This is a genomic window from Streptomyces sp. NPDC006339 (genome assembly GCF_040612775.1).
In the GTDB taxonomy this organism is placed as follows: domain Bacteria; phylum Actinomycetota; class Actinomycetes; order Streptomycetales; family Streptomycetaceae; genus Streptomyces.
This window is the reverse complement of sequence record NZ_JBEXQW010000016.1, coordinates 1-55,327: the sequence shown is the minus strand read 5'-3', so window position 1 is coordinate 55,327 and position 55,327 is coordinate 1. Positions and strand designations below refer to the sequence as shown.

Here is a 55,327-nt window from a genome sequence, read left to right as displayed (position 1 = left end):
GCGCAGAAGCGGGCTCTCGTGGATCTGCCGGCCCCGCCCGAGGATCAGGCGTCACGGGCCGCCCGGCGGGCGCGCCACAGCAGGAAGAGGGCCGAGGCGACGGCGGCGGCGCGCAGGGTCCACGGCCAGGTGGCGGCGATGGCCGCGCCCATGCCGGCCTCGCCGGCCGCGACGGGGTCGCCCCAGCGGCCCTCGACCCGGCCCCACAGCCAGACGATCCCGGCGGTGACGGCGAGGCCCGGGACGATCAGGACGGCGCCGCGGCGCTCGCGGGAGGCGTACGCGAGGAGCCAGCCCGCGACGAGCGGGAAGAGGGCGCCGAACGCGGCACCGGCGAGCAGGAGCAGGGCCGAGACCAGGAGCAGCGGGCTGCCGAGCCGCAGCCCGCGCATCCGCGCGAACCGCCCGGCCCGTTCCCCGGCCTCCTCGCCGTCCGCGTCCGCGTCCGCCCCGTGGTCGCCCTCGCCGTGCTCGCTCTCCTCCCCGTCCTCCTCCTCGACCGGCGGAGGCTTCAGCAGCTCCGGGATCTCGACGCCCCCGACGAACCCGGGCACGTCGACGGCGTCCAGGGTGTCCGGCGCGCGCCACCAGTCCGCCTCGGCCGCCCGCGGCCCGGGCACGGAAGCACCGGCATCCCCCGCAGCATCAGCACCGGGCGCGGCGGCCTCGTCATCCGCCGCCGCCGGCGCCGACGACGACGCCCCCGGCGCCGGCGCCACCCGCCCCACCACCTCGTCCGGCGTACCGAGCTCGCCGAGAATGCCCGACACGCCCGCGCCGCCCGCGCCGCGCTCGGCGCGGCGGCGTGCGATCTCGTCCCGCAGGCCGGAGACCAGTTCACGGCGCTCGGCCGCCGGCACCTGGCGTTGCTGGGCCAGGTCGCCGACCCGGCTCAGATAGTCGAAGACCAACCGGTCGTTCTCGATCCCCTCGATCCCCACGGCATGACGTTAGCGCCTGCGCAGGGGCTAACGTGGTGCGGATGGGGATCGGTGAGCTCGACCGGGAGGCGCACGTGCCCGAGGGAACGGACGACGGCGCGGACGGCGGCGCGGCCAAGAGCGTCGGCGCGCCGCCGCGCACCCTGAACGCACCGCCGCGCACCCTCGCGGAGGCGCTGCGCGCGGGTGGCGACGAGGGACTCGCCGCGCTGCTGCGGGCCCGCCCGGACCTGCTCACGCCGGTGCCGAACGATCTGACGCAGCTCGCGACCCGGGCCGGCACCCGTGGTTCCGTCGTGCGGGCCCTGGAGCGGCTCGACGCGTTCGCGCTCCAGACGGCCGAGGCCCTGGCGGTGGCCCCGGATCCGGCCTCGTACGGGGTGCTCCTCTCCTTGTTCACGGGGGACGACGGGCACCCGGACGCACCGGAGATCGCCGCGGCGCTGCCGCGTGCGGTCGCGGTGCTGCGCGAGCAGGCGCTCGTGTGGGGCGACGACGAGCGGCTGCGGCTCGTTCGGACCGCGCGGGAGCTGCTGGCGCCGTCGCCGCAGCATCCCTCCCCCACCGGTCTGGGGCCGACGGTCGCGGAGGCGACGGCCGGGATGTCGCCGGGCCGGCTGCAGGAGATCGTGGCGGCGGCCGGGCTGCCGCCGACGCATGACCCGGTGTCGGCGGTGGCGGCCCTGACGGCCCTGTTCACGGACCGTACGAGGATGGCGGCGCTGCTGGACACGGCGCCGCCGGAGGCGCTCGCGGTGCTCGACCGGCTGGTGTGGGGCCCGCCGTACGGGGAGGTGACGGCGGATCCGACGCCGCCGGTGCGCTGGCTGCGCGACCGCGGGCTGCTGCTGCCCGCGTCGACGCGGACGGTGGTGCTGCCCCGGGAGGCGGCGCTGCATCTGCGCGGCGGGCGGGCGCACCGGACGCCGGAGCCGACGGCTCCGGTGGTGGTGGCGGCCCGCGACTACCGTCCACAGGTGGTGGACAACGCGGCGGCCGGGCAGGCGTACACGGCGCTGTCGACGGTCGAGGAGCTTCTCAAGTCCTGGAACCAGGGCGGCCCGCCGGTGCTGCGGGCGGGCGGTCTGGCCGTACGGGACCTCAAGCGCACGGCGACGGTCCTCGACGTGCCGGAGCAGGTGGCGGCGTTCTGGCTGGAGCTGGCGTACGGGGCGGGGCTGCTGGCCTCGGACGGGGAGGCGGACGAGCGGTACGCGCCGACGCCCGCGTACGACGACTGGCTGGACCTGCCGGCGGCGGAGCGCTGGGTGCGGCTGGCGGGGGCCTGGCTGGCCGCGACCCGGGTCCCGGGCGTGGTCGGCACCCAGGACACCAAGGGCCGTACGCTCGCCGCGCTCGGACCGGGTCTCGACCGGGGCCCGGCGGCGGAGGTGCGCCGCCGGGTGCTCGGTCTCCTCGCGACGCTGCCGCCGGGCGCGGCGGCCGACCGGGAGTCGGTGCTGGCCCGGCTGCGCTGGGACCGGCCGCTGCGGGGCGGCGGTGACCAGGCCGCGGATCTGCGGGCCCGGATCGCGACCTGGACCCTGGAGGAGGCCGAACTCCTCGGCGTCACCGGCCGCGGCGCGCTCGCCTCGCCCGCCCGGGCGCTGCTCAACCTGCCGCTGGCCGAGCCCGCCGACGACGACGCCCTCGACAGCCACGCGCACGACTGCGAGCCGGCCGTCGCCGCGTCCCGGGCCGCGACCCTGCTGGCCCCGCTGCTGCCGGAGGCGGTCGATCACGTCCTGTTGCAGGCGGATCTGACCGCGGTCGCGCCGGGGCCGTTGCGCCGCCCGCTGGCCGAGGCGCTGTCCGTGCTGGCGGATGTGGAGTCGAAGGGCGGCGCGACGGTGTACCGCTTCACGCCCACGTCGGTGCGCCGCGCCCTGGACGCCGGGCGCAGCGCTTCCGACCTGCACGACTTCCTGACCTCGCACTCGCGTACGCCGGTGCCGCAGCCCTTGTCGTATCTGATCGACGACGTGGCGCGGAAGCACGGCCATCTGCGGATCGGCGCGGCGTCCGGTTACGTCCGCTGCGACGACGACGCCCTGCTGGGCGAGATCCTGGCCGACCGCCGGTCGGCCTCCCTGGGTCTGCGCCGCCTGGCGCCGACGGTGCTGGCGGCGCAGGCGGACCCGTCGTCGCTGCTGGAGGGGCTGCGGGCGATGGGCTTCGCCCCGGCCGCGGAGTCCGCGGAGGGCGATGTGCTGGTCACCCGCGCCGACGCCTACCGCACCCCGCCCCGTACCGCCCCGGCCCCGGTCCAGGACGGCCCGCCCGCCCCGGACGGCACGCTCCTGACGGCCGCGGTCCGGGCGATCCGCGCCGGCGACCGGGCGGCGACGGTGCCCCGCAAGGAACCCTCGACGTCGGCCCCCCTCACACCCGGCGCCCTGCCCCGCACCTCGGCCGCCGAGACCCTCGCCACGGTGCAGGCGGCCGCGATGACCGGCTCGGCCGTCTGGATCGGCTACGTGAACGCCGAGGGCGCCGCGAGCCAGCGCGTGATCGCCCCGGTCCGCGTCGAGGGCGGCTTCGTGACGGGCTACGACCACACGGCCGACGAGGTCCGCACGTACCCGCTGCACCGGATCACGGGCGTGGCGGAACTGGCGGACGACGAGGGCTGAGCAGCCGGCATCCGGCATCCGCGGGGAGACGGCTCCCGCCGGTGGTCGCGGGCGCGGGCAGGTGCCGACTCTCTCGATCACTTCTCAACCGACTGCTTTTCAACCTCGGCCAGGGGCCTGGGAGTTAAGCTCCCCGAGTGAAGCAGTTGACCGCAGAAGACCCGGCTCGCATAGGGCCCTACCGCCTGATCGCCCGGCTGGGCGAGGGTGGCATGGGCCTGGTCTACCTGGGCCGTGACGCCGACGGCCGCACGGTCGCCGTGAAGGTCGTCCAGGCCGGGCACGCTCAGGACCCCGAGTTCCGTGCGCGGTTCGCCCGCGAGGTGGCCGCCGCGCGGCGGGTGGGCGGGAGCTGGACGGCGGCCGTGCTGGGCGCCGACACCGACGCCGCGACGCCCTGGGTGGCGACCCAGTACGTCCCCGGCCCCGATCTGACCACGGTGGTCGGCAGGGAGTTCGGGCCGCTGCCCGAACACTCGGTGCGCGTCCTCGCCCATCGGCTCGCGCTGGCTCTGCAGGCCGTTCACGGAGCGGGGTTGATCCACCGCGACCTCAAGCCGTCGAACGTGCTGGTGACGTTCGACGGCCCGCGTGTCATCGACTTCGGCATCGCGCGGGCCTTCGACAACGTCGGCGAGAACAGCCTGCTGACCCGCACCGGCATGCTGATCGGCTCGCCGGGATTCATGTCCCCGGAGCAGGTCCGGGGCCTCGAACTCACGCCGGCCAGCGACGTGTTCTGCCTGGGCGCGGTCATCGTCTACGCCGCCACCGGCCGCCTCCTCTTCGGCGCCACGGACACGGGCCTGAACGCCCACCTCTTCCGCGTCGCCGAGGAGGAGGCGGACCTCACCGGCGTCCCGGAGTCGCTCGTCGATCTCGTACGCGCCTGCCTGCACAAGGACCCGGCCCGACGGCCCACTCCGGCCGAGGTGGCCGACCGCACGGCCGCGGACGGGGCGGAGGAATGGCTGCCCGGCCCCATCCTGGCCCGGCTCGGACGTCATGCCGCCCAGTTGCTGGACTACAGCCCCGCCCCGCCGGCGGAGTCCCCCGCCGCACGGCCGGACCCTCGCGTCGAGCCGGTCCGGACGCCCGGTGAGCCGTCCCCGCATCCCGCCTACACTCCGACGTCCCCCGCGTACTCCGGGGCGGCCGCCCCCTCTGCCGGCCCTCCCCCGGTGGGACCGGGCACCTGGGGCGCGCCCACGGCCCCCGCCCATCCCCATCCTCGTCCCCCTGCCCCTCCGCAGAGCACGGCGGCCTCGCACCCCAGGCGCTGGTGGGGTCTGGTGGTGCTCGCGCTCGCGCAGCTTGTCGTCCTGACCGACGCGACGGCCTCGACGACCACGGCGACGGGGAACGACCGGCGGGATTCGGGGCTCGCCCTGGGCGAAGCGAGCCTGTACGCCCTCCCCCACGTGTCGGCCTTCGTCACGCTGCTGCTGTTCGGCGGCCGCCTCGCGGACCGTGTGGGCCGCAAACGGATGCTGATCATCGCCCTGGTGGGCTTCGCGGTCACCGTCATCGTCCCGGCCCCACCCGCCCACATCCTGACGGGCGCCTTCGCCGGGCTCGTCACGTCGACCACGGCGACCCTGGTGTCCACCTCCTTCGCCGACCGGCGGGAACGCGGCAAGGCGTTCCGGATCTACGTGGCGGTCGCGGGGAGCGGTCCGGCGCTCGGCCTGGTCCTGGGCGCCCGGCTCCTCGAGATCACCCCCTGGCCCGTGTGGCAGTTCGCCGGCGGCGTCTGGGCCCTGATCGCCGTGATCGGAGTGGCGACCCTGGTGCAGGACCGCCCGGACCGCCTCGGTACCCGCTTCGATCCGCCCGCCGTGCTGCTCGGCTCCTTCGGGACGGTCACCCTCGCCCTCACCACCGGCCCGCCCGGTTTCGCCGCTCTGCCCCTGGCCGTGCACGCGGTCGGCATCACCCTGATCGCCGCCTTCCTGTGGCGGCAGACCAGGTCGGCGGACACGCTCGCCTGGCCGTCCGGCCCCCACGCGCACGTCCCCGCCGTCTGGTATCTCGGGGTGGCCCTGGCCGGCCTCGTCCTCGCCGTTCTGCTCGGCGGTGCGATCTCTTGACCTCTCGCGGTCGGTGCGGATCGCGCGCGGCGCTCATGTGATCCGTGGGGCGGTCCCCTCGGACATCGGCCGGGCTTCAGGCAGACTGGATGTTTGGCCACGTGGAAGGGATGCGCAGCACGTGAACGGTCCACTCATTGTCCAGAGCGACAAGACCCTGCTCCTGGAGGTCGACCACGAGCAGGCCGAGGCGTGCCGGCGCGCCATCGCGCCCTTCGCGGAGCTGGAGCGGGCGCCGGAGCACATCCACACGTACCGGGTGACGCCGCTCGGGCTGTGGAACGCGCGGGCGGCGGGGCACGACGCCGAGCAGGTCGTCGACGCGCTCGTCGAGTTCTCGCGGTATCCGGTGCCGCACGCGCTGCTCGTGGACGTCGCCGAGACGATGGCGCGGTACGGGCGGCTGACGCTGTCCAAGCATCCGGTGCACGGTCTCGTGCTCACCACCACGGACCGCCCGGTCCTGGAGGAGGTGCTGCGCTCGAAGAAGGTGCAGCCGCTGGTCGGGCAGCGGATCGACCCGGACACCGTGGCCGTGCACCCTTCGGAGCGCGGCCAGATCAAGCAGACGCTGCTGAAGCTGGGGTGGCCGGCCGAGGACCTGGCCGGTTACGTGGACGGCGAGGCGCACCCGATCGACCTGGCCGAGGACGGCTGGGCGCTGCGGCCGTACCAGCAGCAGGCCGTCGAGGGCTTCTGGCACGGCGGTTCGGGCGTCGTCGTGCTGCCCTGCGGCGCGGGCAAGACGCTGGTCGGGGCCGGGGCGATGGCCAAGGCGCGGGCGACCACGCTGATCCTGGTGACGAACACGGTCTCGGCCCGCCAGTGGAAGCACGAGCTGGTGAAGCGGACGTCGCTGACCGAGGACGAGATCGGCGAGTACAGCGGCACGAAGAAGGAGATCCGGCCGGTCACCATCGCCACCTACCAGGTGCTGACGACCCGCCGGAAGGGTGTCTATCCGCATCTGGAGCTGTTCGACTCCCGTGACTGGGGTCTGATCGTCTACGACGAGGTGCATCTGCTGCCGGCGCCGGTCTTCAAGTTCACCGCCGACCTCCAGGCGCGGCGGCGGCTCGGCCTGACCGCCACCCTGGTCCGCGAGGACGGCCGTGAGTCCGACGTCTTCTCCCTCATCGGCCCCAAGCGCTTCGACGCGCCGTGGAAGGAGATCGAGGCGCAGGGCTACATCGCGCCCGCGGACTGCGTGGAGGTGCGGGTCGATCTGACCGACGCGGAGCGGCTCGCGTACGCGACGGCGGAGGCGGAGGAGAAGTACCGCTTCTGCGCGACGACGGCGACGAAGCGCCGGGTCACCGAGGCCCTGGTGAAGCGGTTCGCCGGGCAGCAGATCCTCGTCATCGGCCAGTACATCGACCAGCTCGACGAGCTGGGCGAGCACCTGGACGCGCCGGTGATCAAGGGCGAGACGTCGAACGCGCAGCGCGAGAAGCTGTTCGACGCGTTCCGCAACGGTGAGATCAGCGTCCTGGTGGTGTCGAAGGTCGCGAACTTCTCGATCGACCTGCCCGAGGCCACGGTCGCGATCCAGGTGTCCGGCACCTTCGGCTCCCGCCAGGAGGAGGCCCAGCGCCTGGGCCGGGTGCTGCGTCCGAAGGCGGACGGGCACCAGGCGCACTTCTACTCCGTGGTCGCCCGCGACACCATCGACCAGGACTTCGCGGCCCACCGGCAGCGCTTCCTGGCCGAGCAGGGCTACGCGTACCGGATCATGGACGCGAGCGAGCTGCTGACCGCCGGGGAGTGACGCCGCCCTCGGTGCGTACGACAAGGGGCCCCGTCCGTACGCGGACGGGGCCCCGAGTCGTCCGGCGAAGGCTTCAGCCCGCCGGGTATCAGCCCGCCGGGTTTCAGCTCGCCGGGTTGAGGACGATCTTCGCCTGGTCGTTCTTCCGGTTCGGGTCGAACGGCAGCGGCGTGTCGCCGTACGGCGGCTTCAGCACCACCGCGCCCTTGGCGCCCGTGACGACCGTGTCGATCCGCAGCGCGAACGGGAGGGTCACCGTCTGCTGCTCGGCCACCCATATGGGCATCCGGCACAGGTAGCGCGGCGCGCCGGTGCGCACCTCGCTCTCCCACCAGCCGCCGTCCGCGGTGCGCGGCTCGCAGGCGTCGGGCACGGCGGTGGCGGTGGCGCCGCGCGGGACGGTGACGTCGACGTCGGCGACGGGGTCGCCGGAGGTGAGGTTGGCGACCCAGGCCGGGCCGCGGTTGCGGAAGGTCACCGGCACGGTGACGGTCCGGCCGGCCTCGGCCGTGAGCTTGGCGCCGCGGACGGCGAAGTCGGCGGTGTTGACGGCGGTGACGTCGAGGAGCGCGCCGTTGCCCTCCGGCTGGAGGTCCTCGGCGCCGCCGCCGGGCCGGACGCCGATGTCGACGCGCTCGGCCAGCGCGTACGGGGCGACCTTAGCCGTCGGCGGCGTCGGCAGGGTGAAGGTGCCGCCCGGCGGGACGACGTCGTCGAAGGCGCAGTCGAAGCGGGTGAGGGGCTTGACGGTGCCGCCCTCGCCGAGGGGGGTGGCGGTGCACTGCGGCGGGAGACCGGTGAGGTCGAGTCCGCGGGTGACGTAGAGGCTGAGCTCGACGCCCTGGGCCGGGCGGTTGCCGTGGTTGGCGACGGAGAGGCCGACGGGCACGGTGCTGCCCGGGGTGACGCCGGTGACGGGCGCGGGCCGGTCGAGGACGAGGTCGGGGCCGGAGGCGACCCGGAAGTCGGTGCCGTTCTCGGCGGCGGTGAGCCGGCCGCCCTCGGCCGTCGTGGTGGCCTCGGCCTGGTACGCGATCCGGCCGGTGGCGCCGTCGGCCGCACCGGCCACCGCACGGACCTGGAGCTTCACGGGGGTGGAGCTGTTGACGGGGACCTCGGGGAGGGAGCAGACGGCCGTGGTGCCGGCCGGGGCGCAGTTCTCCGGCCAGGTGACCTCGGCGATGCCGGCGAGGCCGGATATGTCGACGGTGAGCCGGCCGTCCGTGACGCGGTGGCCCGGGTTGTCGTGGTAGAGCCCGAGGGCGAGGGTGACCGCCGGGGCCTGCTGGGTGCCGTCGACGACGTTGGGCAGCACGAGCTCGTACGGGTTCGCGGCGATCCAGAGCTGGTCACTGTCCGCGAGGGCCGGCGTGGCGGTCGTCCCGACCGCGACCAGGCCCGCCGCCGCGGCACAGGCACCGAGCCGCGCGACGCGGCCGGTGAGGGGCTTCTTCATGATCTCCTCGTTCGTCGATGGGGGCGGTGCGAAGAGGAGACCCGTGAGGCCGGGTGATGGTTGCCCCCTGCCCCCGCTCAGGCGGCAGGCCGGCCGACGTGGGCGGGGCGGCCGAGGTGGGCGGGGCGGGGGCTGCGTACGCCCGCCTCCTCCAGGCCGTCGTAGGAGCCGAGCAGGACGACGGAGGCGGCCGCGGAGCCGAAGGCGCGTATCGCGCGGAGCCCGTGGGCGAGTCGGTCGAGACGGTGGGGGACGGTGGTCGCTGGGGTGAGGGTCGTGGCGGTCATGTCTTTATGATCCGAAACGGACATTACGAACACATCGGTCTCGGGGCCGAACCCTGCTCCCTCTCAGGTCGGACCCCGCCCCCTACGGGAAAAGCGTTCGCCCCGGGCGCACCGGGCCCGCTACACTCGCCTGCTTCCCCGCCTCCCGTACGGCTCCGCTCCGTCCGTGGAGTGCCGCCGTCCGGTCGGAAACCGGCGGCCACCTCGACGTGTCCGCGCATCACCCCGTCCGGAGGCTTCACCGTGTCCGCACCGTCCGCCGCGCCGTCCGCCGACGACCCGCTCGCCCCCCTCGCCCGAGAGCGCGCCCACCTCGCCGCGTCCCGCGCCGCCCTGCGCGCGATGCGCGAGGACGTGGAGTCGCTCGACATCAAGGACGTCACCGCGAACTGGGTCAACGCCGTCGTCCTCACCCGCCAGATCGAGGACCGCATCAAGGCGCTCGCCGACCTCGCCGACACCCCGCTGTTCTTCGGCCGCCTCGACTACCTGCACAGCACGCAGGAGGGGCAGCGCTTCTACATCGGGCGGCGGCACGTGCACGACGCCGACGGCGACCCGATGGTGATCGACTGGCGTGCGCCGGTCTCGCAGCCGTTCTACCGGGCGTCGAAGAAGGACCCGCAAGACGTGGGGCTGCGGCGCCGCTTCGGCTACACGGGCGGCGAGCTCACCGCGTACGAGGACGAGCATCTGTCCGACCCGGACGAGCTGGAGCGGACCAGCCGGCTGCTCCAGGCGGAGATCGAGCGGCCGCGCGTCGGCCCCATGCGGGACATCGTCGCCACCATCCAGCCCGAGCAGGACGAGATCGTCCGCTCCGACCTGTCCGGCACGGTGTGCGTCCAGGGCGGCCCGGGCACCGGAAAGACGGCCGTGGGCCTGCACCGTGTCGCGTACCTCCTCTACGCCCACCGGGAGCGCCTGGCCCGCACGGGCACGCTGGTCATCGGACCGAACCGTTCCTTCCTGCACTACATCGAGCAGGTGCTGCCGGCGCTCGGCGAGCTGGAGGTGCGGCAGGCGACGGTCGACGACCTCGTCGCCCATGTCGAGGTGCGCGGCACGGACGAGGCGGCCACCGCCGTCGTCAAGGGCGACGCCCGGATGGCGGAGGTGCTGCGGCGGGCGGTGTGGTCGCACGTGTCGCTGCCCAAGGAGCCGCTGATGGTGGTGCGCGGCTCGCGTCGCTGGCGGGTGCCCGCGTACGAACTGGAGGAGATGGTCCGCGAGTTGACGGACCGGGACATCCGTTACGGGGCGGCCCGCGAGGCCCTTCCGCAGCGCGTCGCGCACGCGGTCCTGGTGCGGATGGAACAGGCCGGCGAGGCCCCCGACGACCGGGTGCAGAACGCGGTGGCGCGGAACGCGGCGGTCAAGGCGCTCGTGAAGGAGTGCTGGCCGGCGGTCGACCCGGCGAAGCTGGTGCTGCGACTGCTCGGCGACGCCGACTTCCTGGCCGAGCACGCGGCGGGCCTGCTCGACGAGGAGGAGCAGAAGCTGCTGCTGTGGGCGAAGCCGTACCGGAGCGTGAAGTCGGCGAAGTGGTCGGCGGCGGACGCCGTCCTCATCGACGAGGCGAAGGACCTGGTGGAGCGCACCCAGTCGCTCGGCCATGTGGTCCTCGACGAGGCGCAGGACCTCTCCCCCATGCAGTACCGGGCGGTGGGCCGGCGCTGCACGACGGGTTCGGCGACCGTGCTCGGCGACCTGGCCCAGGGCACGACGCCGTGGGCCACGGAGAGCTGGGCGCAGGCGCTGGCGCACCTGGGCAAGCCGGAGGCGCTGGTGGAGGAGCTGACAGCCGGTTTCCGTGTGCCGCGCGAGGTCATCGCGTACGCCTCGCGGCTGCTGCCGCACATGTCGCCGGGGCTCGCGCCGGTGGAGTCGGTCCGCGAGAACCCGGGCTCGCTGACGATCCGGCGCTCCGAGCATCTGGACGAGGACGTGGTGGCGGCGTGCGTGGAGGCCCTCGGACACGAGGGCTCGATCGGTCTGATCGCCGCCGACGCGCGGATCGCCCCGCTGGCCGAGGCCCTGGAGGCGGCGGGCCTCGCGTATCTCTCCCCCGGCGAGGAGACCACGGCCGAGTCCCGCCTGACCCTCGTCCCGGCCTCGCTGGCGAAGGGCCTCGAGTACGACTACGTGGTCCTGGACGAGCCGGCGGCCGTGGTCGACGGCGAGCCGGACGAGCGGACGGGGCTGCGGCGGCTTTACGTGGCGCTGACGCGTGCGGTGTCGGGCCTGACGGTCGTTCACGCGGCCGAGCTGCCGGAGCAGTTGGGGTCCTAGTCCGGCAGGTCCGCGTACTCGGGCAGGGCCTGGGTCCAGGCCCGATGGGCGACGTCGGCGAGGACCGGGTTCCTCCCCCGGTAGGAGTGCTCGGTCACGATGCCCCAGCACAGGGCCCAGCCCCGCCCGCGCGCCCAGGTCGCGTCGTCGACCTGGGCCGCCTCCCGGAAGAGGGGGCGGGTCTCGGGAGTGAAGAGGGTCCAGGCGGCCATCATGTCGACGGCCGGGTCGCCGACGCCGAGGCCGCCGAAGTCGATGACGGCGCTGAGCCGCCCGTCGCGGGTCAGCACATTGCCCGGCAGCAGGTCGCCGTGCACCCAGACGGGCGCGCGGTCCCACTGCGGGAGGCCGAGCACCGACTCCCAGGCGGCGGTCGCGGCCGCCTCGTCGAGCGTCCCGTCGGCGCCGAGGTCGCGCAGCGCCCCGGCCATGGCGCCCTCCTCCCACTCGGTGATGTGCCCGCCCCGGAAGGACACGGGCCCCCCGGTGGCGTCCACCGCCCGCAGCGCGGCCCCGAACCGGCCCAACTCGACGGCGGCGGAGGCAAGATCACCGATCGGCGCCGCGTACGCGTCGGCCCCGTCCAGCCACGCGTACACCGACCACGCCTGACCGAAGCCCTCCCCCGGCACCCCCTGCCCCACCGGCACCGGAATCGGCAGCGTCACGTGCGGCGCCAGCAGCGGCAACCACCGCTGCTCCTTGGTCACTTGGCCCTGCGCCCAGTCCGCCTTCGGCAGCCGCACGACGAGCTCGTCGCCGAGCCGGAACATCGCGTTGTCGGTCCCGGCCGTCACCAACTGCCGTACGGGAAGGGCGGACCACTCGGGAAACTGCGCGCCGATCAGACGCCGGACGAGATCCTCGTCGAGGGCGGCGGGGGGCGGGGGCGTGGGCTGCATGCGCCGGAGGCTACGGAAGCCGTGCCCCCACCGCCACGGAATTTGCCGGTCTCCGTACGCGGTGCCGCCTCGCGTACGACCAGGTCACGGCGGTCATCAGCACCGGGAGCGCACACAGCGCGACGGCATGAGCGGCCCACCGCACCCAACGGGGCGCGGGAGCCGCGACGTTCGCGTTCCTCGTCATACCCCTCATGCTCACCTCGCCTCCACCCCGGGGACATCGCCCTCCCGGACACCCCACCTCCCCACCCGGCGGAGGCACGCTCCTCCGCCGAAGGCGGTCAGCGCGCGGGCCGGGGCTAGCGAGTGGCGCGCGTGATCCAGTCCAGGTATTCGGCGCGGCCGCTGTCGATCGCGAAGGCGATGACCTCGGGAGAGTCGTAGGGGTGGCCCTCCACGAGGTGGTTCTCCAGCGCCTCGCGCCGGTCCTCGGTCGTGCGGAACACCACCTGGTACTCGGTCCCGTCCGCCATCTCCCCGCGATGCCGATACGTCGTCTCGATGGGCCCGCTCACCTGCCCGGACGCGGCAAGACCCGCCTCCACGGCGGAGCGGGACAGCCGGCGTGCGGATGCCTTGCTGTCCACTGTCGTGATCACGATCAGGAAATCGGTCATGCGGGCAACCTAACCGGGGCTTGTCCGGCCACGTGCCGGTGGGGCTCGACGCCCTTTAAAGAACCGTGGGAGAGAAACACCAAACCCACCCCCTCCGTCCCCCAACGGCCTTGATCACACGATCGGGTGACGGACTGTCCGATGACCGGACGGGTGGGGTACGGTCGGCCTCGACCGACTGGCATATGCAACTCGGCCCCCGGCAGGACGGCAATCCTGGCGAGGGCCTACCGATCAGGAAGTGAACGCCTTCCCGATGGCTGATCCGCAGTCTAACGCGGCCGCGCCCGCGTCCCCCGCCCCGTTCGAAATCCCCGCCGACGCACCACGCTCAGGGGTGATCCACGTACGGCACCGGCATCGCGACCGGTACACGGTCGTGGGCCATCACCTGTCCCAGCACCCCGACCTGTCGGCCGTGGCGATCGGGCTCGCCGTGTACATCCAGTCGCTGCCCGACGGCGCCGACATCACCATCAAGCGCCTCACCCTGCGCTTCCGGGAGGGTGAGATCACCATCCGGCGGGCGATGAACGAGCTCGTCGCGGCCGGATACGTGGAGCGGAGGCGGGTGGCGCTCGGGCGTGGGCGGTACGCCACGCGGGTGCTCTCGTACGACAAGCCCGGGTGCGGCGGTGGCGGTGGCGGGGAGCCGGTGTCGGGCGGCACGCCCGCGCGGGGGCCGGCGCCTGGGCCTGGGCCCCAGCAGAAGCCGAGGCCGGCGCCGAAGCCGAAGCCGTTACGGGAGTCGGTGCCCGAGCCCGAGACGGAGCCCGAACCAGCTCCCCCACCGCCCGCCGGGCCCGCCGTCGACATCCTCGCGCGGCTGCGGGCCGTCGACTCCCGGCTGTTGCTGTCCTGGCGAGACGTACGGGAGTTGGCGCCCGCCGTCGACAGATGGCTCGCCCGGGAGGCGAGCCCGGCGCAGATCACGCGCACGCTCACGGCGTCCCTGCCGCCCGAGCACGTCCCCATCCACCACCCGGCCCGCTTCCTGGCGTACCGCCTGACCACCTTCCTCCCACCGCCACTCCCGACCACCGCCCCTGCACCGAAGCCCCCACCCCTGATCACCTGCGACGGCTGCGACCTCGCCTTCCGCAGCCACGACCCCAACGCCACCTGCGCCACCTGCAAACGGGCGGCCTGAACTGGCCGGGGTGGGTGTTTCGTGTGCGCTTCTGGTGTGGCCGGTGGAAGGCCCGGGGAGCGGCGGGGCGCCGTGGGCGGGTGTCGGGTGTGTGGGTGGGGGTGCGCGGTCGTGGAATGGGGTGGTCATGCCCGGCTCAGCGGCCGGCGGCCGTCGGTCGGCTGGGGTTCATGCCCCGCTGGTCATTCCCGGTGGGTGGGAAGGGGCCGGAGGGTGTGCAAAGGTGTGGGTCGCGGGCCGATGTGTGACGGGAGTGGTCTGCTGTGACGGGAGAGGTGCCCCCGACGTCTCGGAGTGCGCGTTTGCACCGCCCGGCGGTGCCCAGGCGCCCCGCCCGCGCCTGTCGCGTGGCGGCGGTTGTCTTCTGTAGCCTGCGGTGCGTCTCTCCGCTGCAAAGGTGTCACTCGCGGGCCGGAGTGTGACGGAAGGCGAGTTGTGTGACTCCAGAGGCATTCCGGCGGCCGGGAGTGCGGGGTTTGCACCGCGTCCCGGCTCTTTCCGTCCACCGGCGGTGACCAGCGGGGCATGAACCCCAGCGGGAAAGCGACCGCCGGGCGCCGAACCGGCCTCGGCCGCCCCATTCCACGGCCGCGCACCCCCACGGCGGGAAAGATCCTCCCCGGCCCGCACCGCGAACCCAGCCCCCACCCACCAACCCGCCACCCGCCCACGGCGCCCGACCACTACCCGGCCTTCCGCCGGCCACGCCCCCGGCCGCCCTCCGAGTGTGAAAGGGCCCCCGGAGTCACCGGGTCAAGGGTGGAGCGCAGCGGAATCGCGTAGCGACGCGACGAAGGAGCGCCCTTGAGGCGGGGGCGGAGGGGGCCACACTCGGAGAGAGGGCGGCCGGACCAGAAGCCCCCACGAAACCCCCGCCCCGACCGGGCCAAGACCCGCACCACGACCTGGCCAGGTGCTCAGGCCGGGGGACGAGTAATGCCTGGGCGGGAGATGCCCCGACCGGCATGATCCGGGCATGGGTATCGACATATGGGGTTTCATCGAATGTCACCGCGACTACCGCGACCACGAAGCGGACTCCTTCTGGCACGCCACCATCGACCTGGACCACCTGAAGGTGCCCCGGAACTATGACGCGTTCGGCTGTCTGTTCGGTGTGCGCGACAACGAGCAGTTCGTCCCCGTAGCTCCGGACCGCGGTCTCCCCGCCGACGCTTCGAACCGCGTCCGAGAGGGGCATGACACGACGGGCGGACGAAGCGCGAGCTGGGTCACCTGGGGCGAGATCAAGCGAGTCGACTGGGACGAGGAGTCCGCCTACCCGGACCCCTACGTCCACGAGTACCACCGTGATGCGCACGGCGGCTGGCAGTTCCTGCAGAGGCACTATTCCGCCCCTCAGCGGTTCGTCGACCTCTGCGGGCAACCGGCTCGCATCGCGAAGCGACCGAGCGTGCATTTCAGCGAGGGCACCGAGTGGATCGACGGGGACCGGATGTTCCGAGTCGAGCGCCTCAGGCGCCGTGACGCCGTGCCCGAAGAGGAGTGGGGTCCCGTCTGGACCGTCATGCGCACCCTCGCCGATCTGCATGGAGACGACGACGTCAGACTCGTCGTCTGGTTCGACGACTGACGTCGCCATGCGACCCGCCGGATGAAGATCCCGACGCTGTGGAGCGCGGCGGGCAGGAACGTGGCGGTCTCGTCGTGCAGGACGGGACGCGCGCCACCGCCGGCCCCACGAGAAGGACCACACCCGCCGGCACCGGGCCAGGACGCGAGCCGGCACCCGACGCCCCCCCCGGCCCCGGCCCCGGCCCCGCCCCCGGCGTCCGAGACGCCCCCTACGCGTCCACCGCCTCCCGCCACGTCCTGACCGCCTCTGCCGAGACCGGGGCCGCCCAGCCGTTGGGGCGGGCGGCGCCGCCGATGTGGAAGGCGGTGAGGCCGGCGGCGCGGAGGGTGGGGAGGTGGTCGAGGCGGAGGCCGCCGCCGACGAGGATCCGGGGCTCGTAGCCCGGCTCGTCGGTGCGGGCCGCCTCCGCCTTCAGGGTGGGCAGGCCGTCGTCGACGCCGGTCGGCGCGCCCGCCGTGAGGTACGTGTCGAGGCCCGGCAGGTCAGCGAGCTGCTTGCGCAGGGCGTCGCGGTCGGCGGCTCGGTCGATGGCGCGGTGGAAGGTCCAGCGGCAGCCGTCGAGGACGGCGATCAGGCGTTCCACGGCGACCAGGTCGGGCTCGCCGTGCGGCGTGAGGAAGCCGAGGACGAATTCCTCCGCCCCCGCCGCCCGCAGCTCCGTGGCCCGCCCGACCAGCGCGTCGATGTCGCCCGCTGCGAAGCCGTCCGCCAGCCGGAGCATCACGCGCAGCGGGATGTCCACGGCGGCGCGGATCGCCGCGAAGGCGGCCGTGGACGGGGTGAGCCCGTCCGCCGCCATGTCGGTGACGAGCTCCAGTCGGTCGGCCCCACCGGCCTGAGCGGCGACCGCGTCCTCCTCGTCGAGGGCGATCACCTCCAGCACTGCACGGTCGCTCATCGAGCCCCTTCCTCCACGCATCGCACGCCTACAGGTCTAGTCCAATGAACAGCCTAGCCGTGCGCGTGCGCTCCCGCACCGTGCGACGGCTCTTCCACGGGCGCGCCGCCCGTACCCGTACCCGTACCCGTACCCGTACCCGTACCCCCACCCGTACCCGCCCGCACCGTGAAGGCCGCCGTCCGCACCTTGCCCTCGTGCTGGAAGTCGAGGAAGAGGCGGTACGTGCCCGAGCTCGGCGCCGTCGCGGTGAAGGAGACGTCGGGGCCGGGGCCGCCCTCGTTGGGGTGGACGTGGAGGTAGGCGAGGTCGCCCTCGCGCAGGGCGACGAGGTGCCCGTACGCCCCGAGGTAGGGCTCCAGGTCGGTGACGGGCCGGCCGGCCTTGGTGACGGTGAGCCGCAGCTCGCCCGCCTTGCCGGGGTCGAGCGTCCCGCCGAGCCGGACCTGGTAGCCGTCGACGTCGGCGGTCGGGGCCACGGGCGGCATCGGCTTCGGGGCGTACGCGCCGGGGACGGCCAGGTCGGCGCCGAGCGTGATGCCCTTCGCGCCCTTCACGGCCGGCTTGAAGTCGGCGAACGCCTTGTAGCCGCCGGGCGCCGGCAGGTCGGCGTCGACGGTCCAGGTGCCGTCGGCGGCCTTCTCCGGGTGGAGGTGACGGAAGACGGTGAGGTCGCGCGAGGCGACGATGAAGTGGAGCTCCTTGCCGTGCTCCGTGGTGAACGCGGTGACCTTCCTGCCGGCCGTGTCCTTGATGGAGAACCGCAGCGTGCTCTTACCGAGGGCGGGCGTCGGGGTCTCCAGGGCCAGGGTGTAGCCACCGTCCGAGACCTGGAGGCCGCCGGCCGCCGGGGCGTTCGCCGCCCCCGCACCGCCCCCGTGGTCCCCGTGCCCGTCACCGTGGCCCGCGGCCCCGCCCCCGCCCTGCCCCTTCGGCGCCGCCGCGTGGCCGCCGTGCTCCGCCTTCGCCGGCTCCTCGAAGGGGCCGACGCCCTTGCCGACCCCGTACGCGGTCCCGAAGGTCGCGGCGAGCGCGGCGGCAAAGGCAGTGATCTTCACTCCGGTGTTCATGACTGCTCTCCCGTACGTGGGTGGCATGCGACGGGACCCTTCTGAACCCTTCGCTGCACCTCACCATACCCCTAGGGGGTATCAAGTCAAGTCATCGCCACGCTTGCCAAGCGATACCGCCCAGGGGTATACATGGACCCACACCGATACCCCCCGAGGGTATCCGATCGAGGAGGAAGACCATGGGTTCCTGCTGCACCCCCGACAACACCTGCTCCACCAACACCGTCGAGGTCTCGACGGCCACCGCGGTCGCCGAGAGCACCACCACCGTCTACGCCGTCAGCGGCATGACCTGCGGCCACTGCCGGACCGCCATCACCCACTCCGTCAGCGCGCTCGAGGGCGTCATCTCCGTCGACGTCGACGTGGCCGGCGGCAAGGTGACCGTCACCACCGGCGGCGAGCCCGACGACGCCGCGATCGCCGCCGCGATCGACGACGCGGGCTACGAGCTGACCGGCCGCGCCTGACCGGCGCCCCACAGCGCCAGCCGGCCGCCGGGGCTCGCCCACCACGCCCGGGCCCCGGCCCCCGAGCCCCGTCACGAACGAGGAGCAGTTTCATGACCACGACCACTCCGGGCACCGCCCAGGTCGAGCTCGCCATCGGCGGCATGACCTGCGCCTCGTGCGCGGCCCGTATCGAGAAGAAGCTCAACCGCATGGACGGGGTCGAGGCCACCGTCAACTACGCGACGGAGAAGGCGAGGGTCACCTTCGACGCGGACGCCGACATCTCCGTCGCCGACCTCATCGCCACCGTCGAGGCCACCGGCTACACGGCCGCCGAGCCCGAGCCCGAGCGCCCGGCCGCGAGCGGCGGCGGAACGGGATCCGCCGAGGGCCCCTCCGACGACGAGAAGGCCGACGAGGAGCTGCGGCCGCTGAAGCAGCGGCTGATCACCGCCGTCGCCCTCGCCGTGCCCGTCATCGCGATGGCCATGGTCCCGGCCCTCCAGATCGAGTACTGGCAGTGGCTGAGCCTCACGCTCGCCGCGCCGGTCGTCACCTACGCCGCCTGGCCCTTCCACCGGGCCGCCTGGACCAACGCCCGGCACGGCGCCGCCACCATGGACACGCTGATCTCGGTCGGCACCATCGCCGCGTTCCTGTGGTCGCTGTGGGCGCTGTTCTTCGGCACCGCCGGCACGCCCGGCATGACGCACCCCTTCGAGTTCACCATCGCCCGCACCGACGGCGCCGGGAACATCTACCTGGAGGCCGCGGCCGGCGTCACCGCCTTCATCCTGGCCGGCCGCTACTTCGAGGCCCGCTCCAAGCGCAAGGCGGGCGCCGCGCTCAAGGCGCTGATGCAGTTGGGCGCGAAGGAGGTCACGGTCCTGCGCGACGGGCGCGAGGTCACCGTGCCCACCGCCGAACTCCAGGTCGGGGACCGCTTCCTGGTCCGCCCCGGCGAGAAGATCGCCACCGACGGCACCGTCGTCGAGGGCTCCTCCGCCGTCGACGCCTCGATGCTCACCGGCGAGTCCGTGCCCGTCGAGGTCGGCGTGGGCGACTCCGTCACCGGCGCCACCCTGAACGCCGGCGGCCGCCTGGTCGTCGAGGCCACCCGCGTCGGCGCCGACACCCAGCTCGCCCGGATGGCCAAGCTCGTCGAGGACGCCCAGAACGGCAAGGCCGCCGCCCAGCGCCTCGCCGACAAGATCTCGGCCGTCTTCGTCCCGATCGTCATCGCGCTCTCGCTCGGCACCCTCGGCTTCTGGCTGGGTACGGGACAGGGCCTGACCTCCGCGTTCACCGCGGCCGTCGCCGTCCTGATCATCGCCTGCCCGTGCGCCCTGGGCCTGGCCACCCCGACCGCCCTCATGGTCGGCACCGGCCGCGGCGCCCAGCTCGGCATCCTCATCAAGGGCCCCGAGGTCCTGGAGACCACCCGCAAGGTCGACACCATCGTCCTCGACAAGACCGGCACCGTCACCACCGGCCGGATGACCCTGATCAAGGTCCACACCGCCGCCGGCACGGACGAGACCGACGTGCTGCGCCTGGCCGGCGCCCTGGAGCACTCCTCCGAGCACCCGATCGCCCAGGCCGTCGCCACCGGCGCCGCCGCGAAGGTCGGCACCCTGCCCACCCCCGAGGACTTCGTCAACGTCCCCGGCCTCGGCGTCCAGGGCGTCGTCGACGGCCACGCCGTCCTCGTCGGCCGCGAGAAGCTGCTCGACGAATGGGCGATGGCCCTCCCGGCGAGCCTGAAGTCCGCCAAGGACGCGGCCGAGAAGGCCGGCAAGACCGCCATCGCGGTCGCCTGGGACGGGGAGGCCCGCGCGGTCCTGGAGGTCGCCGACGCCGTCAAGGAGACCAGCGCCGAGGCCATCAGGCGGCTCCGCGCGCTCGGTCTGACCCCGATCCTGCTCACCGGCGACAACAAGGCGGTCGCCGAGGCCGTCGCCGCCGAGGTCGGCATCGACGAGGTCATCGCCGAGGTCATGCCGCAGGACAAGGTGGACGTGGTCAAGAAGCTCCAGGGCGAGGGCCGTTCGGTCGCCATGGTCGGCGACGGCGTCAACGACGCCGCCGCGCTCGCCCAGGCCGACCTGGGCCTGGCGATGGGCACCGGCACCGACGCCGCCATCGAGGCCGGCGACCTGACCCTCGTACGGGGCGACCTGCGGGCCGCGGCCGACGCCATCCGGCTCTCCCGCAAGACCCTCGGCACCATCCGCTCGAACCTCTTCTGGGCCTTCGCCTACAACGTGGCCGCCCTGCCGCTCGCCGCGGCCGGACTGCTCAACCCGATGATCGCCGGGGCCGCGATGGCCTTCTCCTCGGTCTTCGTGGTCGGCAACAGCCTGCGCCTCCGCGGCTTCCAGGCCGCCGACAAATGAGCCAAGTCACCTGACGGGACCGACAGGAGGCCGCCGTGGCCGGTTACGTACAGCACAAGGAAGACATCATCAGACGCCTGAGGCGCATCGAGGGGCAGGTCCGGGGGGTGCAGCGGATGGTCGACGAGGACGTCTACTGCATCGACGTCCTGACCCAGGTCTCCGCCATCAACGCGGCGCTCCAGTCCTGCGCGGTCGCCCTCCTGGACGAGCACCTGAGCTGCTGCGTCACCGAGGCCATCGAGGCCGGCGGCGACCAGGCCAAGGTCAAGGTCGGAGAGGCGTCGAAGGCGATCGCCCGCCTCATCCGGACCTGACACCCGGCACCCGACACCTGACGCACTGCGTGCGGCGACAAGTAAAGAGACAGTCAACCGCCCTTGCGCGAAGGGCAGTCCACGGGCCGACCGGGGACGAGGGCCTTCGCGCGAGGGCGGTTCCTCATGGGCGACGCGATCCCGCCATCGTACCCCTGGGGGGTATACCTGAGCGGGTGAGGCGGCCCGTACGATGAGCCGCCCGTGAGCGGGGAGGGGATACACGTGCGCCGGCTGGGAGAACTGGAGGCCGAGATCATGGACCGGCTGTGGGCCTGGCAGCGGCCCGCGACGGTCCGCGAGATCGTCGACGACATCAATCTGGGGCGCCGCGTCGCCTACACCACGGTGATGACCGTCGCCGACATACTCCACCGCAAGGGCTGGCTGCGCCGCGAGAAATCGGGCCGCGCCTGGCTGTACGAGCCCGTCCGCAGCCGCGAGGAGTACACCGCCGGCCTCATGCAGGACGCGCTCGGCGACAGCCAGGACCGGCCCGCGGCGCTGCTGCGCTTCGTGGAGACCATCTCCGACGAGGACATGGCCGCCCTCGACGCGGCCCTGCGCACCGCCCGCCGCGCCCAAGGCCCCGAGAGCGGCGGCGAGGGCCGGTGAACCACCACACCCTGCCGCCGCTCGGCCTCGTCCTGTGCACCGGGTTCCTGGTGCCCTGGCTGCTCGTACGGGCCCGCTGGGCGCAGCAGGTGCCGCGCCTCGCGCTCGCCGTGTGGGCGGTGGGCGGCGCCCTGTTCGCCGGCTCGGCCGCCCTGCTCGCGGCCCATCTGGTCCTGCCCAGCAGCGCCGGCCACCGACTCAGCGACGCCCTCCTGCTCCTCCGCTTACCGCCCGCCGAACGGCTCCTGGAGCTGAGCGCGCGCGAGTGCACGGCCCTCGGCGCCGCCCTCGCCGTCCTCGCCGTCCCGGCCACCGGCTTCGCCCGCGCCCTGCTGCGGGCGCGCCGCCGGCGCCGCCGGCACGCCGAGACCCTCCGGCTGGTCGGCCGTTACGACCCGGGGCTCGGGGTCACCGTCCTGCAGCACGAGCGGCCCGCCGTCTACTGCCTGCCCGGCCGCTCGCGGCGGGTCGTGGTCTCCTCCGGCGCCCTGCGCACCCTCACCCCGCCCCAACTGGCCGCCGCCCTCGCCCACGAGCGGGCCCACATCAGCGGGCGGCACCATCTGCTCGTCGCCGCCGCGGAGTCCTTCGCCGCCGTCTTCCCGCGCCTCCCGCTCGCCCGGCACGGCGGCACGGCGGTGCCGCTGCTCCTGGAGATGGCCGCGGACGACCGGGCGCTGCGCCGCTGCTCGCGCGACGCGCTGGCCACCGCCCTGTACGCGCTCGCCTCGGGCCGGGCGCCGCGCGAGGCATTCGCGGCGGGCGGGCCCTCGGCCGCCCTGCGCATGCGGCGGATCCTCGCCCCGCAGGCCGCCGGGCACCCGGTCCTGCGCGGGATGGCCACGATCGCGGCGGCCGGACTCGCGGCCACTCCGCTGATCATCGCCTGCTGTTCCTTCCCCAATTGAATACTAAGGGAATTCGTAGATTTCACATCGGTCACACCCGCTCCGAATTCCCGGCTATTGTGGGTATGTTGAGGCTCAGCTCGGCACGTCGAAGGGTACGGACCAATGCAGCTGGCTGGCGTGCGAGCGGCGGAAGCCGCCGACGCGACGACGATATCCAGGCTGCTTGCGGAGTCCATTCGGGGCAGCTACGAGGAAATACTCGGCGAAATCCCCACGCGGCGACTCCTGTCCGCGCAATGCGCGCTTCCCCGTATCCGCGCGGAAATTGAAATTCCCGGCGGCGCGCCCGGCTGGCTCGGCTGGCTGGTCGCCACCGGCGCCGGCGGCGACCTGGTCGGCGCGGTGGCCGGCGGGGTGCCCGTCCCCGGCGAGGGCGAGCTGTACGCGCTCGCGGTGACGCCCGGCGCCCGCCGCGCCGGAGTCGGTACGGCGCTGCTCACGGCGACCACCGACCGGATGCGCGCGTACGGGGCGACGCAGCAGCGGGTCACGCTGCCCGCCGAGCAGGACCCCGCGCTCCCCTTCTACGAGCGCCAGGGCTTCACCCCGATCGGCGCGGCCCGCCTCAACCGCCCCCTCTGAGACCCCCCGCTCGAGTCGGCCTGCCTCTCGCTCCGACCCGTGGCAGACACACGCCATCGCGTGTTCACGCCCCGGGATCCGCTGGAACCGGCCCTCCGCCCCAGGTCAGGATGGAGCACAGCGGCGCGGTCCCGGCGGCACGGGTGCCCCGCCCGGACGGCCGGACCGAGCGAGCCCTGGAGGAGCGATGCACACACCGAGCGGACTGTCCCTGCCCGCCGTGCCCGCGGCGCTCTCGCCGGTCCTGCCGTCCCGACACGAACTCCCCGCCCCCGGCGCCGGGATCCGGCTCACGTCCGACGCCCTTCCCGGACTCGAGACGGTCTCCCCCGGCGACGAGGACTCGGTCTGGCTGCACGACGCGCTCCTCGGCCCGCACAGCGCCGACATCGTCCGGTACCTCGGTCTCGCCCGGTCCACCGGCGGCCCCGTCCTCGATCTCGGCTCCGGCGCAGGACGGCTCGCCGTCCCCTTCGCCCGGCACGGCTTCGCCGTGGAGGCCGTGGACCGGGACGGCCCCGCCCTGGAGCGCCTCGGGAACTGGGCCCGGCGGATCGGTCCGCAGGTCGCCGGGCTGATCGTGACCCGCCGGGCCGATCTCACGGAGCTGCGGCTCGACGGCGACTACCGGCTCGCGCTGCTCGCGGGAGCGATGGTCTCCGCCGTACCGCCGCGGGCGCGGCCCCGGCTGCTGCGCGAGATCGCCTCGCACCTGGGGGCGGGCGGAGCGCTCGCGCTCGACTACACCTCGCACCTGCTGTCCGGTCTCGTCGCCGAGCCGCAGCGGACCTGGGCCTTCCAGGTGCCGCGGTTCGACGGGATCGACGAGTGGGTGGTGGCCCGGCAGGACTTCGACCTGCGGACGATGAGCGAGCGGATCACCTACTACGCGGCACGGACCGGCAAGCTCTCCACCGAGCGGGTCGTGCTCACCACCGACAAGTGGATCGTGGACGGCGAGCACCTGGCGGCCGAACTGCACTCGGCCGGCCTCCACATCGAGGGCCGCCGGCGGCACCGCATCGACGAGCGGACGGAGAGCGTGCTGCTGGTCTGCCGGCCGGACGACTGACGGCCGGAGCCCCGAGGACGACCGAGAGGGCCACTGACGGCAGGGACGGCCAAGAGGTACGATGCCCACAAAGGTTTGGGCCGACCAGGTGGCGGGCGGAGAAGATGGCAGTCGTGGAAGACCTGACGGGCCGCGAGGCGGTGATCCAGCGGCTGCGTGACGTCGGTCTGCGGGTCACCGGGCCGCGCCTGGAGGTGCTCACGGTGCTCGCCGCCGGCGGCCATCTCGACGTCGAGGCGATCACCGCGACCGCCCGCGAGCGGCTCGGCACGCTCACCAGCCAGGCCGTCTACGAGATGCTGCGGCACTTCCAGGAGACCGGCCTGGTCAGCAAGTTCGACCGGCCGGGCCTGCCCGCCGTCTTCGAGATCTCCGGCCCCGCCCACCAGCACGCCCTGTGCCTGAACTGCGGCCGGGTGGACAACGTCGCGGCCACCGCCCCGGCCCCGCCCCGGGGCAGTCTGGCCGACTGGGCGGTCAGCGACGCCGAGGTGGTCTTCAAGGGCCTTTGCCCCGACTGCCGGGATGCGTCCCCTTCGCGCTGAAAGCAGTTGAACCTCGTGCGGCCCGTTCGAATTTGTGGCAGGGTCTAGCGGGGCGTTTCAACAGGATCCGCGCGATCCGAGGGGAGTCTGCTGCGCCGTGTCCAAAAACGCCGCTGGTGCGCGTACGGGAAGCGAGCAGGCCCTCGCCCTCTACCAGGAGCTCCGGGCGGCCCCCGGCGACTCCTTCGACGCCGTCGCGGCCCGGCTGCAGCTCACCGAGGCCGAACGGGACCGCTGCCGCACCGAGTTGACCGACCTCGGCCTGATCGAGCGCGCGGCGGGACCGGAAGCCGAAGGGCCCGGCCGGGAAGCCGACGCGCCCGCACCGGACGCCGCCGTGGTCGCCCCCGACGTCGCCCTGCTCCGGTTGCTGCGGCACGAGCGCGACCGGCTGGAGAGCCGGCTCGCCGAGACCAGCCGGGCGCACACCACCCTGGAGACCCTGGCCGGACCGTTTCTGCGGGCCGGGATGGAACCCGGGTCCGAGGTCGAGGTCGAGATCGTCGACGACCCCGCCCGGATCCACCGGGAGCTGGCCGACCTGACGAACACCGTGAAGAGCTCCCTGCACTCGATGCTGACCGGCTCGGTGCGGCGCGAGGAGATGACCCTGGAGCTGGGCCGGGACCGCGACCGGGTCGCCCGCGGCGTCAGGGTCCAGGCCATGTACAGCCACCGGGTCGGCCAGGTGCCGGAGATGGTGCAGCACCTGGCCGAGCGGACCGCGCTCGGCGTCGAGGTGCGCCTCTCCCCCGTCGTGCCCATGAACATGGTCCTCGCCGACGAGAGCTTCGCCCTGCTGCCGACCGACCCCCACGACCCGGACTCGCCCGCGATCCTGGCCCGCGGCCCGGGCCTGGTCCGCTCCTACCGCGCCCTGTACGAGTACTGCTGGCACGCGGCCACCCCGTACGGCCACGAGGAACCGGCCGAGCACGGCGGCGACGGACTGACCGAGCAGCAGCGGGCCGCGCTGCGGATGCTGGCCTCCGGGATCAAGGACGAGCAGGTCGCCCGGAACCTGGGCGTCTCGCTGCGCACGGTCAGCCGGCTGATCTCCGAGGTCATGCAGGAACTGGACGCCGCGAGCCGCTTCGAGGCGGGAGTGAAGGCCGCCCGGCTCGGCCTGCTCGACGGCGAACCGTACGAGCACACCCCCTAGCCCGACGGCCGGGGACGACGACGCGAAGAGCGATCTCCGGCTCGGTCTTCCGGACGACGACCCGCCGGGACGCGGCACGTAGCCTGACGGAGGCTTCCGGTCCGGCTCGACCCGCCGACGACGAGAACCACGAGGACAAGGGGGAGATTCGCCATGGCTACGACAGGCAGCACCACTCCGGACGGCCGACTGGTGCCCCTCTACCAGGAGTTGCGCCGCCGCGGCGTGTCGAACTTCCCGGAGGTCGCCCGCGGGTTAGGGCTCACGTCCGAGGAGTACGAGCGATGTCGCGTCGAGCTGATCGAGCTCGGCCTGATCGTCCCCACGACCACCACCCACGCCACCAACGCCGATCTGCGCGACGAGCGGTGGCAGCCGGACGCGGACACGGTCGCCTCGGTCGACCCCGAGATCGCGCTACTGCGCCTGCTCGACCGGGAACGGGCCCGGCTGCGGGAGCACCTGGCGGAGGCGGATGTCGCGTACAGCACCCTGGAGACGCTGGCCGGGACCTTTCTGCGGCCCGGTTCGCTGACCCGGTCGGAGATCGCGGTGGAGGCGCTCACCGACTACCGGCGCATCCAGCAGGCCCTCGAGGACATCGTCGACGTGATGCAGGAGAGTTCGGCGTCGATGTATCCGGGCGGGCCGAGCCGGGAGGTGCACGAGGTGACCCTCGACCGGGACCGGCGGCGGCTCGAGCAGGGGATCCGGGTCCGGGCGATCTACGCGCGGGAACACGCCTCGCGCCCCGACGTGGCCGAACTCCTCGACGCCCGGAGCGAACTGGGGGCGGAGATCCGGGTCGCGGCGGTCGTCCCGCTCAACATGATCATCGTCGATCAGCAGTTCGCCATGCTGCCGATCCGGCCCGAGGACGCGCGCAAAGGCGCCATCCTGGCGCGCGGCCGTTCCCTGGTCCGCTCGTACCTCGGCCTGTTCGAGCACTGCTGGCACACCGCCGTGCCCTACGGGCCGGGCCCGGGGGCCGCGGCGGAACGGGGTGGCGACGGACTGTCCGAACAGCAGCGGGCGGCTCTGAGAATGCTGGCGACCGGAATGAAGGACGAGAAGATCGCCCGCAATCTCGGGGTTTCGCTGCGCACGGTGAGCCGAATGCTTTCGGAACTCATGCAGGAATTGGGGGCGACCACCCGATTCGAGGCGGGTGTGCGGGCGGTGCAGATGGGCTGGCTGGACTGACGGGCCCGGCCCCGGGCCGATCCCGCGAAATCGGGCACGCGGAAGGCCCCGCGATCGTGGCAGGGCGATCGCGGGGCCTTCTCCTGCGGCTCGTCGGTCAGTTGCCGGGCGCCGGGCTCTGGATCGGCCAGTTGTCCTCGGCGACCACGTGCTGCGTGGCCGGGGTGTCGCCCTCGCCGCCGGCGGCGACCGCCGCACCGCCGGCGACGGCCAGACAGGCCACCAGAGCGAGGGCGAACTGACGAATGGCCTTGCGCGCGCCGGCGTTCCGCTCAGCAGACATGATTCCTCCAGGAGTGGGAATGTGAATTCCGTCTTCTGGGGCCCGTGCCGCCGGGTTTCCCTGAAGACATCTCTATTCTGTCGGGGCCTCCGGGGCGAATCCAGGGATTGTCGATGCGTGGACTCGCCATGGCGTGAGTGCGTCAATGCGCCATCCCTGCACCGGAATTGGCCGATCCGGAGCGCCTCTAACCTTTGGTCGAACCAAAAGAGATGCTAGACTCGTGCTCCGGCCTTCTCGTTCCTCCAGGAGAGAGGCCGCCGGGGCAGGGGCGTGCCGCCGCCCTTGCCCCACCCGCCGCACCGCCCAGGTCGCGGCCCGCTCCAGACCCGCCAGCGCGTCCTCGTAGACGTCCACCGTCCGCGTGGCGGAAGCACGCCAGCTCATCCCCCGGGCATGCCGGACCGCCGCCTCCCCCATCGACACCCGCGCCTCCGGATGCCGGGCCAGCCACAGCAGCCGGCGCGCGTACTCCACCGGATCGTGCCCCGGCACCAGCAGCCCCGACACCCCGTCCCACACCGCCGTCGGCAACCCGCCCACCGCCGACGCGAGCACCGGCGTCCCGCACGCCTGCGCCTCCAGCGCCACCAGGCCGAACGACTCCGAACGCGACGGCACCACCAGCACGTCCGCCGCCCGGTACCAGTCCGCGAGCCGCTCCTGCGGCACCGGCGGGCAGCCCTTCAGCACGTCCGCCACCCCGAGCTCCGCCGCGAGCCGCTCCACCGCGCCCTGCTCGCCCGCCCCCGAGTGCCCGCCCACGACCGGTACGAGGAGCCGGTGCCGCAGCTCCGGCGCCATCCGGAGCAGTTCGGCGACCGCCCGCACCAGGACGTCCGGCCCCTTCAGCGGCTGGATCCGCCCCGCGTACAAGGGCACGAACGCGCCGGCCGGCAGCCCCAGGCGGGCCCGGGCCGCCGCCCGCCCGTCCCGCGGCCCGAAGGTGCGCAGGTCCACACCGGGCCGCACCACCTCGGTGCGGGCCGCCACCGCCCCGTACAGCGAGCGCAGCGCCTCCGCCTCGTCCGCCGTGTTGGCGATCAGCCGGTCGGCGTCCCCGGCCACCTGCCGCTCGCCCCGGATCCGCAGCTCCGGCTCGGGCCTGTCGCCCTCCGCGAGGTGCGCGTTCTTCACCAGGGCCAGGGTGTGCGCCGTGTGCACCAGCGGTATGCCCCAGCCGAACGAGGCGATCCGCCCCGCCTGGCCCGACAGCCAGTAGTGCGAGTGGACCAGGTCGTAGCGCCGGTCCTCCTTGAGCAGGGCGAGCGAGAACGGCACGACCAGGTCCGGCATGGCCTCCTTCGGCAGCGGCCGGCGCGGTCCGGCGTGCAGATGGCGGACCCGGACCCCGGGCCCGACGTCGACGAGACCGGGCAGGCCCTCGCCGCGGCAGCGGGTGAACAGATCGACCTCGACGCCCTGTTCGGCCAGGGCACGGGACAGCTCGACCATGTACACGTTCATGCCGCCGGCGTCCCCCGTTCCGGGCTGGTGGAGCGGGGAGGTGTGGACGCTGAGCATGGCGACGCGCAGGGACACGAGGGGCTCCTGTGGGGAGGGCCACGTGTCCCCGCGCGTCGCGCGCGCATGGTCACGCGGCAGGGATGAGGGGCGGACGAGACGAGACTTCGGACGGCGAGACTTCGGACGGCGCGACTTCGGACTCCGAGACTCCGAACTCCCGGACTGCGAACTCCGAGTCTCCGAACTACGCGACTTCTTAGCGGTTTAGAAGCCGAACACCGGGCCCGAGGGCGGCGCGAGCCGCGTCCCCGGCAGCGGGGCGATCAGGGCCGACCAGTCCACCGGCCGGCCCGGCGCCACCTGGAGCGCCGCCGCGAGCCGGTCGGCGCCCTCCGGCATCACCGGGCGGGCCCAGGCGGACAGCGCCGACGCCACCGCCAACTGCGCGGCGAGCGCCGGAAGGTGACGGCAGGACGTGGTCGGGCGGCAGCGCTCGTGCGCGTTGACGTACCCGAAGTCGGTCACCGAGCGGACCATCTCGTCGAGCACCGCGACCGCCCGGCGCGGGTCGAAGGCGTCCGGGCCGTACGCCTCGCGCAGGTCGTCCACGCCCCGGTGCAGCCGGCGCTCCAGGATCTCCCAGCCGGTGCCGCCCGGCAGCGCCTGCGGCGCGAGCCCGTCGCACTCCTCGCGGACCGCCGCGAACAGCCGCGCCAGCCAGCCGTTCCAGTTCTCGTCGAGCTCCAGCCGGGCCGCCGCGAGCCGCTCGCGCCGGAACACGGTCCTTCGGCCGGTCGGACGGGCCTGGAGCACATGGCGGCGCAGGGTGTCGGAGCCGTACTCGGTGAGCAGGTCGAGCGCCCACACGTTGCCCTCGCGGACGCCCTCCTCGACCACGTACGACTCGTTGACGTTGAAGTCCTGCGGCAGCTTGACGTCCTGCGCGAGCAGCAGCACCGGCAACAGCACGGCGTGGCAGAAGGTGTGCCCGAAGCCGGAGAAGTGGATGGCGCGGGCCGGCAGCGGCCCGTCGGCGTCATAGCCGAACAGGTGCATCGCCGCCGCCTCGAAGCAGGCGTCGATGCGGTGCTCCGGGAAGCCCTCCACCGGCACCTGAAGGCCCCAGTCCGCCGGGTGGCCGACCGCGATGTCCGGCAGCCCGTCCTCGACCAGCGACTCGCACAGCGCCGCGAGCCGCGGCGGCAGCCCGGCCGCCGACCAGTAGTCGGCCAGCCGGTCGCGGAACGGTTCCAGGGGCACGTAGAGGCGCCGGCAGCGCTTGGGGAGCGCGGGCGTGTCGCACAGCGAGCAGCGCGGCGCGATCAGATCGCCGCCGTCGTTCGGGCGCGCGCACTCGTGGCACATGCCGCCGTCGCTCGACGCCCCGCAGTGCGGGCAGGTGCCGGTGACGTGCGCGCCGTGCAGCCAGCGCTCGCACGGCTCGCAGTACGGCAGCAGGCGGGTCCGCGCGGCGATCACGCCCTCCGCGTACAGGCGGCTGAACAGGTCCTGCACCCAGCGCCCGTAGCCGCGGTCCCGGCGCGGCCTGACGATGTGGTCGAACTCGACGCCCGAGCGCAGCCAGTCCGCCGTGATCGCCGCGCGGTAGCCCTCGGCGACCTCCTCGGGCTTGCGGTGGTGGCGCAGCGCCCGGACCTCGACGGAGCTGGAGTGGTCGGCGGTGCCGGTGGTGAAGCGGACGGGTTCGCCCTCGGCCCGCAGATAGCGGGTCAGGACGTCGGCGGCCACGTACGGCCCCGCGAGGTGACCGATGTGGAGTTCGCCGTGGGTGGCCGGAGGGGTCGCGGTGATCCAGACGGGGGAGCTCATGGAGACCTCCTGAGCGTCAGCGCGGTTCGAAGTGGAAGGAGCGGATGAAGCAGTCACGGGGCTGTTCGACGGCGTAGACGATGCATTCGAAAAGGGCCTGCGTGGTGAGCTTCTCGTCGGGGGCTATTCCGTCCGGATTCGATCCGTCCCATTCGGCGAAACGGGGATCCGAGGTGGAGAAGTCCGGCGGGAAGAGGGAGAAGACCCGCACCCCGGAGGGGCGCAGCCGGCGCGAGAGGATGTCGGCGAAACCGGCCTGGGCGCTCTTCGCCGCCCAGAACGCCTCGTGCGCGGCGCCGGCCGTCGCGGCGGACGCGCCCTCGGCGTCCCGCACCGCGACCATGTTGACGATGTCGGGCCGCAGCGAGCCGCGCAGCAGCGGCAGGAAGTGCTTGACCATGAGGACCGTGCCGCCGGCCGTCGACTCGATCGTCTCCACGATCTGGTCGTCGCTGGCCGCCTCCAGGTCCATGCCGTCGAGCCAGCGGGCCCCGTTGTTCACGAGCAGGTCGACCCGGTCGGTGCGCTCGCCGACCCGCGCGGCGAACTCCCGGATCTCGGCCGGCCGGCTCAGGTCGCAGCCGAAGGCGTGGATGCGGTCGCGGGCGGACCCGAGGACCTCGGTGCGGGTCCGCTCGGCCGCCTCGACGGTCCGGGCCGACACATAGACCTCGGCCCCGAGATGAGCGAATCCGACGGCGAGCGCGCGGCCGAAATAGCGGGACGCCCCGGTCACGACGACACGCAGATTCTCGAATTTCATGTGCGTCTGCTCTCCCCACGGATACGGCACCGGATACGGCACGGGACACGGCAAGGCAGGGCGGCGCGGATTCCCTGTGCGGGACCGCCGGTTGCCGGACGTCCTTCAGCGTGGCAGAGGAAAGCGGCGGAACACCTGGTGAGCGGGGTGCGCGTTCACGCCGTTGCGTGGATACGCCACGTCAACTCCAACTCCCCGAGCACGCGGGCCCGTTTGTGGTGCACCCGCACCCGGTCCGGCGTCGTGGACACGGTGACGTCGCCGCCCGGCGTACGGATCAGGCCGACCGGACCGGGCACCACGGTGCCGTCGATCGCCCCGGCGGCCGCGAGGGCGGCGGCGCCCGTGAGCGCGAGCCGGGGGTGCCAGCCGCCGACGGTGAGGGCGCGCACGGCGAGGCCGTGCGGGGAGCGGGCGAAGGTGGCGATCTTGGGGAGCGGGGAGTGGGGCGCGTACCCGAGGAGCCGCCCGGCCCGGGCCCGCAGGTCGAGCAGGCGCTCCTGGAGGCGGTGCGCGGGCAGCAGGCGGGTGTCGACGAGGACGTACGGATTGCCGTACCGCACCAGGGACACGGGCACGCCGTCGAGGACGTCGACGGGCCGCCCGGTGGGCAGCGTGCCGGGGGCGGTGGGCGCGCGGAGGAAGTCGAGGGTGTACGCGCCGTCGTCGTCCTCGGGCGTGCACAGGACCGTGTCCCCGGTCGTCACGGCCCGCACGGTGACGGGGCCGGGCCGCCCCTCGGCGACGACGGCCGCGAGCAGCGAATGCCCGCAGCCGGCACGGAAGTCGAACCGGCCGTCGGGCAGGGCCTGGACGAAGCGGTAGTCGAGCGCGGCGGGAGTGCGGGCGGGGGCGTGGGCGGGGCCGGGGCCGGGGCCGGGGTCCGGGAGGCGGGTGGAGGGTCCGTAGAGGGCGATCTTGTGGAGTTCCGCGTACGGGGTCGGGGCGAGGGCCTGGCGTACGGACGCCAGCTCGCCGCCCAGGGCCAGGGCGCGGGGAGGGAGCCGGTCGAGCCGTACGACGAGGGTGGGCCCCGGCGCGTCCTCGGCGCGCACGACGGCCGCCCTCACCCTGCCCGTACCGGCGGTGCGCACGCGCACGGCGGGCGGCGGCTCAGGCGGCCGCACAGCCCAGCGGGATCCGCATGCCCTGCACGACGTCCGTCCACAGCTCGTGGACGGCCAGCGCCCACAGCGCGAGGGCGATGTGCTGGTTGGGCCGCTCCAGATGCCGGTTCAGGAGCCTGCCCACCCGGTCGGCGCGGATCTTGCCGCCCAGCACCAGCCGGGCCGGCGACAACAGCTCGCGGACCGTGTCGAGGAGCGGCCCGCCGGGCGCGATCATCGCGGCGATCGGCAGGGTGAAGGGCTGCTTGGGCCGGTTCAGGACGGCCGCGGGCAGCAGCTCGGCCCCCGCCCCGTACAGCGCCCGCTTGCCGTGCCGCGCCTCGGGCGGCAGCGCCCGCGCGTGGGCGACCACGGAGGGCTGGCAGAACGGCAGGCGCGCCTCCACCGCCCAGGCCATCGACAGGTGGTCGACCCGCCGCAGGTGGTAGGCGGGCAGCCGCCAGCGCGTCTCGAAGGCGCTCGTCGCCGTGGCCCGGTCCGCCCCGGCCGCCTCCGCCGAGCGCAGCTCCTGCTCGATCCGGTCGGCAGCCGAGCCCTGGTCGGCGATGAAGGCGGCGTACGAGGAGGTGTACAGGTGCTCGCGCAGCAGCCGGGGCGCGGCGGAGAGGGCGTCCGCGTAGGAGGCGGCCCAGTCGACGCCGGGCGGGGAGGTCAGCGCGGCGCGCATCCGGTCGTAGCCGCCGAAGAGTTCGTCCGCGCCGTCGCCGGCGAGGGCGACGGTGAAGCCGTTCTCCCGGACGGCGCGGAAGAGGGCGTAGGTGGAGAGGGCGATCGGGTCGGCGTTGGGCTGCCCGAGGTGCCGCACGGTCCGGGTGAGCAGCGACGGGATCTCGTCGGGGTCGACGGTGACCTCGTGGTGGACGGTCCGGGCGCGGCGGGCGACGGCGCGGGCGTAGGCGGCCTCGGAGCCGGGCCACTTGCCGCGGTAGGTGAGGTGGAAGGTGTGCAGCGGCGGCGCGTCCGTCTCGCGGGCGTGCTCGGCGGCGAGCGCCGTGACGAGCCCGGAGTCGAGGCCGCCGCTGGTGATCGCGCAGACCGGCGCGTCGGCGGTGGCGAGCCGCCGCACCTCGTGGCGCAGCACGTCCTGCGTGTCGCCGAAGGGCCGGGTGGCGTGCGGGGCGCGGCGGCGGACGACGGGCGCCCGGCCGGGCCGTACGAGGGCGGTGGCGCCGGGCGGCAGGACGGTGACGCCGTCGAGCGCGGTGTGCGCGGAGTACGAGGTGCGGGTGGCGAGGACGGTGTCGAGCGAGTCCTCGCGCGGGGCGATCCGCACCCCCTCGAAGGCGAGCAGGGCGGGGATCTCGGAGGCGAAGCGGGTGGAGCCGTCGTGCGGGTCGTGGTGGAGGTGGACCGGCTTCATGCCCATGTCGTCGACGGCGAGCACGAGTTGGGCGCCGCCGGGGCGCAGGTCGAGGACGGCGACGGCGAACATGCCGTCGAGGTGCTCGGCGAAGGCGGGCCCGTACTCGGCGTAGAGGGCGGGCAGCAGCGTGCCGTCGCAGCGGTCGGGGAAGCGGTGGCCGCGCGCGGCGAGGCGGCGGCGCAGCTCGGCGTGGTTGTAGATCTCGCCGTTGAGGACGGCGAGGATGCCGGGCAGGTGGGGCAGCCGGTAGGGCTGCCGGCCGCCGCACGGGTCGGTGACGGCGAGCCGGTCGCAGCCGAGCGACCAGCCGGGGCCGCTGAGCACCTGGTGCTCGTCGGGGCCGCCGTGCCGCTGGCGGGCCGAGACCGCCGCGAGTTCGGCCGGGTCGGGGCGGTCCGCCGACGCGGCGAAGGAGCCGAGAATCCTGCACATGCCGGTCGCCTCCGAAGCTCGATGTCAGTCACTGTCCGTCATTGCCCACATGGCGCATCCAATGATTTGAATCTACCAAGCTTTTGGATGGCGCGTAAGTGCCATGTCCTGTTCACGCCACGAGTTGGCCTTGCGACGCCCCCCGCCGCCCAAGAGGCTGACCCCATGGAGGACTTCGCGATCGACCCGACCGTCCGCAGTGCCCCGGAATCACTGCTGGTGGTGGCGGCACACCCGGACGACATCGAGTTCTGCGTGAGCGGCACCGTCATGCAGTGGATCGAACGCGGCACCCGCGTCACCTACTGCATCGTCACGGACGGCGGCGCCGGCGGCTACGACGAGGCACTCCCCCGCCAGGCCATGGCGGACCTGCGCCGCGCCGAACAGGTCCACTCCGCCAAGCTCAGCGGCGTCGCCGACGTCCGCTTCCTCGGCTACCCCGACAGCTTCGTCGAAGCCTCCGTCGACCTCCGCCGCGACCTGTGCCGGGTGATCCGCCAGGTCCGCCCGCAGCGGTGCGTCATCCCGTCCCCCGAGATCAACTGGGCCCGCGCCGCCGACCTCCACCCCGACCACCGGGCCGTCGGCGACGCCTGCCTGCGCGCGATATACCCCGAGGCCCGCAACCCCTTCGCCCACCCCGAACTGCTCAAGCAGGAGGGCCTGGAGCCCTGGATCGTCCACGAACTGTGGCTGATGACCGGCCCCACCCCCAACCAGTACGTGGACGTCACCCCGGTCTTCGACCGCAAGGTCGAGGCCCTGCGCATCCACACCTCCCAGACCGCGCACTTCGACGACCTGGCCGGGCTGCTGCGCGCGTGGCTCAGCGAGCACGCGCGGGCGGGCGGGCTGCCGCCGGGGCGGATGGCGGAGGCGTTCCAGATCGTGCACATCGACTGAATCGCGCACGTCGATTGAGGCGGGCACATCGACTTGGGCGGTGTCGGCACCGGCCGGGCCGGGCACCCCTTGACCTCAACTCCGGTTCAGCTTCTAGCGTTTCGTCTCGCGCAGCACCAGTGACGCCGGCCCTTCCCGGGCCGGACCACTGCGACCGGGGAGAGAGCGACCTCATGAACACCGTCTCAGAACGCACCGACGCACCGCCGGCCGTCACCGTGATCGGCCTGGGCGAGATGGGCTTCGCCCTCGCCGACGCCTTCCTCACCGGCGGGCACCCCACCACCGTGTACAACCGCACGCCGGAGAAGGCCGACCCCCTGGCCGCCAAGGGAGCGAAGCCGGCCCCGACCGTCCGCGAGGCCGTCGCCGCCGCTCCCCTCGTGGTCATCAGCGTCAAGGGCGGCACCACGGCCCGCACGCTGCTGGAATCGGCGGGCGACGCGCTGCCCGGCCGCGCCGTGCTCAACCTCACGGACGGAACGTCCGCGGACGCCAGGGCCGTGGCCGAATGGGTCACCGCCCAGGGCGCGCGCTACCTCCACGGGCAGATCATGACGATCGCCCCGGGCATCGGAGGAGCCGAGACGGTGATCTTCTACGGCGGCTCCGAGACCGTGTTCCACGACTTCCACCCCGCCCTCCGGCTCCTCGGCGGCCGCGGCACCCTGATCTCGGCCGACGCCGGCCTGCCCGCCCTGTACGGCATGGCCGTGCACGGCACGATGTGGGGCGCCCTCAACGGCTTCCTCCACGCGGCCGCGCTGCTGACCAGCGAGGGCGTCGAGGTGAAGCGGTTCCTCGACCACGCCGGCCCGTCCGTCGCCGCCCTCACGGCATCCCTCCCGATGCTCGCCGACGAGGTCGACCGCGGTGCGTACGCGACGCGGTACGGGGCACTCCAGCACCACCGGCCCTCGGTGGAGGACCTGGTCCGCGAGAGCGAAGCGCGGAACATCGACACCGGCCTGCCCGGCTACACGCTGGGCCTGGTGGACAAGGCCATGGAGGACGGCCACGCCGACGACAGCTACGCGCGGCTGATCGAGTACTTCCGGAAGGGCTGACAGCGCCGAGAGCGGTGGGCATCGGGCGGGAGGTCGGCGGGGGGTGGTCACGTCGGGGCGCGGGCGGGCCCCCGGCCCCGGCGTGGCCGCCGGGCGCTACCTCCGCCCGGTCGCGGAGCCGAAGCCCAGCCACGTGTGCCGGTTCCCCCACCAGCACCAGCCCACCTTCGGCGCGTCGCGCCGCTCCTTGCCGTCCCGGCCCGTCCCGTTGCTGATCCAGATCGCCGGCGTACGGGCGTCGTACGTGCCCTTCGGCTTCCGCAGCCGCGAACCGATCGTCATGAAACAGCGGTTGCGCTCCAGGGCATCCGGCTGCTGGAGCACCCAGTGGATGCCCTCGCTCAGCACGAGCGGGCTGCGGCCCTCCTCCGTCAGCGCCGGAAGCGCCTCCTCCGGGCTCCAGTTCGCCATGCGGTCGCCCCGGTCGACCCCGTCGACCAGATAGAGCGGGGCGTCCGGCAGCTCCACGCCGCCGTCACCGTACGGGGTGAAGTCGTCGACGTCCGGCATGTCGACCACGACGAAGCCGGGCTTGCCGCCCCGGCGCAGCAACGGCGCGAGCGCGGAGGCCGGCGCCCGGTCCGGATGGACGGCGAGCAGGGGCCTCGCGCCGCCGGACTCTTCGGAGTTCGCAGCAAAGGCGCGCAGCTCCTCGGCGGTCAGTCCCGCGATCTCGTGCACCCCCAGCTCGATCAGCCGCTCCGCCTGGTCGGCGAGGGGCGGCAGCGGGGGCAGGGCGGTGGTGGTGTCGGGCAAGGCGCTCCTCTGGTGGGGTGGTCGGCGTCGGCCAGAGACGGCGTCGATCAGAGACGGCGTCGGCCAGAGACCGAACGCGGCACCGCACCGGATTGTTCCCGGCGCCCAACGCGCCCCGCCCTGCGACCACTTCCCTCACCACTCGGCGATGAGCGGCTCCCCGGCCCCCCTCCGCCGCCATGCCTCGGAGAGCCGCCCGAGGCGGGCGGGGGCCGCGATGCCCCGCACCGTGGCGATCTTCCCGTCGACGATGTCGAACGACACGGAGCCGACCACCCGGTCGCCGACCACCGCAAGGATCGCGGGAGTGCCGTTCACCACCGCGTAGTGGATGGCGGGCGTGCCGCCTGCGAGCCGCCGCTTCGCGGACGTGCCCTTGAAACCGGCCCGCGCGATCGCGGCGATGCGCCGCGGAGTGTCGTACCGCAGCAGCTTCTGCGTCAGGCCGGCACCGTCGGAGATCGCCGTCGCGTCATCCGTGAGCAGCTCCACCAGACGTTCCGTACGGCCCGAGGTCGCCGCGGCGAGGAACTCCTCCACGATCCTGCGGGCCGCCACCGGGTCGATGTCTCCGTCACGGCGGCGCTCGGCGACGACGCGCCGCCGCGCCCGGTGCAGGTGCTGCTGACTCGCGGACTCCGAGATGTCCAGGATCTCGGCGATCTCGGCATGCCCGTACGAGAACGCCTCCCGCAGCAGATACACGGCCCGCTCGAACGGCGACAGCCGCTCCATCAGGGTCAGCACGGCCAGCGACACCGACTCGCGCTGCTCGAAGGTGTCGGCCGGCCCGAGCATCGGGTCACCGTCGAGCAGCGGCTCCGGCAGCCAGGCCCCCACCGTGCGCTCACGCCGCGCCTGGGCCGAACGCAGCCGGTCCAGACACAGGTTGGTGACGACCTTCGTCAGCCATGCCTCCGGCACCCTGATCCGCTGCCGGTCGGCGGCCTGCCAGTGCAGGAACGCGTCCTGCACGACGTCCTCGGCGTCGGCGGCCGAACCGAGGAGACGGTAGGCCAGCGAGGCCAGCCGGTTCCGGCCGGCCTCGAACCGCTCGACGTCGAAGCGATCGATCGCGATGCTGTCCACGCGGCCCACCCTAGGCGGCTACGCGCTCGGCCCGCTCGGCGAAGGCGTCAGAGGCGGCAGCCACGCGGAGCCTCCGCTGGGGCAGGCCGAACGTCGGGTGCGCGGTGGCCCACAGGGACATCCAGAGGATCGCCGACTTGAGACGCGTGGCCTTGCGGCCGCTCAGGTACTTCGGCTTCGCGTTCCCCTCGCCGTCGATGAACTGGAAGATCGCGTCCCGCCGGCCGAGGCTGATGTGGTTGGCCACATACTCCAGCTTGATCCGGGGGACCTCGCGGCCCGTCAGGCCGCCCACGATCGCTCCGACCGCCTGCCGGGCGGTGTAGCCGGCCGAGGCGCACGACATCGGCAGCGGCCTCCCGTTGTCACCGATCACGTGGAGGGCATCACCCGCCGCGTACACCTCCGGATGCGACACCGACCGCATCTGGCGGTCGACGACGATCCGCCCCTCCTCGGTGACCTCCAGCCCGCTCGCCGCGGCGATCGGATGCACCGCGAACCCCGCCGTCCACACGGTCGCGTCCGACGCCAGGACGGTGCCGTCGGCACACAGCACCCGCGCCGCCTCGACCGCCTCCACCTCGGCGTGCTCCACGACCTCGACGCCCAGGCGCTCGCCCGCCCGCCGCAGGTGGTCGCGGGCCCCGGCGGAGAGGCGGGCGCCCAGCTCGCCCCGGGCCACCAGGGTCACCGACAGGCCGGGCCGGGCCTCGGCGATCTCCGTGGCGGTCTCGATGCCGGTCAGCCCGTCGCCGACGACCAGCACCCGCCCGCCCTCGCCGCGCGCCTCCAGCGCGTCCAGGCGCTCCCGCAGCCGCAGCGCCGAGGCCCGGCCGGCGACGTCGTGGGCGTGCTCGCCCACGCCCGGCACGCCACCGTCCGCGACACGGCTCCCGAGCGCGTACACGAGCGTGTCGTAACCGATCTCGCCCCCACCCTCGGCATCGGCCACGTCCACGACCCGGCGCTCGGGATCGACGGCCGTCACCCGGGCCACCCTCACCCGCACCCCCGTGCCCGCGAAGACATCGGCCAGCATCGGGGCCTCGATCTGCTGGCCGGCCGCCAACTGGTGCAGCCGCAGCCGCTGGACGAAGTCCGGCTCGGCGTTCACCACCGTGACCTCGACGTCCTCCGGGGACAGCCGGCGCGCCAGGACCCCGGCCGCGTAGGCACCGGCGTATCCGGCGCCGAGGACGACGATGCGGTGCTTCATGAGTCGCTTCACGAGTCGCTCCTGTCGATTGGCTTGGCCTTCGCGGATTGAGCGAGACAGCCCGCCGATCCCTGACAGGAGCCATGTGTGACGTGCGTCACTGGGGGGGCTGAGCCGGGTGGGTGGGGGCGCGGGGGCCGCTCCGGTGAACGCGTCCGGGACTGCATGATTTACGGCGCGGTCCGGCCCCTCGAATCGGCGAACCCCCCTTGTTCCGCGCCACAAATCACGCTTTACGTCCCGAACGCGCTCCCCTGCGCGTCCCCCGCTTCCCGCCGTCCCCCGGCGAGACCGGCCGCGGGAAGCTCGCACCACACGGTCTTCCCGTACGGCGCTTGGTCGACGCCCCAGCGGGCGGCGACCGCGTCGATGATCCCGATGCCTCGCCCGGACTCGGCCCCGTCGGAGACCTCGCGGAGCACGGGCCAGAGGCGCGGATCGGGATCACTGACCGCGACCCGCAGCCGGCCGGTGGGGGCCGCTGTCACCCGTACGGTCACTGGGGTGCCCTCGCCGACGTGCTGGATGACGTTCGTCAGCAACTCGCTGACGCAGAGCCGTACGTCGTCGCCGTGCACCATCCGCCGCACCTCCGCCACCGCCTTGGGCAGCGCGAGAAGCTGCAGGGTGAACGGGAGGGTCACGTGCCGACTGCCTTGTGGAGCACCTGGGTGAGGTGGCGTGCGGTCGCCACGGTGCAGTTGCCGAGCGCGACGAGCGGGGGCCGGACGCTCGTACCGGCGAGGGTGAGGGGATCCACCCCGAGGGAGGGGAGGGTGATGCCGTGAGCTGCGAGAGCGCTGCGGAGCTGGTCGATGTCGGGGGTGATGTCGTCGCTCATGCGGGTTCCGCCTTTCGTTGCGTGCCGTGACGAACCGCTCACACGGTGCCGCCCCGCCCCCTACCGTGGGAAGCGTTTCCCGCTCCACGAAGCAAGGTGCGAAAGGCGGTCGGCGGTGGCTGCGCGCAAGGAGATCGACGGCTCGGCGAGCGTCCCGGAGTTCTACGGGAAGGAGCTCCGCTTCAAGAGGGAGCAGGCGGGCCTGACGCTGGAGAAGCTGGTGGACGGCAGCTTCTACGGCGTGACGTACCTGAGCGAGATCGAACGCGGCCAGCGCCGCATGCCGATGGATCTGGCCCAGCACGTGGACCGGGTGCTGAAGACGGACGGGTTCTTCGCGCGGCGCTGCGAGGACGTGCGGAAGGCACGGCTCACGGGCCACGCTCCGTACTTCGAAAAGGTGCTGGAAGCCGAGAAGCGCGCCGAAACCATCGAACAGTGGTCGCCGACTGTCTTTCCCGGCCTGCTTCAGACGGGACCGTATATGCGGGCGCTCTTCCGAGCCGAATGGACGCAGGATCTACCGGAAGAGGTCGATGAGAAGATCACCGGCCGCCTCGCCCGAGCCCGGCTCTTCGACGAGGATCACAGGAAGCCGGAGTACTCGGTCATCCTGCACGAATCCTTGCTCAGGCTGCGGGTGCTGCCGGGTCCGGAGATGGCCGAGCAGCTCGACCACATCGGCGCTCTCATCAGACGCGGCCGGGTCTTTGCACAGATCCTTCCGTGGAACGCCGGTGCGCACCCCCTAATGCTGGGCAACGCCATGGTCCTGGACTTCGCGGACGAACCACCGTTGGTCTACATGGAAGGGCAGCACCATGGGCACACCATCGACGATCCGGCCCTCGTGAAGCAGTACCGGAGGTCGTACGATCTGCTGAGGGCCGCCGCCTTGCCGCTGGAGGTGTCCCTCGCCCTGATCGAGGATGCGGCAGAGGACTACCGAAATGGCACGCACCCGGATCGACTTGAGCGCCGCCACTTGGCGTAAGAGCAGCTACAGCAACACGTCCGGCGGCGACTGCCTCGAAGTCGCGGACAACACCCCCGGCCTCGTCCCGGTCCGGGACTCGAAGCGGCCCGGCGGCCCGGTGCTCGTCGTCACCGCCGGCGCGTGGACGCCGTTCGTCGCGGCGGTGAAGGTGGCGGCGGCCGGCTGAATCAGGGCCGGACCGTGACCGCGCCGAGGTGGGTGATCCAGTCCGCGAAGGTGGCGGGGCGGCCCTGGTAGGTCATGGGGAGGATCAGGTCGCAGGTGGCGCGGCTGTCGAACCACATCTGGCCGCGGTGGGGGCCGGTGACGACCAGGAGGGTGTGGAAGCCGCAGCCGCCCTCCTGGAGGTAGACGGCGCCCGCCGTCTTCCGTTCCTGGAGGACCCCGCACTCGGCGTCCCACGCCGCCCATGCCGCCTCGTCGTCGCGTGGCGGCTCGCGGTCGCCCAGCTCGTGGTCGTAGGCGGCGTACGAGTCGGGGTGCGGGAACGGCTCGGTGAGCAGGTGGTAGTTGGTGTCGCGGTCGCCGTACCAGCCCCAGCCCTGGGGGCCCCGCTGGAGCCGGTTGATCCGGTGCCCGGCGCTGACCCGCAGCAGATGGTCCCGGTACTCCTCCGGGAACGTGATCCCGAGCTCCGCCTCGGCCTCCCGCACCTCCGCCTCGGTGAGCGGCGGCGGGGCGGCGTCCGCGTACGTCTGCCAGGCCGGCGGCGCCGCGGTCTCGTAACGGTGCCCCTGCTCCAGGCGCCGCAACTCCGCTGTCCAGTCGGGGGCCATCAGGCGAGGTCGCCCGTGTCGAGTTCGATGCCGAAGGGCTCGGGCAGGTGGAGCCGGGTGCCGAAGGGGTGGGGGCCGTCGACGCGGGTGTAGCCGAGGCGGCCGGGCTCGGAGTAGAGGGTGACGCTCTTCTCCTGGCGGTCCACGACCAAGTAGAGGGGGGCGTGGTACTCGGCGTACCGCTGGCGCTTCACGACCCGGTCGGTGTCGCGGTTCGACTCGGAGGTGACCTCGACGATGAGGAGGGTGTCCTCGGGGAGAAGCGCGGTGGCGCCCTTGGCCTGGGCGGCGGGGACCACGGCGATGTCGGGGACGTACCAGTTCGACGAGCCGGGCAGGTCGAGGTTTCCGGAGCCGGTGACGCAGCCGAGTTCGCGGGCGCGGGGGCGGATCTGGTCGCGGATGGTCTCGGCGGCTGCTTCGTGGTCCCAGGTCGGCGACACGGGCTCGATGATTCCCTCGATGATCTGGGCGCGGTCGCCGCGGATGTGCTGGACGGCGTACTTCAACGCCTGTTCCGGATCGACGCCGTTGTAGTCGGGGACTGTGCTCATCGTCCGTCCTGCGTCCCGTACCGGGCTGGGAGGTGTGTCGGTCTCGACGTTACCGCGCCCCGGGTCGTGGGGCCGGAGAAATCTCCGGTGTCCGGTCACCTCCCTCGTCGACCGGCAGTGGGCCGGCGGGTCCTTGTAGGGTGGCGCCGCCTTGGGGTGTGCGGGAGGGGAGGGGGCGGTGGGGTTGCGGGTCCGGGCGGCGGGGTTGCCGGTGGTGTTCCGGCGGCCGATGCGGCTGCACGCGTACGTGCTCGGGCACGGGCGGCTGGTGTTGCGGGGCCCGCGGGATCCGGAGGAGGGGCGGGCCACGACGGTGGACGTGGAGTTCGCGGACGTCGGGTCGATGTCGGTGCGGGACCGCTATTCCTCGTTGACGATCCGGTTCGCGGACGCGGAGGAGGAGGCCCGGCTGCGGGCGGCCGACCCGCGGAACTGGTACGACTGGCGGGCGTTCGTCCTGGAGACGGAGGACGGGGCGAACGGGCACGTGGTCGCGGGTGGGCTGCACTGGGGCGAGAGCGCGGCGCCCGAGACGTACGACAGTTTCCTGCTGCCGTCGGTGGCGTTGAGCCGCTTCCGCCCGGAGGGCGCGGTGCCGGCCGAGCCGGTCGTCGTCCACAGCGCCTGGCCCCCTCGGTGATCCCCTGGTTCTGGGTCGGCGAGGACGACTCCACCGACGCGTTCGGGGAGTTGCCGGGGCCGGGGCGGCGGTTCGTGCGGGTGCTGCGGGAGCGGGCCGTGACGTGGGGCGGGGATCCGGACGACACGTTCGTGCTGCGGCCCGAGGAGACCGGGTTCGGGCATCTGGTCGCCGTGGTGTGCGTGGGGAGCGAGGTGTTCGGGGCGTTCTTCGACGAGCAGGGTGGCGTGTACGGCACCGAGCTGCACGACCAGATGTACGTGCCGCTGCACGGCTCCTCGGCGGGGATCTTCCGCACCGCCGGGTCGCCGGGCGGGTGCGCGGAGCGGACGGCGGACTGGTTCGAGCTCGTCCGGAGCAGGGGTGGGGTCCGTGGGTAGCACCTTCCAGGCGGTCGTCGACCTCGACGCGACGGCCGGCGAGGCCCCCGCGCTCGCCGAGCGCGTGGTGGCGTGGCTGGTCGGGGCCGGCGTTCTGCTTCCGGAGCGGAAGGATGTCGGCGACGGCAAGGGCTGGTACGCGGAGGGCCCGCGCTGGGCGGCGGTGACGGACGAGCGGCGGTACGTGGGCGGCGACGGGCTCGCGGCCGTCACGGGGCGGACCGTGTTCTGGTCGCCGCAGGGCGGGGACGCCGTCTGCCCGTCCTGTGCGGCGGTCCTGGAAGGGCGGGCCGCGCTGTTCTCGCCGGCCATCGACGCCTGGTGGCGGACGGGTGAGGCCGAGGTGGACTGCCCGGCGTGCGGGCGGACGGTGCCGCTGGCCGCGTGGGAGTGGGGGCCGGACGGTTTCGCCTTCGCGTATCTCGGGTTCGAGGTGTGGAACGGGCCGCCGCTGCGGCCCGGGTTCGTCGCCGAGGTGGGGCGGGTGCTCGGGCATCGCGTACGGCTGGTGCGCGGGAAGATCTAGCGCCCGGGCCGGTCGGCCGCGGGGCCCCCGGCTCCTGGCCCGGGCCCCGTCGCCCGGAGCCAGGTCCCGGCCCCGATCCCGGCTCCCCGTCGCCCGGGTCCAGGTCCCGGCCCGGACCGGGGCGGTGTCAGTCGGGCGCCTCCGTCCTCGGGACGTCGAGGATGAGGTCGGCCGCGCGGGCGACCACCGCGGAGCGCGTGCGGCCGGGGTGGTCGGCGGCCAGGAAGTGGCTGCCGATGGCGGTGCAGAAGGCGAGCAGGGCCCGGGCCTCGACCTCCTCGGGGTCGGCGCAGTACGTGCCGATGGCGTCCCGCGCCAACTGGATGCGCTGGTTGTCCACGCGGCGCAGGCGCTCCGCGACGGCCGGGTCGCGGCGGGCCCATTCGCGGACGGCCAGGTCGATGGGGAGCAGCCGGTCGCCGGAGAAGGTGAGCCGCCCGGCCAGGCGGACCTTGTCCCGCGCGTCGACGCCCTCCCGCTCGACCCGGTCGATGACGTCGTCGACGCTCTCGCGCTCCCAGGTGTCCAGCATCTCGGCCAGCAGTTCCTCGCGGTCGGCGAAGTAGCCGTAGAAGCCGCCCTTGGTCACGCCCAGCGTCTTGGCGAGGGCCTCGACCCGCACCGCGTCCACGCCGCCCGCGGCCAGCACCCGCAGTCCGGCCTCGATCCACTTCTCGCGCGGTGTGCGCAACGCGCCCATCTTCGGCCCACCTCACCTCACCCACCTGTTGTACGGGTCCGTACAACAGGTCTACGCTGACGTTGTACGCCATCGTATAACCGTGCCACCCGTGAGGGGTCGTCTCATGTCGTTCGGTTTCGTCGCCTTCCACTACCCCGCCCCCGAGCACGTGGACGCCTTCGTCCGCGAGTGCCGCCAGGTCGCCGACGCGGCGCGGCACCAGCCCGGCTTCCTGTCCACGGAGGTCTGGGTCACCCCCGACGGCGGCGCCGTCGTCACCACCGGCTCGTTCGAGTCCGAAGCGGCCTTCCTGGCGGCGGCCGAGGTCGGGCGCGAGATGGGCGCGACGCCCGAGGGCCTGAGCGACCTGGAGGTGCGGCCGCGCGAGGTGCACTTCCTCGTGTCGCGCTAGGGAGGGGGAGCGGACCACGGGCGCGGGGGCGACGGGCGGTCCGGCCTCCGGGGCGGTCTCCGGGGGCGGGCCGGTGCCCCGGACGGTGCGGGGACGGACACCGACGCGGGCGAGCGGCCCGGCGGAATACGATCGGACCGCCGCCAGCCGCACCGGTGGCTGACCACGGCACCACCCTCTGTCTAAGGAGAAACCTCATGGCGCAGGTCGCGCTCAAGGGCAACCCCGTAACCGTCGACGGCTCCCTGCCCGCCACGGGCAGCCAGGCCCCCGAGTTCACCCTGGTCGGCGAGGGTCTCGCGGACAAGTCGCTGAAGGACTTCGCCGGCAAGCGCAAGGTCCTCAACATCTTCCCCAGCGTCGACACCCCCACCTGCGCCTCCTCCGTGCGCGCCTTCAACGCGAAGGCCGGCGACCTGGAGAACACCGTCGTGCTGTGCATCTCGGCGGACCTCCCCTTCGCCCAGGCCCGCTTCTGCGGCGCCGAGGGCCTGGAGAACGTGCAGAACCTCTCCACCCTCCGCGGCCGTGACTTCCACACCTCCTACGGTGTGGCGATCGCCGACGGCCCGCTGGCCGGCCTGACCGCCCGCGCCGTCGTCGTCCTCGACGAGAACGACAAGGTCCTGCACACCGAGCTCGTCAACGAGATCTCGGAGGAGCCGAACTACGAGGCCGCCCTGGCCGCCCTGAAGTAGTCGTCCCCGCCCGCGAGGGCGACGAGGCCCGCCCGGCGATCACCCGCCGGGCGGGCCTCCCCGTTTTCCGGGGCCGGGAGGCGGGGGGCCGGGGCCGGGGAGAGACTGAAGGGGTAGCGCGGCCGCAGGCAGGGGTTCCCTTGAGGAGTGGCCATGGGTGGCACGGCGGTGGAGGCCCTGCGCGGACTGCTGCGGGGCGAGGTGATCGGCCCCGACGACACGGGGTACGACGAGGCCCGGTCGATCTACAACGCGATGATCGACCGCCGGCCCGCGGTGATCGCGCGGTGCGCGGACACGTCGGACGTACGGGCGGCGCTGCGGTACGCCCGGGACACCGGCACGGAGCTGGCGGTGCGCGGCGGCGGGCACAGTGGTGGCGGGCTGTGTCTGGTGGACGGTTCGCTGATGGTGGACCTGTCGGGAATGCGCTGGGTGCGGGTGGATCCGGCGGCGCGGACGGCCCTGGTCGGCGGCGGCAGCCAGTTGGGGGACCTGGATCACGAGGCGCACGGGCACGGTCTCGCGACCCCGGGCGGAATCATGTCGACGACCGGGGTGGGCGGGCTGACCCTGGGCGGCGGGCACGGGCATCTGACCCGTGCGTACGGCCTGACGATCGACAACCTGCTGGCGGCGGACGTGGTCCTCGCGGACGGCTCGGTCGTCACCGCCTCGGCGGACGAACACCCGGACCTGTTCTGGGCGTTGCGCGGAGGCGGCGGGAACTTCGGGATCGTGACGGCGTTCACCTTCGCGCTGCACCCGGTGGAGGACGTGGGGCTCGCCGTCACCCTGTGGGAGCCGGAGCACATCGGCGCGGTGCTGCGCTGGTACCGGGAGTTCCTGCCGGCGGCGGACACCGACCTGAACGGCTTCTTCGCCACGCTTGTGGTGGCGCCGGGGCCGCCGTTCCCGGAGGAGATCCACGGGAAGCGGATGTGCGGGGTGGTGTGGTGCCACACGGGCGCCACGGACGAGGAGGCCCTCGCGAAGGCGTTCGCCGTCGTCTCCGAACCGGCGCCGCCGGCCTTCCACTTCCACACGCCCGTGCCGTATCCGGCGATCCAGTCGATGTTCGACGACCTGATCCCCAAGGGGCTCCAGTGGTACTGGCGCGGTGACTTCTTCGACGAGATCACGGAGGGGGCGATGGACGTCCACCGCACCTTCCTGGAGCGGATGCCGACCGAGCTGTCGACGATGCACCTCTATCCGGTCGACGGCGCCGCCCACCGGCCCGGCCCGACGGACACGGCCTGGGCGTACCGGGACGCCGTCTGGTCCGGTGTGATCGCCGGGATCGGCGCGGAGCCGGCGGACGCGGAGCCGGTCCACCGCTGGGCCGTGGACTACTGGGAGGCCCTGCACCCGCACTCGATGGGCGGTGCGTACGTCAACTTCCTGGGCGCGGACGAGGGCCGGGACCGGGTCCGGGCCACGTACCGGGGACACTACGACCGGCTGGCCGACGTGAAGCGGACGTACGACCCGGACAACGTCTTCCGTCACACGCAGAACATCGTCCCGGCGGACCGATGACCCCCGCGCCGATGAGTTTCCGGCGGGCCGCCGGTCCTAGATCATGAACGCGACAGGCGCGGCACGACAACACGGCGACTCACCGAGGGAATCCCCATGCGCACTCTGATCAGCACCGCCTTCGTCTCGCTCGACGGCGTCGTCGAGGCGCCGGGCGGCGAGCCCGGCTACCGGAACTCCGGCTGGACCTTCAAGGACGTGGAGTTCCTCCCCGAGGTCTTCGAGATCAAGGGCCGGGAGCAGAAGGAGGCCACGGCGATGCTGCTGGGCCGCATCAGCTACGAGGCGTTCGGTGCCGTGTGGCCGGACATGGAGGACTTCGCCGACTACAAGGAGATGCCGAAGTACGTGGTGTCCACCACGCTCACCGAGGACGGCCTCGTACCGAACTGGGGCGAGACCACGATCCTGCGCTCGCTCGACGAGGTCGCCGCGCTGAAGGAGACCGAGGGCGGCCCGATCATCGTCCACGGCAGCGCCACCCTGAACCGCGCGCTCTCCGACGCGGGCCTGATCGACCGCTACCACCTGCTGGTCTTCCCCCTCCTCCTCGGCGCCGGCAAACGCCTCTTCAGCACCACGGACAAGGACGCCCAGAAGCTCCGCCTCGTGGAGCACGAGGCATACGCGAACGGCGTGCAGAAGCAGGTCTTCGACGTCGTCCGCTGACCCCGGGACGCCGAACGTGAACTGGAGCGGCGATCCAGGCCCGCGGCCCGGCCGGGCCCGCGCCCCGGCGGGCCCCGGAACCAGGAGATATACTGGCGACGCTCGGATATATCCCCTGCGGAGGTCGCCATGTCCAAGACCCTGGTCGACATCGACGACGAGATGCTCGCCTTCGCCCAGCGACAGCTCGGCACCAAGACCAAACGGGACACGATCAACCGGGCCCTGACCATAGCGGCGGCGACCAGCGCGGAAGACCGCGCACGGGCGCTTCAGTGGCTCCAGGACAACGCCGAGGACTTCCTCGACTTCGACTTCCTGGAAGAGCGAGAGCGTTCCGGCCGGTGAACTACCTCGCCGACACCTCGGCGGTGTGGCGCATCCTGCGCCGGCAGATCGGGTCACCCTGGCCGGAGCGGGTGGCCCGCGGACAGGTCTCCCTCTGCCCGCCCGTCGAGGCGGAGCTGATGCCGGGGCTGCGGACCGACCGGGACCACGAGCCGTTCTTCACGATGCTCGGCCGGACCTTCGGCTGGGTCCCCGCCCCCGACAACCCATGGCGGGAGGTCATCGAAGTCCAGCGGGACCTGGTCCGGATCGGCCACCACCGCGGCCCGTCCCCCATGGACATCGTGATCGCGCTGACCGCCGAGCAGCACGGGATGACCCTCGTCCACGTCGACGACGACTTCGGCGCCATCGCCAAGGTCCGCCCCGGCATCCCCATGCTCCGACTCGACACGCTCTGAAGCCTCCCACCGGCCGCGCCCGCGCCCCCGGCCGGCCCGGCCCGTCAGGCGCGGCAGTGGAGCATCTCCAAGGGCGGGTTGGCGTGGAAGTCGGCCCAGTAGGCGGTGCCGAATTCGCGCAGGCCGGCCTCCGAGACGGTGACCGGCACCCAGGTGAGGTCCTTGAAGCCGGCGGCCCGCAGGGCGTTCTCGTAGACCTCGCGGCGCGGGCGGTTGGCGACGAAGGAGACCGGCGGGTCGAGGAGGGCGGTGAGGCGGACCTGGGGGCCGGTCTCGATCTCCTCGCCGGTCAGCACGCAGCGGAAGCCGTACCTCTCGGGGGTCGGGCCGTCGAAGCGGAAATCGGGCGACTGGTTGAGGATGAAGAACGAGCCGCCGGGCTTCAGGCTGCGGTGCACGTTGCGGCACATCCGCTCGGTGGTGGCGATGTCCGGGGCGTAGCTGAGCATCTGGACGCCGAGCGCGATGTCGAAGGGCCGCTCGAAGGCGCGCAGTTCGGCGACGTCGCCCACCTCGTAGTCGATGCCCAGCGGGTCGGCCTCCTCCAGCTTCTTCGACACGGCGATCATCTCGCCGGAGATGTCGACCCCGAGCACCTCCGAGGCGCCGCGCCGCCGGAACTCGCGGCTGTAGAAGCCGGTGCCGGAGGCCAGGTCGAGGACCGACCGGCCGCGTACGTCGCCGACGAGGGCGAGGAAGGACGGCACCACCGCGTACTGCTCCAGCGGCAGTGCCTTGAAGCCCTCGTACGCCTCGCCGATCTCGTCGTACTGCTGATGCGTGGTCATGTTCCTTCTCCCCGTGCCGAGTTGCCGAACCGGTCGCTTGGCAGTCTTGCCGGATCACGGCCCCTCGCCGTATTGGCGGAACCCACAGAGATACGGGTCCCGCCTCGGCCTCCCCTACGGGGCGAGGCACCCCCTCGACCTAGACCACCAGCCCCACCGCCAGGACGGTGATCAGCGTGCTCGACGCGAGGGCCGTCGTGAGGCGGCCGCGTGGGCCGGTGAGGGTGCGGGCGAGGAGGCTGCCGCCGGTGGTGAGGAGGAGCTGCCAACTGGCGGAGGCCAGGAGCGCGGCGAGCACGAAGACCGTGCGCTCCGCGAGGGTCGCGGGGGCGTCGGGGCCGGTGGCGAGGATCAGCGCGGCGAAGTAGATCACCGTCATGGGGTTGAGGAGCGTGATCCCCAGGAAGGTGACGTACGCGCGGGCCGGGGTCAGGGTCGTCGTGCCGTCGTCGCGCGAGGCGAGGGACCCGGCGCGGTAGGTCCGTACGGCCAGGACGGCCGCCCGGACCGCGAGGGCCACCAGGACCACCGCGGAGACCCAGCGCAGCGGGGTGAGCACGGGGGTGAGCAGCGGGACGAGGGCGGAGCCGCCCGCCACCGCGAGGAGGGCGTAGACGCCGTCCGCGGTGGCGACGCCCAGGGCCGCGCCGGCGCCCGTGCGCCAGCCGGTGCGGGCGGTGACGGCCACCAGGTAGGCGCCGACGGCGCCGACCGGGATCGCGATGCCGTAGCCGGCCAGGAGGCCGGCCACCGCCGCGGCGATCACGCGACGGCGGGGGTCGCTCCTGCGGGGACGCCGGTCCGCTGCTGTCGGTGGTAGGCCGAGCCGTCCTTCGTACGGGCGAGCTGCCCGCCGACGACCAGATAGCGGCGCAGGGCCGGGAAGTCGGCGTGCACGGTCTTCAGGGCCTCGTTGACCTCGCGCTCGGTGTAGGAGCGGCCCGGCTCGAAGAGGGTCGCGGCGAGATGGTCGAGCAGCGCGGCCCGGCGCGCGGGCTTCCGCGGGATCGCCTTGAGGCGCCCGTCGGCCGCGAAGAGATCGGCGGTGGTGGTGTTCATGCGGTGAAGCGTGACGGGCCGGGCGGCCCGCCCGCAAAGCATTTACCCCGCACACCCGCGAGGGGCCGCCACCGCTCCCGCTACCGCTACCGCCCCAGCCGGTATCCGATCTTCTTCACCAGCTCCTTAAGGTCCGGCGCCCGCAGCAGGCTGTAGTGGTCGGCGTCCAGCTCCACCACCGTCGGCGGCCGGGAGGACCAGCCGGTCGCCGTCTCCAGGAAGGAGTAGTCGTCGCCCCGCGCCTTGAAGATCGTGACGGGGCAGGAGACGGTGCGCTCGGTGAGCTCCCGGAAGGTGTACGTGAAGGCGAAGGTCTTCTCGACGATGGCGATGATCCGGGCCACCAGCTCCGGGTCGAGCGCGGGGAAGCGTTCCGTCACGTACGCGGCGAAGCCCTCCCTGTCCTTCGCCGGCACGTCCTCCAGGGCGCCCGCGAAGACCGAGAACAGGATCCGCGTGAAGCCGGGGTTGTCGTACGAGGCACCGCCGGCCGCCGACTCCGCGCGCACCTTAGGCGAGCCCGGCGCAATGAGAAACAGGTGCTCCACCTGCTCGCCCGCCGCCTCGAGCAGGTGCGCCGACTCGAAGGCGACGCGGGCGCCGAAGGAGTAGCCCCACAGGGTGTACGGGCCGGTGGGCTGGCGCCGGCGGATCGCGGCCACGTCGGCGGCCGCCATCTCGCTGATGGTGTCGTACGGGGTTTCGCCGCGGTTCACGCCGTGCGCCTGCACCCCGTAGAAGGGCCGGTCGATGCCGGCCTCCTCGGCGAGGAAGCGCAGGTTCATGGTGTAGCCGCCCAGGCCCGGCCAGCAGTAGACCGGCGAGCGGTCGCCCTCGGCGTGCAGCCGGACCAGCCGGGAGGCGGGGGTCGCGGCGGCGCCGTCCACGCGGTGGGCGAGCTTCTCGACGGTGGGGCACTCGAAGAGGATCTGGAGCGGCAGCGACGCCTCGAACTCCCGGTTCATCCGCGTGACGAGCCCGACCGCGATCAGCGAGTTGCCGCCCGACTCGAAGAAGTCGTCCTGGACGGAGACCGCCTCGACCTCCTCGTACTTGAGGGCCGCCGCCCAGATCTCGGCGAGCCGCCGCTCGGTGCGGGTGCGCGGCGGGACGTGCGGACGGCCGTGCAGGCCGGCGTTGACGACGGCGAGCTCGGCGAGCGCCTTGGTGTCGACCTTGCCGTTGGCGGAGAGCGGCAGCCGGTCCAGGACCACGACCCGGTTGGGGATCATGTAGTCGGGCAGGTGGTGCGCCAGGTCGTCGCGGATCATCTCCGCGGGGCCCTTCATGTGGACGGTGTCCTCGTACATGCCCTCGCTGAGCCGCTGCTCCTCGCTGACGGCGCCGCCGACGAAGAAGTACGAGGGGCCGGTGGCGCGGCCCGCGGCCGTCAGGATCTCGTCCACGCGGCGGGCGGCGGGCAGCGGGTGGCCGGACATGGAGCTGTAGCCGGAGGACATGAAGCCGAGCCCGTGGTCGCCGAGCTGGAGCCGCTGGAGCGCCCGGCCCAGGTCGACGTAGGCGCGCCGCCCGGCGGCCGGCCGGCCGATCGCGGTGATGCCGAGGCTCGCCCGCTCGTACACCGCCTGGTTGATGGCGATGACGTGCTTCTTCTCGACGAGGGAGGAGGAGACGGGGGTCAGCTCGCCGCTCTCGTACGCGTACTGGCCGGCGGGCAGGTCGGCGATCCGGCCCGGGTGGGATTGCACGTACAGGTCCACCTCGGGGCCGGAGTTCCGCGCCGTCTCCTCGTCGTACGGGACGAGCTCGAACAGGCCCAGGTCCTCACGGCCCTCCCCGTCGCGTACCGGCCGGATCGCGAGGCCCATCCCTGGCAGGATCTCCTCGAACAGGCCCACCATGTGGCCGGTCTCGATCTCCAGGACCTCGCGGATGTTGGTCCTGTAGACGGGCTCGACGGCCTCCCACTTGCCGCGGAAGCCGAAGCGGACGTACGGGTCCCGGTCCCGCGCGGCGCCCTCCCGCGCGGTGCCCTCCCTCGCCGCGCCCGGCTCCATCAGGTGCAGCCGGTGGTGCACCGGGTGGTAGTAGTACGTGCCGGGCTCCAGGCCCGCGATCCCGCGCACCTCCACGTGGAGCTGCGTCGCGTACAGCGCGCCCGGCGAGGCGTAGCCGTACTTCGGCAGCAGCCGCTCCTCACTCGTGAACTGGCCGAACCAGCGCAGGATCTCGCCCAGGTCGGCGGCGGTGAGGGTGCCGATCGCGCGGGAGCCGATGCCCTCGGGGCGGCGGGCGAGGGCGGCGAGGACGTCGGCGCGGGTGACGGGGCCGCCCTCGTAGAAGCGGTAGGTCTTGCGGGCGAAGACGGTGCGGCGCATCCGCTCGGTCGGCGTGCGGCCGGGCAGTTCGACGACCGGGCGGCCGGCCAGCTCGCGCGCGTCGACGGTGCCCGCGTTGGAGAGCTGCGCCTTGACCTGGAGCTTGGACTCCTTGGACTGGTGGTGGGCGCCGTGGCTGCCCTGGTCCATCAGGGCGGCTTCCTTCGGGGAGAGCTCGACGCAGGCGACCAGGTTCTGGAAGCCGGTCCGGGGCTCGTTCCTGACGATCACGGCCGCGGACTTCACCCAGTCGTGGTCCTCGATGGCGAGCGCGATCTCGTCCAGCTCGACGCGGAAGCCGCGCAGCTTGATCTGGTTGTCGGCGCGCCCCGCGAACTGGACGGTGCCGTCCTCGTTCCAGGTGGCCAGGTCGCCGGTGCGGTAGAGGCGCTCGCCGGTGCCGGTGGTGATGAAACGTTCCGCCGTGAGCTCGGGCCGGTCCAGGTACCCCCGCGCGACCTGGATGCCGCCGACGCACAGCTCGCCGTCCCGTATGTGGAAGGTCGTGTCGTACGCCGGTCTTCCGATGGGTATCGCGGCGGGGGCGTCCGGGGCGGCGACGGCGGCCCGGTCGACGGTGTGGGAGGAGGCGTTGATGGTGCACTCGGTGGGGCCGTACAGGTTGACCAGCTCGGCCTCCGCCGGCAGCTCGGCGAGGAGCCGGACGGCCAGGTTGCGGGAGAGGATCTCACCACCGGAAAAGACCCGGCGGAGGGTCGTGCAGGAGGCGAACCGCTCGGTGTCCAGGAGGGCCTGGAGGAGGGTCGGCACGCACTGGAGCAGGGTGGCGCCGTGCCGCCGCACGATGTCGACGAGCGCCTCGGGATCCCGGTACACCCCGGGCGGGCCCATGGCGACGCGGGCGCCGACGGCCGGGGCGAGGATCTCCCACTGGGCGGCGTCGAAGCTCATGGGGGTCTTCTGGAGGACGACGGCACCGGGGCCGAGGTGGTGTTCGGCGGCCATCCAGCGCATCTGGGCGGCGATCGAGCGGTGCTCGACCATGACGCCCTTGGGTCTGCCGGTGGAGCCGGAGGTGTAGATGACGTACGCGAGCTGCTCCGGGCTCAAGGACGGCGCCGGCAGCGGCTGTTCGGGTCCGGTGGCGCGCCGGGCGCGCTGCACGGCGTCCTCGACGGTGACGACGGTGGTGCCGGGCGGGGCGAGCTCGGTGACGCGGGCGCGGAAGCGTTCCTGGGTGACGACGATCCGGGCGCCGCTGTCCTCGATCATGTAGCGGAGGCGCTCCTCCGGGTACTCCGGGGAGAGCGGGACGTACGCGCCGCCGGACAGCACCACCCCCCACGTGCCGAGCATCAGGTCGAGCGAGGGTTCGACGTGGACGCCGACGCGGTGGTCGGCGGCGACGCCGAGGGCGCGGAGACGGTCGGCGAGGACGGCGGCGCCTTCGTGGAGCTCACGGAAGGTGAGGGTGTCGTCCTCGAAGACGACGGCGGTGTCGTCCGGGCGCGCCTGCGCCTGGGCGCGCAGCAGCCGGTCCAACGTACTGGTCATGAAGATCCCCCTGCGTGAGAAGCGTGGGTGGGGCCTGAGGGAAAGGGGCGGGCCCCGGTCCCAGGGACCGGGGCCCGCCGCCCTCAGCGGTGGATGATCAGCGGTAGATGAGCAGTTCCTGTTCCGTCGCACCCGTCAGCTCGTAGCGGGTGCGGACCAGCGGGCGGCCCGAGTAGATACGGATCAGGGTGGCCGCGTCGCCGTGGAAGCGGGCCGGCGGGCGGCCCTCGACGGCGTTGCCGAGGTCGACCTCCCCGGCCCGGTCGGCCAGGACGCCGACGAGCCGCGGGGTCTCCCGCTTGCGGCTGGTGACGGCCAGCAGCGGCAGGGCCAGGTCGAGGGCCGCCCCGCAGTAGGCGCCGGGCTCGCCGAACGCCTCCCGTACGTCCCCGGCATGCACCCACTCGCCGAGCGCGACCGCGTCGAGGCGGCCGTCCTCGTGCCCGGCGATGACCGGACCGGCCTCGGTGAGGCCCCGCTCCAGTTCGTCGAGGATCCGGCCGAGCGGCCAGTCCTCGCGTTCGGCCACGTCGGAGGCGTTCGCCTCGGGAAGGAAGACACCCTCCTCCAGGCGCCCCTCCACGATCCTGACGAGCGCCGCCGCGCAGTGGGCGAGCACCTGGCGGGCGGTCCAGCCGGGGCAGGCGGTGCGCAGCTCGTACGCCGCCTCGGGCGTACGGCGCAGCAGCGGCATCAGCAGGTCCCGCTCCGTCTTCAGGAGCCGGTCCGGGAGCCACGGGTCACGGGCGTGGCCGTCGGTACACATCAGGCCGTCGGTACACATCTGGTCGTCGGTACACATCAGTAGCGGTAGTGGTCGGGCTTGTAGGGGCCGTCGATGGGGACGCCGATGTAGGCGGCTTGTTCGGGGCGGAGGGTGGTGAGTTTGACGCCGA

General features: G+C 73.3%; 55 protein-coding genes and 1 pseudogene. 29 read left to right on the top strand and 27 right to left on the bottom strand.

The window, feature by feature from the left end; genetic code table 11:
- Positions 1-44: 44 nt before the first annotated feature.
- Positions 45-941 carry a hypothetical protein gene (locus ABZ135_RS15375; protein WP_356695779.1) on the bottom strand — a complete coding sequence of 299 codons (897 nt, stop codon included), beginning with the start codon at positions 939-941 and terminating at the stop codon, positions 45-47.
- A gap of 41 nt (positions 942-982) precedes the next feature.
- On the opposite strand from ABZ135_RS15375, the gene ABZ135_RS15370 reads away from it, so the two are divergent.
- The 3 genes from ABZ135_RS15370 (at position 983) to ABZ135_RS15360 (ending at position 7,432) form a co-directional block, all read left to right on the top strand.
- Complete coding sequence (locus tag ABZ135_RS15370; RefSeq protein ID WP_356695777.1) at positions 983-3,574, top strand: helicase C-terminal domain-containing protein; 2,592 nt, start codon at positions 983-985, stop codon at positions 3,572-3,574.
- A 137-nt stretch (positions 3,575-3,711) separates the two neighbouring features.
- Positions 3,712-5,664: an MFS transporter gene (locus ABZ135_RS15365; RefSeq protein WP_356695775.1), complete on the top strand. Its 1,953-nt coding sequence runs from the start codon at positions 3,712-3,714 to the stop codon at positions 5,662-5,664.
- Positions 5,665-5,785: 121 nt separating this feature from the next.
- On the top strand, positions 5,786-7,432 hold the full coding sequence (locus ABZ135_RS15360; protein ID WP_356695773.1) for a DNA repair helicase XPB: 1,647 nt from the start codon (positions 5,786-5,788) through the stop codon (positions 7,430-7,432).
- Positions 7,433-7,535: 103 nt separating this feature from the next.
- On the opposite strand, the gene ABZ135_RS15355 is transcribed toward ABZ135_RS15360, so the two are convergent.
- Together ABZ135_RS15355 and ABZ135_RS15350 are read right to left on the bottom strand one after the other, a co-directional pair.
- Entirely contained in the window at positions 7,536-8,888 is a 1,353-nt protein-coding gene (locus ABZ135_RS15355) for a hypothetical protein (RefSeq protein ID WP_356695771.1), read from the bottom strand.
- Between the two features lie 77 nt (positions 8,889-8,965).
- On the bottom strand, positions 8,966-9,175 hold the full coding sequence (locus tag ABZ135_RS15350) for a hypothetical protein (protein ID WP_356695769.1): 210 nt from the start codon (positions 9,173-9,175) through the stop codon (positions 8,966-8,968).
- 243 nt (positions 9,176-9,418) lie between these two features.
- On the opposite strand from ABZ135_RS15350, the gene ABZ135_RS15345 reads away from it, so the two are divergent.
- Positions 9,419-11,467 carry a UvrD-helicase domain-containing protein gene (locus ABZ135_RS15345; protein WP_356695767.1) on the top strand — a complete coding sequence of 683 codons (2,049 nt, stop codon included), beginning with the start codon at positions 9,419-9,421 and terminating at the stop codon, positions 11,465-11,467.
- On the opposite strand, the gene ABZ135_RS15340 is transcribed toward ABZ135_RS15345, so the two are convergent.
- Both ABZ135_RS15340 and cutA read right to left on the bottom strand, forming a co-directional pair.
- Entirely contained in the window at positions 11,464-12,369 is a 906-nt protein-coding gene (locus ABZ135_RS15340) for an aminoglycoside phosphotransferase family protein (RefSeq protein WP_356695765.1), read from the bottom strand. The genes ABZ135_RS15345 and ABZ135_RS15340 overlap by 4 nt on opposite strands.
- Positions 12,370-12,671: 302 nt before the next feature.
- Positions 12,672-12,989, bottom strand: a complete 318-nt coding sequence (cutA, locus tag ABZ135_RS15335; protein ID WP_356695763.1) for a divalent-cation tolerance protein CutA — start codon at positions 12,987-12,989, stop codon at positions 12,672-12,674.
- Positions 12,990-13,326: 337 nt separating this feature from the next.
- Here cutA and ABZ135_RS15330 point away from each other — a divergent pair, with 337 nt between their 5' ends.
- Positions 13,327-14,139, top strand: coding sequence for a hypothetical protein (locus tag ABZ135_RS15330; protein WP_356695761.1), 813 nt, complete (start codon positions 13,327-13,329; stop codon positions 14,137-14,139).
- Between the two features lie 976 nt (positions 14,140-15,115).
- The gene (locus ABZ135_RS15325) at positions 15,116-15,733 is read left to right on the top strand and encodes a hypothetical protein (protein ID WP_356695759.1); all 618 of its coding nucleotides are present in this window, start codon (positions 15,116-15,118) and stop codon (positions 15,731-15,733) included.
- 211 nt (positions 15,734-15,944) lie between these two features.
- Here ABZ135_RS15325 and ABZ135_RS15320 read toward each other — a convergent pair whose 3' ends face one another.
- Together ABZ135_RS15320 and ABZ135_RS15315 are read right to left on the bottom strand one after the other, a co-directional pair.
- Positions 15,945-16,634, bottom strand: coding sequence for a copper homeostasis protein CutC (locus tag ABZ135_RS15320; protein WP_356695757.1), 690 nt, complete (start codon positions 16,632-16,634; stop codon positions 15,945-15,947).
- Between the two features lie 53 nt (positions 16,635-16,687).
- Positions 16,688-17,704: a hypothetical protein gene (locus ABZ135_RS15315; protein ID WP_356695755.1), complete on the bottom strand. Its 1,017-nt coding sequence runs from the start codon at positions 17,702-17,704 to the stop codon at positions 16,688-16,690.
- Between the two features lie 182 nt (positions 17,705-17,886).
- Here ABZ135_RS15315 and ABZ135_RS15310 point away from each other — a divergent pair, with 182 nt between their 5' ends.
- From ABZ135_RS15310 to ABZ135_RS15265, 10 genes are all read left to right on the top strand, one after another.
- Positions 17,887-18,177, top strand: coding sequence for a cation transporter (locus ABZ135_RS15310; protein ID WP_356695753.1), 291 nt, complete (start codon positions 17,887-17,889; stop codon positions 18,175-18,177).
- Positions 18,178-18,269: 92 nt separating this feature from the next.
- The gene (locus ABZ135_RS15305) at positions 18,270-20,555 is read left to right on the top strand and encodes a heavy metal translocating P-type ATPase (protein ID WP_356695751.1); all 2,286 of its coding nucleotides are present in this window, start codon (positions 18,270-18,272) and stop codon (positions 20,553-20,555) included.
- Positions 20,556-20,590: 35 nt separating this feature from the next.
- Positions 20,591-20,872: a metal-sensitive transcriptional regulator gene (locus tag ABZ135_RS15300; RefSeq protein ID WP_128981368.1), complete on the top strand. Its 282-nt coding sequence runs from the start codon at positions 20,591-20,593 to the stop codon at positions 20,870-20,872.
- Positions 20,873-21,097: 225 nt separating this feature from the next.
- The gene (locus tag ABZ135_RS15295) at positions 21,098-21,487 is read left to right on the top strand and encodes a BlaI/MecI/CopY family transcriptional regulator (protein ID WP_356695749.1); all 390 of its coding nucleotides are present in this window, start codon (positions 21,098-21,100) and stop codon (positions 21,485-21,487) included.
- Positions 21,484-22,395, top strand: coding sequence for a M56 family metallopeptidase (locus tag ABZ135_RS15290; RefSeq protein WP_356695747.1), 912 nt, complete (start codon positions 21,484-21,486; stop codon positions 22,393-22,395). The genes ABZ135_RS15295 and ABZ135_RS15290 overlap by 4 nt, the downstream gene beginning before the upstream one ends.
- Positions 22,396-22,500: 105 nt before the next feature.
- Positions 22,501-22,980, top strand: coding sequence for a GNAT family N-acetyltransferase (locus ABZ135_RS15285; RefSeq protein WP_356695745.1), 480 nt, complete (start codon positions 22,501-22,503; stop codon positions 22,978-22,980).
- A gap of 187 nt (positions 22,981-23,167) precedes the next feature.
- Complete coding sequence (locus tag ABZ135_RS15280; protein WP_356695743.1) at positions 23,168-24,052, top strand: class I SAM-dependent methyltransferase; 885 nt, start codon at positions 23,168-23,170, stop codon at positions 24,050-24,052.
- A 104-nt stretch (positions 24,053-24,156) separates the two neighbouring features.
- Positions 24,157-24,597 (top strand): transcriptional repressor, encoded by a 441-nt coding sequence (locus ABZ135_RS15275; RefSeq protein WP_356695741.1) that lies wholly within the window; start codon positions 24,157-24,159, stop codon positions 24,595-24,597.
- A 97-nt stretch (positions 24,598-24,694) separates the two neighbouring features.
- A complete protein-coding gene (locus tag ABZ135_RS15270) occupies positions 24,695-25,759 on the top strand; it encodes a helix-turn-helix domain-containing protein (RefSeq protein WP_356695739.1) in 1,065 nt (354 codons plus the stop codon).
- 153 nt (positions 25,760-25,912) lie between these two features.
- Positions 25,913-26,962 carry a helix-turn-helix transcriptional regulator gene (locus tag ABZ135_RS15265; protein ID WP_356695737.1) on the top strand — a complete coding sequence of 350 codons (1,050 nt, stop codon included), beginning with the start codon at positions 25,913-25,915 and terminating at the stop codon, positions 26,960-26,962.
- 97 nt (positions 26,963-27,059) lie between these two features.
- Here the strand turns inward: ABZ135_RS15265 and ABZ135_RS15260 are convergent, their stop codons facing one another.
- The 6 genes and pseudogenes from ABZ135_RS15260 to asnB form a co-directional block, all read right to left on the bottom strand.
- Positions 27,060-27,245 (bottom strand): hypothetical protein, encoded by a 186-nt coding sequence (locus ABZ135_RS15260; protein WP_356695735.1) that lies wholly within the window; start codon positions 27,243-27,245, stop codon positions 27,060-27,062.
- A gap of 345 nt (positions 27,246-27,590) precedes the next feature.
- A pseudogene (gene mshA / locus ABZ135_RS15255) lies at positions 27,591-28,769 on the bottom strand (D-inositol-3-phosphate glycosyltransferase); the annotation flags it as partial.
- Positions 28,770-28,976: 207 nt separating this feature from the next.
- Complete coding sequence (locus ABZ135_RS15250; RefSeq protein WP_356695733.1) at positions 28,977-30,542, bottom strand: class I tRNA ligase family protein; 1,566 nt, start codon at positions 30,540-30,542, stop codon at positions 28,977-28,979.
- A 16-nt stretch (positions 30,543-30,558) separates the two neighbouring features.
- On the bottom strand, positions 30,559-31,305 hold the full coding sequence (locus ABZ135_RS15245; protein ID WP_345486538.1) for an SDR family oxidoreductase: 747 nt from the start codon (positions 31,303-31,305) through the stop codon (positions 30,559-30,561).
- A 155-nt stretch (positions 31,306-31,460) separates the two neighbouring features.
- Positions 31,461-32,360, bottom strand: a complete 900-nt coding sequence (locus ABZ135_RS15240; RefSeq protein WP_356695731.1) for a hypothetical protein — start codon at positions 32,358-32,360, stop codon at positions 31,461-31,463.
- A 58-nt stretch (positions 32,361-32,418) separates the two neighbouring features.
- The gene (asnB, locus tag ABZ135_RS15235; protein ID WP_356695729.1) at positions 32,419-34,227 is read right to left on the bottom strand and encodes an asparagine synthase (glutamine-hydrolyzing); all 1,809 of its coding nucleotides are present in this window, start codon (positions 34,225-34,227) and stop codon (positions 32,419-32,421) included.
- A 165-nt stretch (positions 34,228-34,392) separates the two neighbouring features.
- On the opposite strand from asnB, the gene ABZ135_RS15230 reads away from it, so the two are divergent.
- Together ABZ135_RS15230 and ABZ135_RS15225 are read left to right on the top strand one after the other, a co-directional pair.
- Positions 34,393-35,133, top strand: coding sequence for a PIG-L deacetylase family protein (locus ABZ135_RS15230; protein WP_356695727.1), 741 nt, complete (start codon positions 34,393-34,395; stop codon positions 35,131-35,133).
- 173 nt (positions 35,134-35,306) lie between these two features.
- Positions 35,307-36,200 carry an NAD(P)-binding domain-containing protein gene (locus ABZ135_RS15225; RefSeq protein WP_356695725.1) on the top strand — a complete coding sequence of 298 codons (894 nt, stop codon included), beginning with the start codon at positions 35,307-35,309 and terminating at the stop codon, positions 36,198-36,200.
- 96 nt (positions 36,201-36,296) lie between these two features.
- Here the strand turns inward: ABZ135_RS15225 and ABZ135_RS15220 are convergent, their stop codons facing one another.
- From ABZ135_RS15220 to ABZ135_RS15200, 5 genes are all read right to left on the bottom strand, one after another.
- Positions 36,297-36,956: a DUF5701 family protein gene (locus ABZ135_RS15220; RefSeq protein WP_356695723.1), complete on the bottom strand. Its 660-nt coding sequence runs from the start codon at positions 36,954-36,956 to the stop codon at positions 36,297-36,299.
- 135 nt (positions 36,957-37,091) lie between these two features.
- Positions 37,092-38,045 (bottom strand): sigma-70 family RNA polymerase sigma factor, encoded by a 954-nt coding sequence (locus ABZ135_RS15215; protein ID WP_356695721.1) that lies wholly within the window; start codon positions 38,043-38,045, stop codon positions 37,092-37,094.
- A 10-nt stretch (positions 38,046-38,055) separates the two neighbouring features.
- Positions 38,056-39,264, bottom strand: coding sequence for an FAD-dependent oxidoreductase (locus ABZ135_RS15210; protein WP_356695935.1), 1,209 nt, complete (start codon positions 39,262-39,264; stop codon positions 38,056-38,058).
- A 233-nt stretch (positions 39,265-39,497) separates the two neighbouring features.
- Positions 39,498-39,908: an ATP-binding protein gene (locus ABZ135_RS15205; protein WP_356695719.1), complete on the bottom strand. Its 411-nt coding sequence runs from the start codon at positions 39,906-39,908 to the stop codon at positions 39,498-39,500.
- Complete coding sequence (locus ABZ135_RS15200) at positions 39,905-40,105, bottom strand: hypothetical protein (RefSeq protein WP_356695717.1); 201 nt, start codon at positions 40,103-40,105, stop codon at positions 39,905-39,907. Before ABZ135_RS15200 ends, ABZ135_RS15205 begins: the two co-directional genes overlap by 4 nt.
- A gap of 115 nt (positions 40,106-40,220) precedes the next feature.
- Between ABZ135_RS15200 and ABZ135_RS15195 the strand changes: the two genes are divergently transcribed.
- Together ABZ135_RS15195 and ABZ135_RS15190 are read left to right on the top strand one after the other, a co-directional pair.
- A complete protein-coding gene (locus tag ABZ135_RS15195) occupies positions 40,221-41,099 on the top strand; it encodes a helix-turn-helix transcriptional regulator (protein ID WP_356695715.1) in 879 nt (292 codons plus the stop codon).
- Positions 41,056-41,268: a DUF397 domain-containing protein gene (locus ABZ135_RS15190; protein ID WP_356695713.1), complete on the top strand. Its 213-nt coding sequence runs from the start codon at positions 41,056-41,058 to the stop codon at positions 41,266-41,268. The genes ABZ135_RS15195 and ABZ135_RS15190 overlap by 44 nt, the downstream gene beginning before the upstream one ends.
- 1 nt (position 41,269) lies before the next feature.
- Here ABZ135_RS15190 and ABZ135_RS15185 read toward each other — a convergent pair whose 3' ends face one another.
- On the bottom strand, positions 41,270-41,878 hold the full coding sequence (locus tag ABZ135_RS15185) for an SMI1/KNR4 family protein (protein ID WP_356695711.1): 609 nt from the start codon (positions 41,876-41,878) through the stop codon (positions 41,270-41,272).
- On the bottom strand, positions 41,878-42,432 hold the full coding sequence (locus ABZ135_RS15180) for a Uma2 family endonuclease (RefSeq protein ID WP_356695709.1): 555 nt from the start codon (positions 42,430-42,432) through the stop codon (positions 41,878-41,880). The genes ABZ135_RS15185 and ABZ135_RS15180 overlap by 1 nt, the downstream gene beginning before the upstream one ends.
- A gap of 178 nt (positions 42,433-42,610) precedes the next feature.
- Between ABZ135_RS15180 and ABZ135_RS15175 the strand changes: the two genes are divergently transcribed.
- The 3 genes from ABZ135_RS15175 to ABZ135_RS15165 are packed head-to-tail and all read left to right on the top strand — an operon-like array spanning position 42,611 to position 43,978.
- A complete protein-coding gene (locus ABZ135_RS15175) occupies positions 42,611-43,072 on the top strand; it encodes a hypothetical protein (RefSeq protein WP_356695707.1) in 462 nt (153 codons plus the stop codon).
- Entirely contained in the window at positions 43,069-43,452 is a 384-nt protein-coding gene (locus ABZ135_RS15170) for a hypothetical protein (protein WP_356695705.1), read from the top strand. Before ABZ135_RS15175 ends, ABZ135_RS15170 begins: the two co-directional genes overlap by 4 nt.
- Positions 43,445-43,978, top strand: a complete 534-nt coding sequence (locus tag ABZ135_RS15165; protein ID WP_356695703.1) for a hypothetical protein — start codon at positions 43,445-43,447, stop codon at positions 43,976-43,978. The genes ABZ135_RS15170 and ABZ135_RS15165 overlap by 8 nt, the downstream gene beginning before the upstream one ends.
- Before the next feature lie 127 nt (positions 43,979-44,105).
- Here ABZ135_RS15165 and ABZ135_RS15160 read toward each other — a convergent pair whose 3' ends face one another.
- Positions 44,106-44,678 (bottom strand): helix-turn-helix domain-containing protein, encoded by a 573-nt coding sequence (locus ABZ135_RS15160; protein WP_356695701.1) that lies wholly within the window; start codon positions 44,676-44,678, stop codon positions 44,106-44,108.
- A gap of 106 nt (positions 44,679-44,784) precedes the next feature.
- On the opposite strand from ABZ135_RS15160, the gene ABZ135_RS15155 reads away from it, so the two are divergent.
- The 6 genes from ABZ135_RS15155 (at position 44,785) to ABZ135_RS15130 (ending at position 48,730) form a co-directional block, all read left to right on the top strand.
- Positions 44,785-45,072 carry an antibiotic biosynthesis monooxygenase family protein gene (locus ABZ135_RS15155; protein WP_356695699.1) on the top strand — a complete coding sequence of 96 codons (288 nt, stop codon included), beginning with the start codon at positions 44,785-44,787 and terminating at the stop codon, positions 45,070-45,072.
- Positions 45,073-45,269: 197 nt separating this feature from the next.
- A complete protein-coding gene (gene tpx / locus ABZ135_RS15150; protein ID WP_356695697.1) occupies positions 45,270-45,770 on the top strand; it encodes a thiol peroxidase in 501 nt (166 codons plus the stop codon).
- A gap of 153 nt (positions 45,771-45,923) precedes the next feature.
- Positions 45,924-47,312, top strand: a complete 1,389-nt coding sequence (locus ABZ135_RS15145) for an FAD-binding oxidoreductase (RefSeq protein WP_356695695.1) — start codon at positions 45,924-45,926, stop codon at positions 47,310-47,312.
- Between the two features lie 96 nt (positions 47,313-47,408).
- On the top strand, positions 47,409-47,981 hold the full coding sequence (locus ABZ135_RS15140; RefSeq protein ID WP_356695693.1) for a dihydrofolate reductase family protein: 573 nt from the start codon (positions 47,409-47,411) through the stop codon (positions 47,979-47,981).
- Between the two features lie 129 nt (positions 47,982-48,110).
- On the top strand, positions 48,111-48,329 hold the full coding sequence (locus ABZ135_RS15135; protein WP_356695691.1) for a type II toxin-antitoxin system VapB family antitoxin: 219 nt from the start codon (positions 48,111-48,113) through the stop codon (positions 48,327-48,329).
- A complete protein-coding gene (locus tag ABZ135_RS15130; RefSeq protein ID WP_356695689.1) occupies positions 48,326-48,730 on the top strand; it encodes a PIN domain nuclease in 405 nt (134 codons plus the stop codon). The genes ABZ135_RS15135 and ABZ135_RS15130 overlap by 4 nt, the downstream gene beginning before the upstream one ends.
- 44 nt (positions 48,731-48,774) lie before the next feature.
- Here ABZ135_RS15130 and ABZ135_RS15125 read toward each other — a convergent pair whose 3' ends face one another.
- The 6 genes from ABZ135_RS15125 to ABZ135_RS15100 form a co-directional block, all read right to left on the bottom strand.
- On the bottom strand, positions 48,775-49,518 hold the full coding sequence (locus tag ABZ135_RS15125; RefSeq protein WP_356695687.1) for a class I SAM-dependent methyltransferase: 744 nt from the start codon (positions 49,516-49,518) through the stop codon (positions 48,775-48,777).
- Positions 49,519-49,657: 139 nt separating this feature from the next.
- A complete protein-coding gene (locus ABZ135_RS15120) occupies positions 49,658-50,284 on the bottom strand; it encodes a LysE family transporter (RefSeq protein WP_356695685.1) in 627 nt (208 codons plus the stop codon).
- On the bottom strand, positions 50,281-50,577 hold the full coding sequence (locus tag ABZ135_RS15115; protein ID WP_356695683.1) for a DUF2087 domain-containing protein: 297 nt from the start codon (positions 50,575-50,577) through the stop codon (positions 50,281-50,283). Before ABZ135_RS15115 ends, ABZ135_RS15120 begins: the two co-directional genes overlap by 4 nt.
- Before the next feature lie 86 nt (positions 50,578-50,663).
- Entirely contained in the window at positions 50,664-54,431 is a 3,768-nt protein-coding gene (locus tag ABZ135_RS15110) for an amino acid adenylation domain-containing protein (RefSeq protein WP_356695681.1), read from the bottom strand.
- A gap of 97 nt (positions 54,432-54,528) precedes the next feature.
- On the bottom strand, positions 54,529-55,197 hold the full coding sequence (locus ABZ135_RS15105; RefSeq protein WP_356695679.1) for a maleylpyruvate isomerase family mycothiol-dependent enzyme: 669 nt from the start codon (positions 55,195-55,197) through the stop codon (positions 54,529-54,531).
- A 35-nt stretch (positions 55,198-55,232) separates the two neighbouring features.
- Positions 55,233-55,327 (bottom strand): adenosylhomocysteinase (locus ABZ135_RS15100; RefSeq protein WP_356695933.1); only part of this gene is annotated, 95 nt, incomplete at its 5' end.

Excerpts from the sequence above, each read along its gene's own strand:
- ABZ135_RS15370 (WP_356695777.1), top strand. The coding sequence starts at position 983 with ATGGGGATCGGTGAGCTCGACCGGGAGGCGCACGTGCCCGAGGGAACG.
- ABZ135_RS15355 (WP_356695771.1), bottom strand. The coding sequence starts at position 8,888 with ATGAAGAAGCCCCTCACCGGCCGCGTCGCGCGGCTCGGTGCCTGTGCC.
- ABZ135_RS15350 (WP_356695769.1), bottom strand. The coding sequence starts at position 9,175 with ATGACCGCCACGACCCTCACCCCAGCGACCACCGTCCCCCACCGTCTC.
- ABZ135_RS15340 (WP_356695765.1), bottom strand. The coding sequence starts at position 12,369 with ATGCAGCCCACGCCCCCGCCCCCCGCCGCCCTCGACGAGGATCTCGTC.
- cutA (WP_356695763.1), bottom strand. The coding sequence starts at position 12,989 with ATGACCGATTTCCTGATCGTGATCACGACAGTGGACAGCAAGGCATCC.
- ABZ135_RS15325 (WP_356695759.1), top strand. The coding sequence starts at position 15,116 with ATGGGTATCGACATATGGGGTTTCATCGAATGTCACCGCGACTACCGC.
- ABZ135_RS15320 (WP_356695757.1), bottom strand. The coding sequence starts at position 16,634 with ATGAGCGACCGTGCAGTGCTGGAGGTGATCGCCCTCGACGAGGAGGAC.
- ABZ135_RS15315 (WP_356695755.1), bottom strand. The coding sequence starts at position 17,704 with ATGAACACCGGAGTGAAGATCACTGCCTTTGCCGCCGCGCTCGCCGCG.
- ABZ135_RS15310 (WP_356695753.1), top strand. The coding sequence starts at position 17,887 with ATGGGTTCCTGCTGCACCCCCGACAACACCTGCTCCACCAACACCGTC.
- ABZ135_RS15305 (WP_356695751.1), top strand. The coding sequence starts at position 18,270 with ATGACCACGACCACTCCGGGCACCGCCCAGGTCGAGCTCGCCATCGGC.
- ABZ135_RS15285 (WP_356695745.1), top strand. The coding sequence starts at position 22,501 with ATGCAGCTGGCTGGCGTGCGAGCGGCGGAAGCCGCCGACGCGACGACG.
- ABZ135_RS15280 (WP_356695743.1), top strand. The coding sequence starts at position 23,168 with ATGCACACACCGAGCGGACTGTCCCTGCCCGCCGTGCCCGCGGCGCTC.
- ABZ135_RS15275 (WP_356695741.1), top strand. The coding sequence starts at position 24,157 with ATGGCAGTCGTGGAAGACCTGACGGGCCGCGAGGCGGTGATCCAGCGG.
- ABZ135_RS15265 (WP_356695737.1), top strand. The coding sequence starts at position 25,913 with ATGGCTACGACAGGCAGCACCACTCCGGACGGCCGACTGGTGCCCCTC.
- ABZ135_RS15260 (WP_356695735.1), bottom strand. The coding sequence starts at position 27,245 with ATGTCTGCTGAGCGGAACGCCGGCGCGCGCAAGGCCATTCGTCAGTTC.
- ABZ135_RS15250 (WP_356695733.1), bottom strand. The coding sequence starts at position 30,542 with ATGAGCTCCCCCGTCTGGATCACCGCGACCCCTCCGGCCACCCACGGC.
- ABZ135_RS15245 (WP_345486538.1), bottom strand. The coding sequence starts at position 31,305 with ATGAAATTCGAGAATCTGCGTGTCGTCGTGACCGGGGCGTCCCGCTAT.
- asnB (WP_356695729.1), bottom strand. The coding sequence starts at position 34,227 with ATGTGCAGGATTCTCGGCTCCTTCGCCGCGTCGGCGGACCGCCCCGAC.
- ABZ135_RS15230 (WP_356695727.1), top strand. The coding sequence starts at position 34,393 with ATGGAGGACTTCGCGATCGACCCGACCGTCCGCAGTGCCCCGGAATCA.
- ABZ135_RS15225 (WP_356695725.1), top strand. The coding sequence starts at position 35,307 with ATGAACACCGTCTCAGAACGCACCGACGCACCGCCGGCCGTCACCGTG.
- ABZ135_RS15210 (WP_356695935.1), bottom strand. The coding sequence starts at position 39,264 with ATGAAGCACCGCATCGTCGTCCTCGGCGCCGGATACGCCGGTGCCTAC.
- ABZ135_RS15200 (WP_356695717.1), bottom strand. The coding sequence starts at position 40,105 with ATGAGCGACGACATCACCCCCGACATCGACCAGCTCCGCAGCGCTCTC.
- ABZ135_RS15190 (WP_356695713.1), top strand. The coding sequence starts at position 41,056 with ATGGCACGCACCCGGATCGACTTGAGCGCCGCCACTTGGCGTAAGAGC.
- ABZ135_RS15185 (WP_356695711.1), bottom strand. The coding sequence starts at position 41,878 with ATGGCCCCCGACTGGACAGCGGAGTTGCGGCGCCTGGAGCAGGGGCAC.
- ABZ135_RS15180 (WP_356695709.1), bottom strand. The coding sequence starts at position 42,432 with ATGAGCACAGTCCCCGACTACAACGGCGTCGATCCGGAACAGGCGTTG.
- ABZ135_RS15160 (WP_356695701.1), bottom strand. The coding sequence starts at position 44,678 with ATGGGCGCGTTGCGCACACCGCGCGAGAAGTGGATCGAGGCCGGACTG.
- ABZ135_RS15155 (WP_356695699.1), top strand. The coding sequence starts at position 44,785 with ATGTCGTTCGGTTTCGTCGCCTTCCACTACCCCGCCCCCGAGCACGTG.
- tpx (WP_356695697.1), top strand. The coding sequence starts at position 45,270 with ATGGCGCAGGTCGCGCTCAAGGGCAACCCCGTAACCGTCGACGGCTCC.
- ABZ135_RS15145 (WP_356695695.1), top strand. The coding sequence starts at position 45,924 with ATGGGTGGCACGGCGGTGGAGGCCCTGCGCGGACTGCTGCGGGGCGAG.
- ABZ135_RS15140 (WP_356695693.1), top strand. The coding sequence starts at position 47,409 with ATGCGCACTCTGATCAGCACCGCCTTCGTCTCGCTCGACGGCGTCGTC.
- ABZ135_RS15135 (WP_356695691.1), top strand. The coding sequence starts at position 48,111 with ATGTCCAAGACCCTGGTCGACATCGACGACGAGATGCTCGCCTTCGCC.
- ABZ135_RS15125 (WP_356695687.1), bottom strand. The coding sequence starts at position 49,518 with ATGACCACGCATCAGCAGTACGACGAGATCGGCGAGGCGTACGAGGGC.
- ABZ135_RS15115 (WP_356695683.1), bottom strand. The coding sequence starts at position 50,577 with ATGAACACCACCACCGCCGATCTCTTCGCGGCCGACGGGCGCCTCAAG.
- ABZ135_RS15110 (WP_356695681.1), bottom strand. The coding sequence starts at position 54,431 with ATGACCAGTACGTTGGACCGGCTGCTGCGCGCCCAGGCGCAGGCGCGC.
- ABZ135_RS15105 (WP_356695679.1), bottom strand. The coding sequence starts at position 55,197 with ATGTGTACCGACGGCCACGCCCGTGACCCGTGGCTCCCGGACCGGCTC.